We start from the raw sequence: 41,601 nt of genomic DNA, 5'->3' as shown, positions 1-41,601 counted from the left end.
CCGCCGTGCTGCGGCGGCGCGGACGGCCCCGGGCCGTGCGGGCGCGAGCCCGCCCGGTCGGACGGCGACGACGGCCGGCCGTCGGGCGCGGAAGCCGGTCGCCCTTCGCCGCCCCGCTCGTCCTTGTCGTCCCCGTCCTTCTTCCCGTCCCCGCCGTGCTCGCCGTCCTTCCCGCCCCTGTCCCCCGGCCGCCCGCCGTGCCCCGCCGCACGGTCCGGCAGCACCCGGCCGCCCTGGCCGTCCGACCACGGCCCGCCGCCGTCCGGCCGCGCCGCCCCGCGGTGATGGTGCCGGGCACCGCCGCGCGCCCCGGAGTGCTGCGGGTCGTCGGACACGCTCATGCAGCCGCCCAGCGCCATGGCGGCGGCCACCGCGGCCGCGACCCCGGCCGCGGTCCGCATCCGGGCGCCCGTCCACGTGTGCGTACGGGCGGGTGTGCGCCCCTCGGCGGGGAGGCCGTCCGCGCGAGGCTCGCGGGGATCGCCGGGACCATACGGTCCATAGGGGCGTGAAGCGGGGAATCCGGGCATGGGCGGGGCACCTCCGGCCAGCAGGGTTCAGACTCATGCCCAACTGGCCCCGCACCGCTCAGGACACGCGCCGCCGGCGTCGCGCACGCCACATCCGCGTCCTGGGCCGGGGGCGGGGGCGGTCGTCAGCCGTAGCCGAGCGCGTGCAGCCGCTCGTCGTCGATGCCGAAGTGGTGGGCTATCTCGTGGACCACCGTGACCTCGGTCTCGGTGACCACGTCCTCCCGCGTCTCGCAGCCGCGCAGCGTCGGCCCCCGGTAGACCGTGATCCGGTCGGGCAACACCCCGGCGTACCACTCGCCGCGCTCGGTCAGCGGCGTCCCCTCGTACAGCCCGAGCAGGTCGGGGTCGGTCGCGGGCGGCTCGTCCTCCACGAACACCGCGACGTTGTCCATCAGCCGCGTCAGCTCGGGCGGGATGCGGTCCAGGGCCTCGCCGACCAGTTCCTCGAACTCCTCGCGCGTCATCTCCAGCACGCCGCCATTGTCCGGCAGACCGCCGCCGCGGACGAGGCGGCGGACGAAGCGGCGGACCGCCCGGCTCGGGCCCCGGGGCCGCCCGGGCCCGCCGCGAGCGCCGCGCCGCCACCGGCACCGTCAACTGTTTTGGCGAACCTTCGCGGCATCCCATATGCTTCTCACGTCCCCGACGGCGCCACCCGGCGCTCAGGCGGGCCATCGGCCCTCATCGTCTAGTGGCCCAGGACGCCGCCCTTTCAAGGCGGTAGCACGGGTTCGAATCCCGTTGGGGGCACGCAATACCGTGTGCGAGACTGGTGCTCGTACGTGTTTGGTCCTGTGGAGCAGTTTGGAGTGCTCGCCACCCTGTCAAGGTGGAGGCCGCGGGTTCAAATCCCGTCAGGACCGCTGCGGCTGGGTAGCTCAGTTGGTACGAGCGTCCGCCTGAAAAGCGGAAGGTCGCCGGTTCGACCCCGGCCCCAGCCACCGCCGCTGAACAGCGCAAAGGCCCTGGCAAGTGATCTTGCCAGGGCCTTTCGCTTGTCCACTACGCCAACGGCTACCCCAACAGTCTCAGGAGAGCTTGTCCCCAAGGCTTCCGAGGGCCTTCCGCTGCTCCGCGAGCGAGGCGTGAGCGTAGACCTTCATCGTCACCCCGATGTCGCTGTGCCCGGCGATCTGCCGCACCACGTGCGGCGGGACCCCCAAGTCCAGCAGCAGCGTCACACAGGTGTGACGAAGGTCATGGAAGCGGAGCTTCAGCCCAAGGCGGCGGCGCAGGGGGTACCAGCTCCGCCGCAAGTTGTCCGGCTCGATCGGCGTCCCGACCCGAGACGTGAAGACCAGCCCGGTCTCCGTCCAGGTGTCCCCGGCTTCCGCTCGCTCCTGCTTCTGCCGCTCGCGGTGCTCGGTGAGCGCCTTGGTGACGAGCGGCGGAAGCGGGATCGTCCGGATGGAGGAATCCGTCTTGGGCAGGACGAGCGTCAGCTCTCCGCCCACCCGCTGAAGCGACCGTTCCACGATCAGGGATTCCCGGTCGAGGTCGATGGCGTCCCACTTCAGCCCCAGCAATTCGCCGCGCCGCATTCCCATCGCGAGCGCGAGCACATAGAGCGCATGCAGCCGATCGTTCTGGGATTCCTTGAGGAGCAGGCGGGCCTCAGCGATACTCAGGCCCTTTCCCGTCCCGTAGGAAGGCGTGGGGACCTGTACGAGCTGGGCGACGTTCCGCACGATCAGTTCCTCTCTTACGGCGTTCTGAAGCGCGTTCCTCAGCACGGCGTGAATCGACTGCACCATGCGGCGGGAAAGGTACGAACGGCAGCACTCCCCCGCCGCGCAGCAGCGGGGCTTGTCCCGCTGCTTGTCCCGGCCGTGCTTGCAGCACTGGCATTCGGCGGCCACCCGGCCAAGCCAGGCTCGGACCTCAGCGGCCCGGAGCGTCCGGAGCTTCTTACGCCCGAGGCCGGGAACCAGGTGGACGCGCACGACACTTTCGTAGCCCTGGTGCGTCTTGGGCCGCCTGTTGACCCTGACCACGCGGGCCAGCCAGTACGCCAGGTATTCCTCCATGTTCATGTTCGTGTCGGGCACGGGAATGCCCTTCATGTCTTGCGCCTGGAGTTCCGTGACCTTCGCGCGTACCTCGTCGCGCGTCTTGCCGTAGACGGAAACCCGCTTGCGGATTCCGCTCGTCGTGGTCACAAAGGCGCGACCGTGGTACAACCCGTCTTTTCGGCGGGTGATACTGCCTTCGCCGTTGGCGCGCTTCGCCACTAGGCGGCCTCCTCTATTCGATTGCTCATGAAGGTGCGGAGAGAGTCAGCGGAGATACGGCGGGCCCGGCCGATGGTGAAGCTCGGGAGCTCCCCGGAGCGGATGAGGTCGTAGACCTTGAAGCGGCTGAGTCGCAACGCGGTCATGACTTCCGGAACGGTCAGTGCTTGGGCGACAGGGGCGGCGGGCATGGCGGCCTTCCTTCGCGGCGTGTGGCGGGGGGGGTGCCCCCCTCCCGTAGGTCCGCTACATCCGCTACATGTGCTACAGCGCAGGTCAGGGGCCTGTTTCGTGTAGCGGTGCGGGCGGGATGTAGCGGATGGTCCGCTACAGGGGGCGGGGCCTGTAGCGGACAGGGTGGTTGTGTAGCGGCGGTGTAGCGGATGCGGGGCGCTACATCCGCTACACCGTTTCCGCTGGTCAGGGTCGGTCTATGCGGTGGGTGTAGCGGATGTAGCGGATGTGGGCGGGGGTGGGGGGCAGTACCGGCGCCAGGCGTCGGCTAGGTCGGCGGCGTAGTAGCCCTTGACGATGCCGTCGCCGGTGCGGATGTTGCGGGTCTTGATGGGCTGGTTGTCGGCGGTGACGTAGTCGCCGAGCCGTTTGGCGAGCTGGCGGGAGTCCAGGGGCTTGCCGTCGATGTCGGCCCAGGGGGCTTCGTCCATGGCGTTGAGTCCGGCGAGGATCTGGGCGGTGGGCACGCGGTCGACCCCGTTGAACACCGCGTCGCGCAGGTCGGTCAGCAGGCGGATACCGAGGGACGCCTTGTTCCCCTCGGCAGCGGCGGCGACTAGGTCGACGCAGGCGGCGCGGGCCCGCTCGGGCCAGGCGCCCNGGTCGACGCAGGCGGCGCGGGCCCGCTCGGGCCAGGCGCCCCCGGCGGCGTCGGCGACGGCCAGCAGGGGTTCCCACACGTCGGCGGGGCGGTCGGTGACGCCGTCGGGCATGGTGGGCCAGGCGCCGCTGACGCGGTCGCGGACGGTGTCGGCCCATGCGGCGAGGCGGTCCCTCAGTGCGTGGCCTTCGGCTTCGTGGATGCGTTCCCGGTAGTGCTCGATGTGCTCGTTGGGGGCGCGGCGGCGCATCCGGATGACCACGGAGCGGGTGAGGATGGTGTCGGGGAGCCAGCCGAGTCCGCCGACGGCTACCGCGCAGAAGGAGGGGAAGGGCTGGACGGTCTGGTTGCCGCCGTCGCCGACGCACCGGTAGGTGACCCCCTTGCGGCGGTGCCCGGCGTTCAGGAAACCCCTCAGCTCCTCGTTCTCCCCAGCCTTCGGACCGAACACCGTGTCGATCTCATCGAACAGGATGGTGGGCCGTCCGGCGGGTCCGGAGACGGACCGGAACAGGGCCGCCGCGCTGGCGTTGACGGCCACCATCGGGCGGGGGGTGAGGGTTTCCACGATCTCCAGTGCGCGGGACTTCCCCGATCCCGGCTCTGGGGACAGGAACGCCAGGCGCGGGGTGCTGTCGAACGCGTCCAGCAGGTGCGCGTGTGCGTCCCACAGGGCGACCGCGACGTAGGCCGCTTCCAGCGGGAAGATGTTGAACCTGCGGTGGAAGCGCTCTACGTCGTCCAGCAGGGTGGCGCCGTCGGTGTCCGGTGGCGTGGTGGCCGGGGGGTTGGGTGGGGTGTGGGTCATGCGGCGGTCCTCTCGCTGCGGGCAGCGGTCGCCGTGGTGCTGGGTGTGGTGTGGGGGCAGGTGCCGACGCGGACGCGGGTGGTCAGTTCGGCGTCGCGGCCGTGGGCGTGTTCGTGGTGGCCGCAGGCGCACAGCCAGTCGGCGCTCGGCGTGCCGTGCGTGCGGACGGTCAGGCCCGGTGTGATGCCGGTGACGACGGCCGGGGTGTCGGTGGCGGGTGGCGTACAGCCGTTCAGCCGTGCGGTTGGTGGGGTTCGGGTCATGGGGTGTTGATGGCATCGGGGTCGAAGGGGCGGCGTAGCGTCCACTCATGGCCGCAGCCGTCGTTGCTGCACACGGCGCGGACGCGGACGGGCTCGCCCTTGTAGAACTCCATGTGGGGCTGGGCCGGGCGCACAGTGCCGTGGTCGTCGATCACGGCGGGTCCCCAGTCGCAGTAGCCCGTGACGTCCTCGGCGATGCTGACCGGGCTGCCGCATTTGGTGCACAGCAGGGGCGCGCGGTCACGGGGTCCTTGTCGGCCCGCGCTGCGGGCGGGAGGCTCTTAATGGGGGGATGGGGGCGGGGGGTCATGCCGTCCTGCGCTGCGGGTTGTGGGCGATGGACCAGTTCAGGGCGCTGGTGATCACCGGCATGCGCTCGTACTCGCGCAGTCCGGCCCGCTCCGCCCCCGCATTAAGAGCGTGTTCGACCTCGGACCGGGTGAGGTCGCCGGATGCGACCAGCCGTCCCAGAGCGCGCGCGGCCCGCAGCAGGGTCCGGTTGCGGGTGCCCTCTTGGGCGTCCGCGACGGCGGTGGTTTCGGCCTTGAGGGCCGCTGCCGCGTAGCGTGAGGCCCTGGACGGCGAGGGCAGGGACATCAGGCTCCGCGCGGGCTGACGGGCCGTCAGGCGGGCGTACAGCCATTCGGGGAGTGGGGCGGGCGGGGTGGGGTCGGTGAGGGTGTAGGGCCCGATGGTGGTGGTGCTGCCCGCTGCGACGACGTAGCCGCCCCAGGCGCGGGTGTCGATGAGCGGGCCGAGCTTGCCCGCTGTGTTGCCCAGCCGGGTGCCGGGCTGGGCGGTGAAGTACAGGTGCGTCCCGCCGCTCGCGGTCCGCACGGTGCGGGTGGTGGGGACGGTCTGCCCGGCGCGCTCGCAGAGCGCTTCGAAGGTCGTCACGCCGGAAGGCGTGTCCGCACTGCTCTCGCTCTTGGGCAGGTCGAGGTCGATGACGACCAGTCCGGCCGGGCCGGTGGCGATGCCGACGTTGAACGGCCGCCCGCTCCAGGCGGTGTGGATGCGGTCGGGGTCGGTGGTGGCGCGCTGTTCCCACTTGCGGTGCCCGGCCGCGCAGTCCCCCGTGCCGGGGCAGCGGGCTTCGCTGTGGAGGGCGGGGCGCTTGTCGCCGGGGCGCAGGGGGAAGACGGGCCAGCCGTGGGCGGCGGCGGTGAGTGCTGCGTTCAGCAGCACGGTGGTGCGGTCATGGGTCATGCTGGGAGTCCTCCAGTTCCAGCGAGCTGGGTTGGGTGCCGGGACGGCCGCCGGTCTTTGGCGAGATGGGGCGGCCGTCCCGGGCGGGGCTAGAAGGGCGGTTCGTTGCTGTAGTCGCTGCTGTGGGCCCAGGGGTCGGGGCTGGTGTGGCGGCGCCGCAGCCAGCGGGGCACGCGGGGCAGGGGCAGCAGGGCCATGCGCCACTGGGACCAGCACGCGCAGGGCTCCCAGTCGGTCCCGGCGTACTCGCCGGACTCGTAGTCGCCGTAGTCGTGTTCGGTGCCGCCCGCTCCCTCGCAGTGGGGGCAGTCGGGGCGGGGGGTGTCGGTGAGGATCAGGGCGTTGCGGGGCAGCGCGGTGCGCTGGATACGCAGCCTGAGCATGGGTGTTGGCCTCTCATAGGCGGTATGGGGGTGGGGATGGGCGAATGGGCCGGGACGGCCGACGGTCTTCGGGCGGGAGGGCGGCCGTCCCGCGCTGGGGGGTGTCAGTTGCCGATGCTGCTGAGGGTGTCGGTGAGGTGGGTGACGGTGCGTTGGATGTCGGGTGCGGCGGTGGTGCTGGCGAGGTAGAAGCCGAAGAGGGCGGCGAGCAGGGCGCCGCCGACGGCGATGGACCGGGTCTTGATGGCGGCGGCCAGGGCGATGCCCAGGACCAGGACGAGGGAGACGGTGACGGTCACGGTTCCTCCGTGGCGGGTCGGGCGGTGCGGGTGGTCAGCGGGTGCCGTCGCGCCAGGTGCGGCGGGCGAGGTTGTACAGGTGCCGTCCGAGGCGTATCCGCTTGCCGGTGCCTCGGCAGCGGCGGCAGGCGCGGCCGGGGCGGGGGCGGCCGTGCCGGTCGGTGCGGACCTGCTGGCCGAAGCCCCGGCACTTCCGGCACGGGCCGAACGGGGACACGGCACACAGCGTGGCGTAACCGAGGGTGACGAGTAGGAAGGCCGTGTTAGCGGTGAGAGCGGGGGGCATGAAGGGGCCTCCGGGCGGGTTGAAGGGGGTTTCGGCAGGTCAGGCGCTAGACGCTAGGTCCCTGCTCAGGTGGGTGATGGGCCGCTAGTGGGGGTGCTAGACCTAGCAGCGGGGGCCGCTAGGTCTAGCAGCGGTGCGCGGTCAGGCTGCGGCCCGGTCGGCGTTACGGCGTGTGATGGCGGTGGTGATGTCGGCGCGTTCGATGCCGCGCCGGTTCTTGCCTTCTCCGGTGTCGGTCTGGCCCCAGACCTGGCTGGTCTTGATGCCCCAGGGCTTGAGGGCGGTGGTGACGTTCTCGCCCTTCCACCCGGCGTACGCCTCGGGCCGCAGATCGGCGAGGCGGGTGGCGATGCGCTCGCACCACACGGCTTTCTCATCGGCGGGCATCACGTCGAGGACGTCGGTGAGGATGTCCGCGCCGGTGCTCTTCTGGGGGTCCTGTCCGATGGCGTGGCCGGTGACGTTGCCGTATGCCTCGCGCACCTGCCGGGCGCGGGCGGCGATCCGCTCGGCTGCCACGGCGTCCACGAACGCGGAGGCCACGATGCGCGGGTCGTCGCCCTCACCGGCCATCCAGCAGATGCCGCGGTCGGAGCGGGAGAACATGGTGGCGCGGTATCCGGCCTTGTACATCGACGTGCCGAGCACCATGTCGTTGGCGGGCTGGCCCATGACCTTCAGGCAGAACCGCAGCACGGCGTTGGCCGAGATGCCGGTGGGCAGGGACCTGGCGTCGGGCCGCTGGGTGCCGAAGAGGGTGACGATCCCCAGCGCGGGCCCGCGCTTGACCAGGTCGGTGCAGATCGCTTCGATCTCCTTGCCGTGCTCCTCGTGCTCGAAGGGCACCTGGCACTCATCGAACCCGGCGACGATCGGGTGCAGCCCCAGCGTCTTGTCACTCGCCAGTTCCGGGGTCACCTTCGACTCCGGGCAGCGGGAGCGGGGCAGGGACTTGATGACCTTCGCCCGGCGCCGCAGTTCCTCTTTCAGCTCCCGCAGCGCGTCCAGGACGTAGGCGATGTCCTCGTTCTCCTCCCCGGAGCGGTAGCGGTGGCAGACCGGTTCCAGGGGCCCGAAGTCGCCGGTGCCCTTGAAGTCGAACGCGTGGATCTCCGCGCGGGGGTCGAGGGCGGCGATGAGCAGCAGCAGCCGCATGAGGAAGGTCTTGCCCATGCGGGGGATGGAGCCGACGACCACGGCCGCGAACATCAGTGTCACGGACACATCGCGCATGCGCTGGTCGTTGCCGAAGACCACCGGCTTGAACAGGTCGACCTGCCCGGACTTCGCCAGCGGCCAGGCGGGTTTGGTCGTCTCGTTCATCGGCTTGTCGCCCACCCACAGCACCAGCCGTCCCTCATGCTCGCTCGGGTCGGGAGCGGGCCATACGCAGCCCACCTTGCGGCGCAGCCCGGAGGCCAGGGGTTTGCGGGCTTCCATGATGTCCTCGGGTGTGACGCCGTAGGGCAGGTCGAGGTCGGCGCGGTAGCCGGGGCCGTCCCGCACGATCTCGGAGGTGAAGCGCAGCCCGTTCATGTCTCCGCCCTTCTTGACGGCGGCGGAGATCTTCGCGTTCCCGATGCTGTCCAGCCCGCGCAGCACGATGGAGCCGGTGAGTTTTTGGACCTCCGTCTTCAAAACGGCCGGGCCGACCACCGGGGCGTCGGGCTGCTGCCCGGCCATGCCCAGCAGCAGCACCCCACCGGCGGCGAACGCGTACAGGTACACCGGTGCCAGGACGTAGAGCCACAAGGCGAACCCGGCACCGAACACGGCCGCCACCAGCGTCACCACACCGCGCAGCCGAATCCGCCCGGCGCGCAGTTGCGCCAGCCGCATGTACTCCTCTACGTCCTCGGTGCGCACCGCGTGATCACGCAAGGGCGCCGCTTCGCGGTCCCACACCCACCGGTTGGTGGAGACCACGAACCGGCAGGCCCCGCGCGGGGCCATGGAGGTCAGGCGGGCGGCGTATACGGGCATGCGCACGCCGTGGTAGAGCGCCGCGTACCCGGCGTTCCCGGCGGCGTGCCGCGCGGTGGCGGTGAAGTCACGGCGGTTGGTGAGCCATCCGGCAAGGACCGGCTTGCGCTTCTCGGTCCGCACGCCGGGATCGGGCAGGTTCGGGTTGTCGACCGGCACGGCCGCCGCAGGGGCGTCGTCACCGGCGGCGTCGCCGCCGCTGTCGGCGCCCGGCGCGGGGACCGGCCGAAGGTGTGCGGGAGGGGGCAGGGTGCCTGTCATGCTGGGTTTCTCCTGCTGCTCGATAAGCGGTGGGCAGGCGCCCGGGACGGCCGGTTTCGCTGGCAGGCTTCACGGCCGTCCCGGGGCGGCGGGGCCAAACGGCCTCACAAGGGGAAGGGGTCAGCGGGAATCGCGGAGACGCCGATGCGCCTCGGCCAGTGCGGCCTCTACGCGGTCGAGGTCTTCGGGGGTGCCGTGCTGGATGATCTGGCTGATCTCGGCTGCCGCGCCGTCGGTGTCGCCGTCGCGGAGGGCGGCCTGTGCCTGGTCGACGTGGTGGGTGGCACGGGGGCTGAAGGGCAGGAAGCCCATGGTGTCTCCTCTTGCCGCGGTGGCCGGACTGTCCGGCCACCGTCCGCCGCACCCGGGCAAGGCACCAGGTGCGGCGGACGGAAGCCAGGCGGTCAGGTCACGGCGCCCCGGGGCACACGGACGCGGGAGCGGCCGGAGGGTGCGGTAACCGTCCGGCCGGGCCGTGTCCCGGCGGGCGGCGGGATGGTGGCCGTGCCGGGGTGGGGCAGGCGGGAGATGTTGTCCAGCCAGGCGAGGTCGGCGGGGGTGAGCCGGTGGTCGTCGCCGAGGTGGCCGGGTCCGGGCGGCGGGGCGCCGTCGCCGGGCCCGCCGCCGTTGCCGCCGGGGCCGTCGTGGTGGGGGCCGCAGCACGGGCAGGCGACACCGGGCCACAGCAGCCCCCGTTCCCACCCGATGTGCGCCACCGCCCCGGCCAGGTCAAGAGCCCACGACGCGGCGGCGGCGGGCAGGATGACGGCGGTGGTGAGGGTGTCGGGCTGGCGGCCGAAGAGGGCGGGCAGGGCCAGGACGGCGAGGCAGGCGGCGCCGGTCCACTGGTGATGGCCGCGCCCCAGCAGCGTGCCGCGCGGCGCGGCGGCCAGCAGCCGCAGGCGAGCGGCCCAGAGGGCGAACAGACGGGATAAGGGCATGGCGAAGCTTCCTTCCAAGCAGGGGTGTTGGGCGGGGAGACGCGGAGTGGGGGGCCATCGGCCGGCCGCCGCGTTCCGCCTCGGGGGCGGGCGGCGGCGGGCGGGCGGTGGCGGGTCAGGCGAGTCCGGCGCGGCGTAGGGCGTGTTCGGTGGCGCGGACGCGCTGTTCGGCCTGCTTACGCGCCTCGCGGGCGGCCGGGCGGTCGCTCCACTTGGCGGCGCGTTCGGCGGCCTTGGCGGCGGCGAGGTCGTCCTTGGCCTGGTCGTGCTGGCGGTGCAGCGCGGCGGCCTCGCGCAGTCCCCGGTCCTCCGCGCGGGCGTCGATCTCCTCGATACGCCGGTCGATACGCGGGTCGACAGCCCCGGCGAGGGCCTGCCTGCCGCCGCGCAGCAGCAGCCGGGCACGCTGGCGCTTCTCCGCGCGGGTGTAAGAGCGGTAAACGTCCATCGGTCAGCTCGCCCTCACGCGCCTGCGGCGGCGGGTGTCGGGGGAGTCGCCCGCGGGCAGCCCGTTGGGGCGACTGCCGTTGGCGCTGGTCGCGTGCTGGCCGGGAGTCGTTCCGGCCGGGTTGAGCGGACCGGGGTCGGGGGCGAGGATCTCCTCACCACGCGGCGTCTTCCAGAGCCATCCGCCCATAGCGGTGGTGTCCTTCCTGGTCATTCGGTCACTGGTTGCGGATGTGGGTGTGGGTGGTGGAGCGGCCCCACCACCGATTGGTGACGTGGTGGGTGGTGGTGATGGTGGTGATGTGGGTGTCACCCCGTCCGCCGCGCGGTCCGGCGAGCTTGTTCAGCACGTACGCGCCCAGCAGCAGCCCGAGACCGGTGGCGGACGCGGTGAGCTGGTCGAGGACCATCGACGTGCCCCAGCCGGTACCGGCTGCCAGCGCGGCGCCGCCGACCAGCCGCTGCGCGACGGGGTCCACACGCGGCCCGGCCGCAGGCGGGGCCACCGGCACGGGCACCGCGGCGGCCGGGCGGATGATCTGGTCTTTGGGCATGGGGACCATGCGGCCGTAGGCGTCCGGCACCCACACCACCGGGCCGGAACGCTCGGCGCGCTCGGTGTGGAGCTCTACCGGGCCGGACAGCGGCACCGGCATACCGAAACCGTCGTCGGGGCCGGGGGCAGGCCGGGGGCCGGGCGGTTCGGTGCGGGCGGCGCGGGCCTTGCCCCGGTCGGCAACCCTGCCGCCCGAGCCGGGCCAGTCGGCCCTGAAGTCCGCCCCCGACCGGGCGAACACGTCGTCTTGGTGCTCGTGGTTCACTGGCAGTCTGTCCTTCCCGTGTGCAGTGCACGAAGGGATGCGGGCCCCCGGGGCGGCCGGTTTCGCTGGCAGGCTTCGCGGCCGTCCCGGGGCAAGGTCAGTCCTCGGTGGGCGCGTCCGAGGAGGTGACGGTGACGGCGACGATGTGGTCGGTCTCGAACGGGAGATTTTCGAAGTGGCGGGCGGTGTCGTCGTCGGAGACGGTGGTCTGGATGGTCGTGCCGCTGGTGTCGGTGATGGTGACCTTCACGATGTGCTCCGTATCTGGTGTCGGCCGGGCTGTCCGGCCACCGCCCGCCGCACCCGGGCAAGGCACCGAGTGCGGCGGACGGAAGCCAGGCGGTCAGGCCGCCAGGCCCAGGGCGTGCGTCGCGGCGGTCAGGATGTCGGCGTGGTCGAACGCGAGGTGTGACGGCAGGGCGTCCAGCGGCCACCAACCGGCGGTGCGGGCGTCGTCCCCGGCGGCGGCCGGGGTGCCGACGGGGACGACCGCGAGATACGCCACCGTCACGTACCGGCCGCGCGGGTCGCGTCCGGGGGTGTCCCAGACACCGATCTGGCGCAGGTTCCCGGCGGGCACGCGCACCCGGGTCTCCTCCTCCAGTTCGCGGACGGCGGCGGCGAGGCTGGTCTCACCGGGGTCGACGTGCCCACCCGGCAGGGCCCAGCGCCCCGCGAAGGGGTCCCAGCCCCGCTCGATCAGCAGGACCCGCCGGTCGGTGTCGACGATGACGATGTCTGCGGTGTAGCGGATGGTCTCGAATGTCTCGCTCATGAAGACTCCTTGCACAGGAAGAAGAAGGAGAGAGGGGGTCAGGCCGCCGGGTGCAGGGCGCGGGCGCAGGTGTTGCAGCAGCCCAGCGCGCGGGCGGGGATGTAGCCGGGGTCCTGGCCGCAGTCGGGGCAGGTGCGGCGGGCGGCGTTCGCCCGCGCCAGCGCCCGCCACTTCGCAGGCGTCATCGGCCGGACCGGCCGGGCCAGATCGCGGCGGTAGAGGTAGGCCACCCGCACACCCGCCCCGTAACGGCGCGAACGCCACATCACCTGAGCCGCGACACGCTGACCACCCGGCCGCAGCCCCATCGCACGCAACTGGCGGCGGGTCAACAGACCGGGCGGAGCCAGACGCCACGGATAGGTAGGCGTGCCGAAGCGGGTCCCATCGGGGTCGTAGAACCGGGCGGACATCAGGCGTCGCCGGATGCGCCGACCAGGTGCGGGGAACCGGCAGCGCTCTGGGCGGCGGCGGGGGTGGTGGTGCGGCGGGCTTCGACGGCCTTGATGCGCTTGCGGCCCCACCCTTCGCTGAACCCGAACTCCCGCCCCAGAGCAGCCGGACCGATAGGCCGCCCGGCGTCCAGGGATTCGGCGTACACCTGCTCAGCGCGCTGCCGCGTACGCTCCAGCTCCGCGTCCTCATACGCCGCACCCCGGGTGTCCCGTACGCCCGTACGCACCCCCGCCCGTACGGTGTACGCCGCCGCGCGGGCGGGGGCGGGCGTACGGGGTGCGGCCTGCGCGGACACCCCGTACGCGGCCGGGCCCGTACGGCGTGCCGTACGCTCCCCCTCCCCCGCGTCGACCGCACCGGACGGGGCGGGAACCGGCGCGCTGTCGGCAGGCCGTACGGGCTCCGTACGCTCCGCCGCGCCGTCCGCGTCCGCCGTATCGGCGGACGGGTCGGGGGCGGGGTCGGGGCGGTGGTGGAGGACCTTGGCGACCAGGTCGGAGCCGAAGAAGATCGAGCCGACCGGCAGCGAGGTGGCCAGCAGCACCAAGACCCAGTTGGCCGGTGCCCAGTCCGCCAGCCGCATCCGGCCGCCGCCGGGGTGGTGCAGGGCGGGGACCATGCCGTGCACGTAGTTGAGCACCAGCGACGCGGCCGTGTAGGCGGCCAGCACCCGCAGCGCGAACCGCCGGTCCTCCCCGGTCAGGGTGAGGGTCGCGACCAGGGCCAGCGCCATCAACCCGTCGACCACGAACGGGTACAGCAGCGCGGCCGTGCTGTCGGCGCCGACAGCGCGGGCGACATCCCGCAGCGCGTTCCACGACACGCGGAACGCCATGCCGACCACGGCGACCAGCGCCCCGACCAGCGCGACCTTCGCCCGGCGGTTCACCGGACACCCCCCGGCCCGGTGGTAAGCGCCGCGACCATCGGCCCGGCCACCGCGTTTACCTGCCCGGCCAGCACCCGCACGGCGGTCTTGGCGTCCGCGGTCAGGCCCCGCCCGCGCGTCGCGGTCGGGGCGAGCAGCGCGCCGTCCAGCGGGGCGCGTACCTGCGCGGTGACCAGGACCGCCGGGCGGTCATCGCCCGGCGCAACGAGCTGCCGGTAGCCGCCGTCGCCGTCGTCGGCGAGGCTGTACCGGTCCTTCTCCCAGTCGCGCCAGGCGTAGGGCAGGCGGGAGCGCACGGCGGAATGCGGCAGGGGGACGTCGACCACGGCCAGCAGCCCGGCCCCGTCCTCCCGGTGCAGGATGCGCACGGCTCCCAGGTCGGGGCGGGTGTGCACGTAGCCGGGCGACATGACCGGCCCGGTGGCCACCTGCCACACGGCGGCGGCGAACTCCTCAGCGCCCAGCGGAGTGTCCGGCTCGCCGGACTCGTGAAACCAGTCCGGCCGCTGGGCGAGGTACACGCCGAACCGTGAATACCCGTCCGAGGCGCGGTCGCGGTCGTAGTCGTCATCGACGCGTACGAGAGTGGTCGGTGTCCAGTAGCTCATCGGGAAGTCCCTTCCGGGGCGGCCGGGACGGCCGGGGGGAGGTGGGTTCCGGGGCGGCCCGCGCGGCGGCCGTTGACCGTGGCACGGCCCGGCCCGGGGGCGTCATCGGCGAGGCGGACACCGCCGCCGTGCCGTTTGGCGGCGTACATCGCCTCATCCGCCCGCCGCAGCAGGACGGGCAGGTCGGCGGGGGCAGGGCAGGGGTGCCACACGGCGCCGACCGAAGCGCCCACGCCCACCGTCCGCCCGTCGCACCACAACGGGGCCGTCAGCAGCCCGTGCAACCCGCCCAGCGCCAGACGGGCCCCGTCGGGACCGGTCTCGGGGAAGACGGCGGCGAACTCATCCCCGCCTACCCGCGCGACCACGCCATGGGCGCCGTCATGGTTCCATTCGGCGAGCCCGTGCCCGGCGCCCTGGATCACCAGGTCACCGGTCGCGTGGCCGAAGGTGTCGTTGATGTGCTTGAAGCCGTTCAGGTCGATGACGGCCACCGCGCACGGACCCCCGCGCCGCAGCAGCCGAGCGGCCCGCCGCTCGAACCCGGCCCGGGTGGGCAGACCCGTCAGCGGATCGCACCGCGCGGCCGTGATCCGGCGGCGCATCCACAGACTGTGCAGGGTCCATCCGGCCGCCACCGGCGCGGCAGCGGCCAGGGAGGGAAGGGCGCCGCTCATGCCAGCACCCCTGCTCGGTGCTGCGGGCGGGCGCTGGCCAGCCGGGCCCGCGCGGCCATCAGACGCCGCTCCGCACGCCGGACGCGGCGGGCGTCGATCGGGTGCAGCGGCCGGTCGAACATGGCGATCCGCACATCCAGCAGGTCGACCTCAGCCAGGATCACGGGCATCTCGCGGTCGATGGCGGCGAGTTCATCGTCGGTCGGCTCCCGGTCGATGCCGGATGCCGTTCCGGGGTCCGGGCCGGTGTGGGACATTGGTTGGGCTCCTGTCTCTGGAGAGATGGGGAGACCCGAAGGCGGCGGACGTTCCTGCCAGGGAGCCGCCGCCTTCGGAGTGAAACCGGCCGGTCTGGCCGGAGCGCCCCGCCGGGAGTCGAACCCGGCTACGACCATCAGGGCTGACCCGCGACGGCAGCCGAACCCGGACGCACATGTCCGGCCGACCGCCGACGCGGGATGACGCGAACGGGTCCGCCGCCATGCCGGTCCAGCACGGCGGGGCCCGAGGGTCTTCGGCGCATCGCCGATCCCTTCATCTCGTTCGTCTGAGTCGTTGGGCGCGAGAGCGCGCCGACCGCCAGCGGGCGGCAAGGTGCGTGCGTGAAGGAGTCCGCGCCTAGACCCCACGGGCGGCGGCGCGGCGCAGTGACCTACAGGCCCACATCCGTGGGCGTGCGAGCTAGCGAGGGACCTACCAGGGGCTCAACCGGACCCATGCGGAACTTCCGGCTTCAGTCACTGCAACAACTGTTCAGTTCTCAAACAACAAACGCTTCCTTCGACCGCAGGTCAGCGGCTTCCAGGCGCCTCGGAGCGGACTCCACGGGCGGACAGCCCAAACAAGGCCCTCCACCAACGAGGTCAAGTGGTTCATCTGGTACCAACCACTTGAGAAGATGCTGCACCACCGACGCGGGCGCCGTCAAGCGCTTGGTTCAGCTCGTATGAACCAGTGGCAGGATGGGAGCATGGCGACCCGATCAGACCCCCTGTATGTGCAGCTCGCCGACGCCCTGCGAGAGAAGATCGTCAGCGGCGCCTACCCCCAGGGGAGCAAGCTCCCCAGCGAGCGCACGCTTTGCGAGGCCCATGGCGCGTCTCGCAACACCGTGCGGCTTGGCTTGCAGCGGCTAGTTGCGGAAGGACTCATTTCTCCGATTCATGGGCGGGCGTACATCGTCCGACGGTCGGATGTCCTGGTCTACAACTCGTCTCGCTCCGAAGACCACAACCGGCGAGTCACGGCTGGCGTTGACGCGTGGGTTCAGGACATTCGCGAGCAAGGGCGCGAACCAAGTCAGAAAATCACCGTCAGTATCGAGGAAGCGCAACCCGACATCGCAAAACGACTGGAAATTGAACCGAATGCGCTGGTTGTGGTACGGCGCCGACTTCGCTACGTGGACGAGCACCCTTGGTCAACCGAGGATTCCTATTACCCTCACGACATCGTTCGGAATACGCCGGTCGCCGAACCGGCCGACATCCCGGAAGGTGTAATCGCATACATGGCATCAATGGGCTACGGCCAAGTGCGGTACGTCGATGACGTAACAGCCCTCATGCCCAACCCCAAGCAGGCCGAGGAACTAGCCGTAGAACCGGGGGTGCCCCTGCTGGTCAGGACTCGCGTCGGGTACACGGAGGAACGACCGGTGCGGGTCACGGTCACATCGATGCCGACGGACCGGAACGTCCTTCGTTACGAGTTGGGAGCACGTGAACACAATGTCTGACGACATCACCATTCGCCCCGCACTCACAGAAGAGGTCGGAGTTATCGCGGATATGTGGGCCGATGCATCCGAACGGCTCAAAGCACAGGGGCAATGGCAATATCCGGCCGACACCAAAAAAATCTTGCGCGACATCGAAAGGGGCAACGCTTATATCGCCCACTGCGGCGCCGATTACATGGGCACCGTCACGGTCGATGACTTCGCCGATCCAGAGTTTTGGAAACCCGCCGACGATCCCCAATCCGCCCTATACGGGCACAGGATTATTACATCTCAGATTGCGATCGGGAGATCAATAGGGGTCGCCCTTATCGACTGGGCTTCGCTCAAGGCAGAAAAAGCGGGCAAGGACTGGTTCCGGGTTGATGCCTGGAAGACCAACACCCAGCTTGGTGACTACTACGAACGGATGGGCTTCGAGCACATCCGGACCGTGGACCTGCCTCACAGGCGCTCCGGTGCTCTGTACCAGCGCCGCGCCGGAGTGGTCACGGGACGCGCGCCACGGTTCGTCGGCCTGGAGTCCCTGTCGCGTGACGCCAACGGCAACCCGGCCGCAGAAGGCGGGTGGGGCTGGACATCGGAAACCTGACAGCTCCTGCTGTTGGCGTACGCCAACCCGTACGCCAACAGCAGCAGACAACCACGACCAACCACGCACTTCCACAGACGGCCGGGCCAGGAACAGCCCTCCTCCGGCACAGCCTGAAAAGCGGAAGGTCGCCGGTTCGACCCCGGCCCCAGCCACCGCAGCCCTCACGAGGGCAGAAGCCCCTTCCGGGATCGTCCGGAAGGGGCTTCGTCGTGTCCGGCGGCCCGCTCCGCGTCGGCGCGGCTCGCCGTCTCTCACGTCGCGGGGAGCTGGTAGGCGAGGGTGTAGGCATCCGCTGCCATGATCGTGTCGCAGACCTCCACAGGGCGGCCGTCGCTGTCGTAGGCGGTGCGGACGAGGTGGATCACCGGCACACCGGTGGCCAGAGCGAGGGTCTTGACCTCTTGGGGAGTAGGCATACGGGCGCGGATCTCCTCCTCGAAGTGGTCGAGGCGGTGCCCCAGCTCCTCCAGCCGGGCGTAGATGCCGCCGGGACCGGGGTTCGGCTGGGCGATGGCGGTGCCGTGGGCGAGGTCGAGCGGGACGTAGGAGGTGGCGTACTCCACGGGGCGGCCGTCGAGCAGGTAACGACGGCGACGGACGACCACCTTCCGAGGCGAACCCAGCCGGGAGGCGATGTCCTGAGAGGGCCGCTCCTCCCGGACTTCGAGGCTGTCGACATCCGGACGGCTGCCTGCCGCCTCGGCTTCGACCGTGAATGCCGACTTGCCCTGTTCGCGGTGTCGGCGTGCGAAGCGATCGGAGGCCAGGCGCCGCACCGGAGGCCGGCGCCGGACGAAGACGCCCCTGCCGTGTTCCGAGACCACCAGACCTTCTCCCTGAAGGACGGAGAGGGCATGGCGAACGGTCATCCGGGAGACGCCGTAGTGCTCGATCAGTTCCGACTCGGAAGGGAGTTTGTCACCTTCCGTGTAGCGGCCCTTGTCGATCGCTTCGCGCAGCTGATCGGCGATCTGCCGGAAGACCGCGCGATCGCTGACGGGGTCCAGCGCGCCGAGGGCACGGGAAGAGGCATCAGGCATTGAACTCCTTTAGACGTCTAGACAAGATACCAGCAGGTGTTGCTACGGTAGGCGCCCCGAGGCCGGACAGAACTCCGACCGAGCGAGAGAGACCAGATCGACCGTGAGCAGCCAGCGTCCGCACTCCGTAAGCGTCGCCGGGGTCATCGTCGACGCCCAGGGCCGGGCCCTGCTGATCCAGCGGCGGGACAACGGCCACTGGGAGCCGCCGGGCGGCGTGCTGGAGGCGGGTGAGACGATCCCCGACGCCCTCCAACGGGAAGTGCTGGAGGAGACCGGCGTCAAGATCGGACTTCCGGCCGTCCTGACCGGCGTCTACAAGAACATGACCGGCCTGATCGTCTCCCTGGTCTTCCGCTGCGAGGCCATCGGCGGTGCCCCCACCACCAGCGACGAGACCCGCGCGCTGCGCTGGGCGACCCGCGAAGACGTTGTCAGGCTCGCCGACGAGGCATACGCCGTCCGCGTCCTGGACGCCCTCGACGCCGCGTCGCCGCCCGCCGTCCGGGCACACGACGGCGTGAAGCTCATGTAGCTCCCGCCCTCCCCCAGGGCGGCGACCAGCAGAGGACAAGGCAAGGGCCCCCTGGCCGGAATCGCCAGCGGACCCTTGGTGAACCTGAACCCGCCAGCGTGCTCGCAGAGGCCAAACGGGTCTTCTGGTCCGAGTATACGATGCTTCGCACCATGAAACAGCCGTCTATGGAGAGCCTCCTCGGTCGGCCAGGGAAGCTGGCTGAACAATCCCTTCGCCGAGCTGGCACCCCGGGCCGTCAAGGACATCGACACAGCCCGGCTACGAGCCAAGGACGGCATAGCCCGGAAGCACTCCCCGTCTGCCCGGAGTGGGGCCGTGCCGGGAATCGTCCCAGCCGACGGCGACATCATCGCCCAGCTCTCCTTCGGCTTCTGGCGCTACCTTCTCGCTTCCCGCTACACCCACACCCTGTGGATGGACGCGCTCCGGCACGCGTTCCCCCATCTCGTACCGCAGGACCTCGGCACCGTAGAGCGGCCGGTGCATCGCCTGCACCTGCTGCGCAACAGAATCGCCCACCTGGAGCCGGTCTTCGCCAACAACATCGGCCTCGATGTCCAGGACATGACTGCCGTGCTGGGCTATCTGTGCCCCCGTACGCAGGCGTGGTTCGGCGGTACCCGGGTGCCGCGCCTGAAGGCGGTCGTCGCCGCGCGCCAAGCGCTCCTGCCCTGACCCGGCTCGACGGGCAGCCCCCGTCCACCGTCGGCACCGCCCCTCACGAGCGGGCCGAGGAAGACCGGTCCGTTCACGCGTCCGCCGGCCGGCCGCCCGGGTGCCGGTGGCGCCAGGTCCAGAAGACCGCGCACGCCACCAGGGACCACCCGCCGAGCACCAGGAACGGGAAGGCGTGCTGGTAGCCGCCGAAGTAGACCGCCGTGTGCTGCGCGTTCACGGACGCGCCCGGGGGCAGCCAGCGGCCGATGAGGCCGAGCGGGGAGGGCAGCAGCGGCCAGGAGACCGCGCCGCCCGAGGACGGGTTGCCGAGCATCACCATCAGGCCCCAGGTCGGCAGGATCGCCCACCGCCCGACCAGGGTGTTGAACATGGTGAAGACCATGCCCGAGGTGAACATCGTCAGCGCCAGGATCAGCCACGACTCCGCGAACGGCAGGTCGACCGCGCCCAGCCCCCAGTCCACGACCGCCGCGATCGTGAAGCCGCCCAGCAGCGCGTACGCCGCGGTGAAGGCGATGCGCTCGGCGGGGTTGAGGGCGCGGGCGTGGACGCTCAGCTGGGTGGCGCCGATGAAGCCGACGATCACCGCCGCGAGCGAGATGTAGAACAGCGCGAGCCCGCGCGGGTCGCCCTTTTGCAGCGGCTTGATGTCGTGAATGCGCACCCGCACCCCCACCTCGCGCGCCACCTTCGGCGCCGTGTCGGTCAGCACCTGCGCGACCTGCGCGCCCGCCGCGCCGGCCACGTCCATGCGCACCTCCGGCCGGGCGCCGCCCCCGCCCCCGCCGCCGTCCGTGCGCAGCACCGCGAAGGCGTTCTGCTCCTCCACGGCGCGCCGGGCCTGCCCGTACGAGTCGTACGCGCGGGTCTTCAGCGACGCGTCCAGCGCCTTCTCCATGCCGTCGACGAAGGCCCGGCCGCGCCCGCCGCCGTCGCCGACCACGGCGGTGGGGATGTCGTGCGGGGTGGGGTTGGCGAAGGCGTACGTGTACGAGCCGGCGAACAGGCCGGCCGCCGCCGACACGATCAGCAGGAGCACGGTGGCGGGCAGGAAGGGCGAGTGGGTGAAAGCCCTCCACCGAAGGTCCCACCGGGGGTCCCGCTGGGGGGCCCAGCGGCTGCGCCTGCGGTCTCGGCTGTCCATGTCGTCGCTGTGGCCCATGCCGTCCATGTCGTCGCTGTGGCCCATGCCGTCCATGTCACCCATGCCGTCCGCAACCCGTCCACCTCGCCGTCAGACCGCCAGGTGGTGCCCATGGGCTCACGCTAGGCCAGCTCCCGCCGCATCACTTCCCATAGCAGGGCAAGCGCCGCGGACCGCATCCGATGCGGGCGCAATGCCACGGGAGAAATGGTGCGACGGTTGTCCGGGTGAGGTGAGATCCTGGAGCCCGTATGTCCACCACCCCCGCCCCCGCCCTGCCCGCCCTCCTGGCACGCCTGCCCGAGCTGACGCTGCGCGACGAGCAGCGCCTCGGCCGGCGGCTGGAGGGCGTCCGCCGCATGCGCAAGCCCGAGGCCCGCGCGGCGGTGCTGGCCGAGATCGCCGCCGACGTGGAGCGGGCCGAGCAGCGCGTCGCCGCGCGCCGGGCCGCCGTGCCGGCCATCGGCTATCCGGAGGAGCTGCCGGTCAGCCGGAAGAAGGACGAGATCCTGGCGGCCGTCCGCGACCACCAGGTGGTGATCGTCGCGGGCGAGACGGGCTCCGGCAAGACCACCCAGATCCCCAAGATCTGCCTGGAGCTGGGGCGCGGCGTGCGCGGGATGATCGGGCACACCCAGCCGCGCCGCATCGCGGCCCGTACGGTCGCCGAGCGGGTCGCCGAGGAGCTGCGGACGCCGCTGGGCGAGTCGGTGGGCTGGAAGGTCCGCTTCACCGACCAGGTGAGCCCGGACACGCACATCAAGCTGATGACGGACGGCATCCTGCTCGCCGAGATCCAGACGGACCGCGAGCTGCGCCAGTACGACACGATCATCGTCGACGAGGCCCACGAGCGCAGCCTCAACATCGACTTCATCCTCGGCTACCTCGCCCAGCTGCTGCCCCGCCGCCCCGACCTGAAGGTCGTGATCACCTCCGCGACCATCGACCCGGAGCGCTTCTCCCGGCACTTCGGCGGCGCGCCCATCGTGGAGGTCTCCGGCCGTACGTACCCGGTGGAGGTCCGCTACCGGCCGCTGCTGGAGGAGGGCGGCGAGGACGGCGACCGCGACCAGATCACCGCGATCTGCGACGCCGTGGACGAGCTGCGGGCGGAGGGGTCCGGGGACGTCCTGGTGTTCCTCTCCGGCGAGCGGGAGATCCGCGACACCGCCGACGCGCTGGCCAAGCGGAACCTCCCCCACACCGAGGTGCTGCCGCTGTACGCCCGGCTGTCGCACGCCGAGCAGCACCGCGTCTTCCAGCGGCACACCGGCCGGCGCATCGTGCTGGCCACGAACGTCGCCGAGACGTCCCTCACCGTGCCCGGCATCCGGTACGTCATCGATCCCGGCACCGCCCGCGTCTCCCGCTACAGCCACCGCACCAAGGTGCAGCGGCTGCCCATCGAGCCGGTCAGCCAGGCCAGCGCCAACCAGCGCAAGGGCCGCTGCGGCCGCACCTCCGACGGCATCTGCGTCCGGCTCTACAGCGAGGACGACTTCCTCTCCCGCCCCGAGTTCACCGACGCCGAGATCCTGCGCACCAACCTCGCCTCCGTCATCCTCCAGATGACCGCGGCCGGGCTCGGCGACATCGAGCGGTTCCCGTTCATCGACCCGCCGGACCGGCGGAACATCAAGGACGGCGTGCAGCTCCTCGAAGAACTGGGCGCGCTGGAGACCGGGGCGGGGACCGAGGAGGAGCCGGACGGGCGGCGCGGCAGGCAGCGGCTCACGCGCGTGGGCCGGCAGCTCGCCCAGCTGCCCGTCGACCCCCGCCTGGCCCGCATGGTGCTGGAGGCCGACCGCCTCGGCTGCGTGCGCGAGGTGATGGTGATCGCCGCCGCGCTGTCCATCCAGGACCCGCGCGAGCGGCCCGCCGACAAGCAGCAGCAGGCCGACCAGCACCACGCCCGCTTCCGCGACGAGACCAGCGACTTCCTCGCCTTCCTGAACCTGTGGCGGTACGTGCGCGAGCGGCAGCGCGAGCTGTCGTCCTCCGCCTTCCGCCGCATGTGCCGCGCCGAGTTCCTGAACTACCTGCGGATACGGGAGTGGCAGGACATCTGCACCCAGCTGCGCGCGGTCGCCCGGACCATGGACATCCAGGTGCCCGACGCCGGCGACGAGGACGCACCGCCGGACCGTATCCACACCGCGCTGCTCGCGGGCCTGCTCTCGCACATCGGCCTTAAGGACGTCAAGGAGACGCCCCGGGGCGGCGGCGGCAAGGACGCCAAGGAGGGCGGCGGCGGGAGGCGGGAGGCGCGCGGGGAGTACCTGGGCGCGCGGGGCGCGAAGTTCGCCGTCTTCCCCGGCTCGGCGCTGTTCAAGAAGCCGCCGCGCTGGATCATGTCCGCCGAGCTGGTGGAGACCTCCCGGCTGTGGGCGCGGGTCAACGCGCGCATCGAGCCGGAGTGGATCGAGCCGCTGGCTGAGCACCTGGTCAAGCGCACCTACAGCGAGCCGCACTGGGAGCAGCGCCAGGCCGCCGTCCTCGCGTACGAGCGGGTCACGCTCTACGGCGTGCCCGTCGTCGCCGGACGGAAGGTCAACTACGGCCGTATCGACCCCGTCACCTGCCGGGACCTGTTCATCCGGCACGCCCTGGTCGAGGGCGACTGGAAGACCCACCACGAGTTCTTCCACGACAACCGCAAGCTGCTCGGCGAGGTCGAGGAGCTGGAGCACCGCGCCCGCCGCCGGGACATCGTCGTGGACGACGAGGCGCTGTTCGACTTCTACGACCAGCGCCTCCCCGAGCACGTCGTCTCCGGCGCCCACTTCGACTCCTGGTGGAAGCACAAGCGCCGCGAGGAGCCGGAGCTTCTGCACTTCGAGAAGTCCATGCTCGTCGGCGAGCGGGCGGAGGCCGTCACCAAGGACGCCTACCCGGACACCTGGCGGCAGGGCAAGCTGACGTTCCGCGTCACGTACCAGTTCGAGCCCGGCGCGGACGCCGACGGCGTCACCGTCCACGTGCCGCTCCAGGTGCTCAACCAGATCACCCCCGAGGGCTTCGACTGGCAGATCCCCGGCCTGCGGGAGGACCTGGTCACCGAGCTGATCCGGTCGCTGCCCAAGCCCGTGCGCCGCCACTACGTGCCCGCGCCCAACTACGCCAAGCGCTTCCTGGAGTCGGCCGTGGCCGGCCCCGAGCCGCTGACCGCCGTCCTGGGCCGCGAGCTGCACCGGATGGGCGGCGTGCCGGTCGCGCCGGAGGACTTCGACCTGGCCAGGGTCCCCGGCCACCTGCGCGTCACCTTCCGGGTGGTGGACGAGCGGCGCCGCAAGCTCGACGAGGACAAGGACCTGGAGGCGCTGCGGCTGCGCCTGCGGCCGAAGACCCGCGCGGCCATCTCCCGGGCCTTCGAGAGCTCCGGGCAGGCGCCCTCCGTCGAGCGGAGCGAGGGCCTGACCGGCTGGACCATCGGCGCCCTCCCGCGCACCTTCGAGACCCGGCGTGGCGGCCAGCCCGTACGGGCCTATCCGGCCCTGGTGGACGAGGGCGCCTCGGTGGCCGTGCGCCTGTTCGACACCGAGGCCGAGCAGCGGCAGGCCATGTGGCGGGGCACGCGCCGGCTGATCCTGCTCGGCCTGCCCGCGAACCCGGCCAAGTTCGCCCAGGACAAGCTCGGCAACCAGGCCAGGCTGGCCCTGTCCCGCAGCCCGCACGGCGGCGTGCAGGCGCTGTTCGACGACTGCGTGTCGGCCGCCGCCGACCGGCTCGTCGCGGCCAACGGCGGCCCCGCGTGGGACGAGGAGTCCTTCCGCAAGCTCTTCGACGCCGTACGGGCCGACATCGCCGACGCGACCCTGGACGCGGTCCGCCGGGTGCAGGACGTCCTCGCGGCCTGGCAGGCGTGCGAGCGGCGCCTCGCGGCCCTGGCCAGCCCCGCCCTGGCCGACTCCGTGGCGGACGTGCGCGGGCAGCTTGCGGAGCTGGTCAGGCCGGGCTTCGTGACCGAGCACGGGGTGCGGCGGCTGCCGGACCTGATGCGGTACCTGGTCGCGGCCGACCGGCGCCTCCAGCAGCTGCCGAGCAGCGCGGAGCGCGACCGGGCCCGCATGGCCAAGGTCCGGGAGATGCGCGACGAGTACGCGTGGCTGCTGGAGCAGTTCCCGGAGGGCCGACCGGTGCCGCAGGAGGTGCTCGACATCCGCTGGATGATCGAGGAGCTGCGGGTCAGCTACTTCGCGCACGCGCTGGGCACGGCGTACCCGGTGTCGGACAAGCGCATCCTTAAGGCGATCGACGCGTCCGCGCCGTGAGCGGGGCGCGGCGGGCCCGGCCGTTCCGCCGGGCCCGCCCCGGTCTGTTCCGGGCACGCTCCGGTACGCCGGGAGCGCCCCCGGGCGCGAGTTCGACCGCGCTGCCTGCGCTGCTGTACAGTCGGTCGCGCAGCGCGGCCCGGCAGCCCGAACACCGCGCGCGTCACCTGGTCCTGTGGAGCAGTTTGGAGTGCTCGCCACCCTGTCAAGGTGGAGGCCGCGGGTTCAAATCCCGTCAGGACCGCCTTCCTTTCCCTTGCAGCCCGCGCTGGGCAACGTCCCGCGCGGGCTGACGTGTGTCTACGGCCTGGGCCCGCCCCTGTACGGCCCGGAGGCCGCGCCCGCGGCCAAAGCCGCCATCCAACACAGCAAATCCCGTCAGGACCGCCTCTCTGCCACTTGCAGCCCGCGCCGGGCAACCTCCCGCGCGGGCTGACGTGTGTCTACGGCCTGGGCCCGCCCCCGTACGGCCCGAAGGCCGCGCCCGCGGCCAAAGCCGCCATCCAACACAGCAAATCCCGTCAGGACCGCCTCTCTGCCACTTGCAGCCCGCGCCGGACAACCTCCCGCGCGGGCTGACGCATGTCTGCGGCCGGGCCCGCCCCCGTACGGCCCGAAGGCCGCGCCCGCGCCCTTCCCCCGCCCTCTCCTCGCCCCAGTGGCCACTTTCCGTCCCCCGGCGGCGCCCTGACGCGGCCCCGTGAGCGGCCCGTGGCCGTCGCTCGGGGCCCCGAGCGGCCCACCGGGCGCCACCGGGGCGCCAAGCGCGGGCGAGCGCGCCTGCGGCCGCCGTACGGGCGGTAGGACGGCGTTGGCGTGGCGGCGTGGCACCCGGTGCCGAGCGCGCGCGGCGGTGGCGCGGGCGGAGCGGACGGCGGGATGGTGAGCGGCGGGTGGCGTCAGGCGGCGGCCGGGGCGCGCGGGCGGCGACCGGAACGGACGGCCCCCCGCCGCGGGCGAGCCGTCGGCGGCGAGCGGCCGAGAGCGGACCGCGCACCCCGTCCCCGCCCCCGCGCGACACCGCCCGTCCCCACCACGGGGGTTCCGCGCCGCCCCACGCGTCGTTCCGCCTCACGCCTTGTCAGACTCGGAGTACCCCACGCGACTCGATGTGCCAATACCCCAAAGAGTCACAACCCGGCAAGTAGTATGCGATGTGATGGGAGTCACCGAATGGGTTTCCGGGGCGGGGGAACTTCGGGGCCCTCTCTACCGAGTCAATTTAATATGTACAATTGCACCCTGTTCCAGGGATCCCGGAATGAGTGGTTCCGCCCCTCCCCCGGCCCCCGGACGCCCCTCCCGGAGCCTCCGAACGGGCCTCTCGCCGACACCGCACAGCCACCGCACAGCCACTCCACAGCCCCGCCGCGGACACCTCGCACGGCTCCGTGAGCGGCGGCGGCACCTCGGAGGGTCCCGGCCGGGCCGGGAAGGGCCCAGGGAGGCCCAGAAGGCCCCGGCCGGCCGCGGACACAAAAAGATCGCGCTGGACCCGGCGGAGTCCAGCGCGATCCACGACGCACCCAAGTCGAGCGGGAATGGGACCTGTTGGGGCAGGCGCTCGTCGTTCAGAAAGAGTTGCGGGGCATCACCGGGCTAGGGGAGGCCCGGAAATGTCCGGTTTTGCGGGTTGTTCAGGCCTCGCTGCGCTGCTGCGGGATGCCCGCCAACAGCGCACGGACCTCCGCTTCGCGGTAGCGCCTGTGCCCGCCGAGCGTACGGATCGACGTGAGCTTGCCTGCCTTGGCCCAACGCGTGACCGTCTTGGGGTCGACGCGGAACATCGTGGCAACCTCCGCCGGCGTGAGCAGCGGCTCGGCATCAGGGGTGCGAGCGGTCATGAGCGGCCTCCTCGGGAGAACCGAACCATCACGGTTCTTTCCTCTAAATTCTGCACCTTGACCCACGTTGCCCGAAATGGCGGACGCGGGCCGAGTCGGTTATAGGACGAACGGCTTGTCCTCGGCACTACAACTACACCATCTGTCCAGCCCCGTCGGCCAAACCTGTGGAATTGCCCTCTCAGGTGTTCAACCTCGACGGAAGCCGATGGACCATGCCATAGCGGACAGTCACAACTTCGTGACGATCAGTCACGGCGAGTTCGGGGGTCACCAGACCTACCAAGGGAGTGCAATACCGATGAATCCGCCCATACTTAGACGGAAGGGGCCTCTCCGGGCTCCTTGTCCTATTTTGGCACGAGGGTGGGGGATAGCCGCAAGGCCCAGAGATAGTGCTGTAGATCACGCTTGAGACCAATGCCCAGGATGAGGCCTACGTCCCGACCTGTCGGCCTGTGGCCGGGTGCCGACCGCCCGGTTCCGGCCACGCCCGGACCCTTCCGGCTCCGCGAGACCGCTCCCACCGGCCACCCAGGCGCCTCCACGGCCGGTTCAGGCCCCCTCTGAGCCCCTTCGACGGCCTCAAGGCCCCCTGGGTGGCTCAAAGGCCCGGGCGGCCCCTGGCGGCCCCCCGCACGCCCGCGGCCCCGCCCGTCGGCCCGGCCCCGCCGCCCGCCTCAGCTCGCGTTCTGCCGCCCGCGCACCGCGCTCCACCGCTCCGTCAGCCGCTCGTACGCGCTCCCGGCCCGCTCCCCGTCCCCGTCGCGCAGGGCGGACAGGCCCTCCGCCACGTCGGCCGCCGAGCGGTCGTCGTCCAGCAGCCCGTCCGGCACCGCGTGCACCAGGCCGCCGTAGTCCAGCTCGACCAGCGAGCGCGGGTGAAATTCCTCCAGCCATCGCCCCACATCTACCAGGCCGTCTATGAGCGGGCCCTCGCCGAGCGCGTCCCGCAGCACCTTCAGTGCACGCGCGACCCGGCGCCTGGCCTGGACCATCGCGGTCCGGTAGCGCAGCACGAGCCCGTCCTCGCCCTTGGTGTACTCCCGCTCCTCGTCCGCGAACAGCACGAACCAGCGCACGGGCACGTGCCACGTCGCCGACCGGATCCACGGCCGGGCGTCCGGATTGCGTGCCAGCCACCGCTCGTAATCGGCCACCGTCTGCCGCCGCACCACCGGCGGCAGCACCGCGTCAAGCAGCGGCGGCGGCAGTTCCGAGACCAGCTCCTCCAGGGCCAGCCAGCCGCGCAGCCGGGTGCGCCAGGGGCACACGCAGGTGACGCCGTCCACGACGGCCACGAACGCGTCGCCGCTCTCGTGCACCGGCACCGGCACCGGCGGCACGGGCACCAGGTCGGCCAGGGAGCGGCGCAGCTCGTCCTGTGCGCTCGGGATGTGCTCGCGCCTGGCGTACCGCACCCAGTGGGTCCGCTCGGGCTCGGGGAAGGCGGCCAGCGGCTCGTAGACCCGCAGATACGACGCATACGGGACGATCAGCGAAGACGTCACGGTCACGCGCGCTCCCTCAAGCCTCGTCACCACCGCCGGAGGGCTGTGCCCCGGCGCTGTCCGCATCGTTTCACGGCGCGGGCCCTGAGGGGGTCCGGGCACCGGCCATACGCGGCTGCCCAGGGCTTACCCTCGTGCCCACCGGCCCTCCCCCCACCCGCGGGAGGGCCCGCACCCCAGCGAAAACCTCACCGTGCATGGGAGTCACCACCGTGACCGACGTACGTCCCACCGTCAGCGTCGACGGGGCCGGCGGAAGCCACCTGCCAGACCCTTTGGCCGTCCTCTTCCACTCGGAGCAGGGCGGGCACAAGCAGGTCGTCCTGTGCCAGGACCAGGACAGCGGCCTCAAGGCCGTCATCGCCGTCCACTCCACCGCCCTGGGCCCGGCCCTCGGCGGCACCCGGTTCCACGCGTACGCCTCGGACCGGGAAGCGGTGCTGGACGCGCTCAACCTCTCCCGCGGCATGTCGTACAAGAACGCGCTGGCCGGGCTCGACCACGGCGGCGGCAAGGCCGTGATCATCGGCGATCCCGACGAAATCAAGACAGAGAAGCTGCTGCTCGCCTATGGCCGGTTCGTGGCCTCCCTCGGCGGCCGGTACGTCACCGCCTGCGACGTCGGCACGTACGTCGCCGACATGGACGTCGTCGCCCGCGCGTGCCCGTGGACCACCGGCCGCTCTCCCGCGCGGGGCGGCGCCGGGGACTCCTCGGTGCTCACCGCGTACGGCGTCTTCCAGGGCATGCTCGCGTGCGCCCAGACGTCCTGGGGCGAGCCGACGCTGCGGGGGCGCCGGGTCGGGGTGGCCGGGGTCGGCAAGGTGGGCTACCACCTGGTGGGCCACCTGCTGGCGGACGGCGCCGAGGTGGTGGTGACGGACGTGCGCGGCGAGGCCGTGGACCGGGTCCGCGACCGGTACCCGAGCGTGACGGCCGTGCCGGACGCCGACACGCTCGTCCGCGACCGCCTGGACGTGTACGCTCCGTGCGCGCTCGGCGGCGCGCTGGACGACGCCTCGGTGGCCGCCATGGCCGCCACCGTGGTGTGCGGCGCGGCCAACAACCAGCTCGCCCACCCCGGCGTGGCGAAGGACCTGGCCGACCGCGGCATCCTCTACGCTCCGGACTACGTCGTGAACGCGGGTGGCGTGATTCAGGTGGCGGACGAACTGCGTGGTTTCGACTTCGACCGGGCCAAGGCCAAGGCGAGCGGGATCTTCGACACGACTTTGGCCATATTCGAGCGGGCGCGCGCCGACGGCATCCCGCCCGCCGCGGCCGCGGACCGGCTCGCGGAGCAGCGCATGCGGGACGCCGAGCGGCGCCGCCAGGTGCCGTAGTCCGGGCGGGCGCGCGGGGGCGAGAGATCTCTCACGGCCGGTCGGCGGGTCGGCGGAAAAGACCCGTTAAAATCGCGGTTGACCAGCGGGTACGGGGCGACTCGCGGCCGGTGCCCAGTGGCACGTCATGCGGGCGACGTACCGTATGGCCACAGAAGCAGGTACCGTTGAAGCCCTACGGACCGGGTTCTCCATGGGAGAGCCCGATCTGGATCATGAACGTAAACGCGTGTCAAGACTCTGGGGCCGTCGCGCCCCGTCGTTGAGGGGGTCGAGCCATGGGGCGCGGCCGGGCCAAGGCCAAGCAGACGAAGGTCGCCCGCCAGCTGAAGTACAACAGCGGTGGGACTGACCTCACGCGCCTGGCTGAAGAGCTGGGCGCATCGACAGCGAACCAGCCGCCGAACGGCGAGCGGTTCGACGGCGATGAGCTGGACGACGACCCGTACGCACAGTACGCGGATCTGTACAACGACGACGAGGACGAGGACGACGAACCGTCGGACTCCCCCGCGCGGCGTCGTCGCGCCTGAACGGCTCGTTCCAGGCGCTCGACTCCCCGTCGCTTTTCAGCCGGTCCGGGGCACCCGCCCCGGACCGGCTTCTGTGCTGCCCGCGCCGCTGCCCGCACCCGCGCCGCCGCCCGCGCCGCGGTCCCCGTCCGGCGGGCCGGCGCCTCCGGACGGCCCACGGCACCCGACCCCGGCACGCTACGCTCCGTAGTCGTCGTACGCTCCCGGCACGCCGCACGCGCCGCCGCGCTCCCCCGCACGGTCCGCACCTTCCGCCCCCTCCGTCCCCTCCGCCGTCACGCCGCGTAGTCGCCGGTCAGCACGGCCGCGTCGGCGGATCCGGCCGGGCGGTCCTCGACCTCGCCGCACACCCAGGCGGGCACGCCCCGGTCCGCGAGCGTGGTCAGGGCCGCCTCGGCCGACCCGGCGGGCACGACCGCGACCATGCCGACGCCCATGTTCAGCGTCCGCTCCAGCTCGGCCCGCGCCACCGAGCCCGCGTCTGCGACCAGCCCGAACACGGCGCCCGGCGTCCACGTGCCGCGGTCGACCACCGCGCGCAGCCCGTCCGGGACCACCCGGGCGAGGTTCGCGGCCAGCCCGCCGCCGGTGATGTGCGCGAAGGCGTGCACCTCGGTGGTGCGGGTCAGGGCCAGGCAGTCCAGCGCGTAGATACGGGTCGGCTCCAGCAGCTCCTCGCCGAGCGTGCGGCCCAGCTCCGGGACCTCCCGGTCCAGCTCCCAGCCCGCCCGGGCGGACAGCACGTGCCGCACCAGCGAGTACCCGTTGGAGTGAAGTCCGGAGGACGCCATCGCGACGACCGCGTCGCCCGCGCGGACGCGGTCCGCGCCCAGCAGCCGGTCGGCCTCGACCACGCCCGTACCGGCCCCGGCCACGTCGAACTCGTCGGCGCCCAGCAGCCCCGGGTGCTCGGCGGTCTCGCCGCCCACCAGCGCGCAGCCCGCCAGCGCGCAGCCCTCCGCGATGCCCTTGACCAGGGCCGCGACCCGCTCCGGGTAGACCTTGCCGACGCAGATGTAGTCCGTCATGAACAGCGGCTCGGCGCCGCACACCACCAGGTCGTCCACGACCATGCCGACCAGGTCGCGCCCGATGGTGTCGTACACGCCCATGCGCCGCGCGATGTCCACCTTGGTGCCGACGCCGTCGGTGGCGGAGGCCAGCAGCGGCCGGTCGTACCGCTTCAGGGCCGAGGCGTCGAACAGCCCGGCGAAGCCGCCGAGCCCGCCCACCACCTCGGGCCGGGTGGCCTTGCGCACCCACTCCTTCATCAGCTCGACGGCGCGGTCACCGGCCTCGATGTCGACGCCCGCGGCCGCGTAGCTGGCGGCGGCGGGACGGTCGGCCGGGGAGGCGCCCGGGGAGGCGCCGCGGGTCGTCGGGTCGGGTGAGGGTGCGGACATGCCCGTACGTCTTTCGTCGTGGAGTGGGTGCGCCGGGTGCCACGGCCGGCAGGCGGCGGCGGTACGGCGTGGTGGTGCGTCGGCGAGGGGGCTTACGGGCGGCGCAGCGCGTCCGCGGCTCCCACGCCGGCGGTGAGCGTGGTCACGCCGTCGGAGTCGTGCGGGCTCGGCGTACGCGCCTGGGCCTCGCCCGCCCGTCGCCCGCCACCGCCCTCAACGGACGGGGCTGCGCCCCGCACTCCGCCCGCCCGTCGCCCGCCACCACCCTCAACGGACGGGGCTGCGCCCCGCACTCCGCCCGCCCGTCGCCCGCCACCACCCTCAACGGACGGGGCTGCGCCCCGCACTCCGCCCGCCCGTCGCCCGCCACCACCCTCAACGGACGGGGCTGCGCCCCGCAGCTCCGCCTCTAGCAGGTGCTTGCCCAGCAGCTCCGGGTCCGGCAGCTCCATCGGGTACTCCCCGTCGAAGCACGCCCGGCACAGGTCCGGCTTGGCGATCGTGGTCGCCTCGATCATCCCGTCTATGGAGATGTACGCGAGGGAGTCGGCGCCCAGCGAGGTGCCGATCTCCTCGACCGACAGGCCGTTGGCGATCAGCTCGGCGCGGGTGGCGAAGTCGATGCCGAAGAAGCACGGCCACTTGATGGGCGGCGAGGAGATGCGGATGTGCACCTCCGCCGCGCCCGCCTCCCGCAGCATCCGCACCAGGGCGCGCTGCGTGTTGCCGCGGACGATCGAGTCGTCCACGACCACCAGGCGCTTGCCGCGGATGACTTCCTTCAGCGGGTTGAGCTTCAGCCGGATGCCCAGCTGGCGGATGGTCTGCGAGGGCTGGATGAAGGTCCGGCCGACGTACGCGTTCTTCACCAGGCCCGCGCCGTACGGGATGCCGCTGGCCTCCGCGTACCCGATGGCGGCCGGCGTGCCGGACTCCGGCGTGGCGATCACCAGGTCGGCGTCGGCGGGCGCCTCGGCGGCCAGCCTGCGGCCCATCTCGACGCGGGAGAGGTAGACGTTGCGCCCGGCGATGTCGGTGTCCGGGCGGGCCAGGTAGACGTACTCGAAGACGCAGCCCTTGGGGCGGGCCTCGGCGAAGCGGGTGGTGCGCAGGCCGTTCGCGTCGACCGCGACCAGCTCGCCGGGCTCGATCTCGCGGACGAACGTGGCGCCCACGATGTCGAGCGCCGCGGTCTCCGAGGCCACCACCCAGCCGCGCTCCAGGCGGCCGAGGACCAGCGGCCGGACGCCCTGCGCGTCCCGGGCCGCGTACAGCGTCTGCTCGTCCATGAAAACGAGGCTGAAAGCGCCCTTGACCTGAGCCAGCACACCGGGTGCGGCCTGCTCGACGGTCAGCGGCTCGCCGTCCTCGCCGACCTGGCCCGCGAGCAGGGCGGTCACCAGGTCGGTGTCGTTGGTCGCCGCGACCCTGCCCCCGCGCGATCCGCTCTGGGGCAGCTCCGCGGCCAGCTCCGCCAGCTCGGCGGTGTTGACCAGGTTGCCGTTGTGGGCCAGGGCCACCGAGCCGTGGCCGGTCGCGCGGAAGGTCGGCTGCGCGTTCTCCCACACCGAGGCTCCGGTGGTGGAGTAGCGGGTGTGCCCGACCGCGATGTGCCCCTGGAGAGAGCTGAGGGAGGTCTCGTCGAAGACCTGGGAGACCAGGCCCATGTCCTTGAAGACGAGGATCTGGGAGCCGTTGCTCACCGCGATGCCCGCGGACTCCTGCCCGCGGTGCTGCAGCGCATACAGCCCGAAATAGGTGAGTTTGGCGACCTCTTCACCCGGGGCCCAGACACCGAAGACGCCGCAGGCGTCCCGGGGGCCCTTCTCGCCGGGGAGGAGGTCGTGGCTGAGTTTCCCGTCACCACGCACGCCATCGAGTCTAGGCCAGTTCGGCGGTACCACCGAACGAGGGGCCGGACCGGGAGAAAAGTCACATCCCGCGCGGGCCCTGGCGGCAGGCGTGTCTAGCTCATGACCGGCAGGTAAGCCGCCAGGTCGGCCCGCTCGCCGCTGGCCGTGACCGCGCCCGACGCCGCCGCGTCGGCCCAGGACGTACGGCCCGTGGCCAGCCGGATCCAGGTCAGCGGGTCGGTCTCCACCACGTTCGGCGGAGTGCCCCGGGTGTGCCGGGGGCCCTCGACGCACTGGACCACGGCGAACGGCGGCACCCGGACCTCCACCGCGCCGCCCGGCGCGGCCGCCGCCAGCGCGTCGGCCAGCAGCCGCGTCGTCGTGGCGAGCGCCTGCCGGTCGAACGGGATCTCCGCGCCCAGGGCCGCCGCCAGGTCGTCGGTGTGCACGACCAGCTCGACACAGCGGGTGACCAGGTACTCGTCCAGCCGGAACGCGCCGACCCGGGACGGCACCAGCCGGTCTCCGGGGGCGTTTGCGAGCAGCTCGGCGAACCGGGCGGCAATGCGCTCCAGCAGCTCGCGCGGGTCGCCCTCGGCGGCCAGCGCGTGCGTGCCCTCGTCGATGGCGGCGGCCAGCGGCGCGGTCCCGGTCACGTAGTCGGCCAGGCTCGCCTCCTGCCGGGGCGGCGCGGGCTGCTCCAGGCCGCTGACCACGCTGCGCGCGACCATGCCCAGGTGGGCGACCAGCTCGCGCACCGTCCAGCCGCCCAGCCGGGTCGGCGCGGCGAGGTCCGCCGGGTCCAGGGCGGCCACCGCCGCCCGCACGTGGCCGAGCTGCGCGCGCACGGCGGCGCGGGTCGCGTCCGGGGCGTAGGCGCGGGTGCGGGGGCGGGGCGGCATGAGGTGATCATACGGTCGGGGTACGACAGCGGGGGCCCGCTCCCGCATACGGGCGCATACGGGCGCGTAGGGCGCACTTGCGGGCGTACGCGCCGGTGCGTACGCCCGTGACCCCGCGCGTACGCACCGCCCGTACCGAAACCGCCGCCCGGCCGTACGTCAGGCCATCAGCGCCGGCAGCGTCGCCTCGTACGCCTCGCGCAGCTCCGCCAGCGGCAGGCTGAACTGGCCATGCACCTCGACCGCCGCGCCGTCCACCACGCCGACGCGCGCGGCCGGCAGGCCCCGCCCCTGGCACAGTTCGGCGAACCGCCGCTCCTGCTCGCGCGGCACCGCCACGATCGCGCGGCCCGCCGACTCGGAGAACAGGAAGACGAACGGGTCGAGCCCGTCCGGCACCACCACCCGCGCGCCCCGCCCGCCGCGCAGGCAGGACTCGGCCAGCGCCTGGATCAGGCCGCCGTCGGACAGGTCGTGCGCGGCGGCGGCCAGGCCCTCGCGCGAGGCGGTGACCAGCACGTCGGCCAGCAGCCGCTCCCGCTCCAGGTCCACCCGCGGCGGCAGCCCGCCCAGGTGGCCGTGCACGGTCTGGGCCCACGCCGAGCCGCCGAACTCGGCCGCCGTGTCGCCCAGCAGGAAGACGTGGTCGCCCTCGCCGGTGAAGGCGACCGGCGTGCGCCCGGCCACGTCGTCGATGACGCCGAGCACGCCGACGACGGGCGTGGGGTGGATGGCCGTCTCGCCGGTCTGGTTGTACAGCGACACGTTGCCGCCGGTGACCGGCGTGCCCAGGGCCTGGCAGCCGTCCGCGAGGCCGCGGGTGGCCTCGGCGAACTGCCACATGACGGCCGGGTCCTCGGGCGAGCCGAAGTTCAGGCAGTTGGTGACGGCCAGCGGGCGGGCGCCGGTGGCGGCCACGTTGCGGTACGACTCGGCGAGCGCGAGCTGCGCGCCCGCGTACGGGTCGAGCTTCGCGTACCGGCCGTTGCCGTCCGTGGACACCGCCACGCCCAGGCCCGTCTCCTCGTCCACCCGGATCATGCCGGAGTCCTCCGGCTGGGCCAGGATCGTGTTGCCCTGCACGAACCGGTCGTACTGGTCGGTGACCCACGCCTTCGACGCCTGGTTCGGCGCGGAGACCACCGCGAGCACCTGCGCGCGCAGCTCGTCCGGGCCCGCCGGGCGCGGCAGCGCGGCCGGGTCGTCGGCCTGGAGCGCGTCCTGGCTCGCCGGGCGCGCGTACGGCCGCTCGTAGACCGGGCCCTCGTGGGCCACGGTGCGCGGCGGCACGTCCACGATCTGCTCGCCGTGCCAGTAGATCTCCAGCCGGTCGCCGTCGGTGACCTCGCCGATGACGGTGGCGGTGACGTCCCACTTCTCGCAGATCGCCAGGAAGCGCGTCACCTTCTCCGGCGCGACGACCGCGCACATGCGCTCCTGCGACTCGCTCATGAGGATCTCCTCGGGCGAGAGGGTCGCGTCGCGCAGCGGCACGGTGTCCAGCTCGACGCGCATGCCGCCGCTGCCCGCCGAGGCCAGCTCGGACGTGGCGCAGGACAGGCCCGCGCCACCGAGGTCCTGGATGCCCTCCACCAGCCGCTCGGCGAACAGCTCCAGCGTGCACTCGATCAGCAGCTTCTCCTGGAACGGGTCGCCGACCTGCACCGCGGGACGCTTCGACGGCTTACTGTCGTCGAACGTCTCCGAGGCCAGCACGGACACGCCGCCGATGCCGTCGCCGCCGGTGCGCGCCCCGTACAGCACGACCTTGTTGCCCGGGCCCGACGCCTTGGCCAGGTGGATGTCCTCGTGCCGCATGACGCCCACGCACAGCGCGTTGACCAGCGGGTTGCCCTGGTAGCAGGGGTCGAAGACGACCTCGCCGCCGATGTTGGGCAGGCCCAGGCAGTTGCCGTAACCGCCGATGCCCGCGACCACGCCGGACAGCACCCGCTTGGTGTCGGCCGCGTGCGGGTCGCCGAAGCGCAGCGGGTCCATGACGGCGACGGGCCGGGCGCCCATGGCGAGGATGTCGCGGACGATGCCGCCGACGCCGGTGGCCGCGCCCTGGTACGGCTCGACGTACGAGGGGTGGTTGTGCGACTCGACCTTGAAGGTGACCGCGTAGCCCTGGCCGACGTCGACCACGCCCGCGTTCTCACCGATGCCGACCAGCAGCGCCTCGGCGCCCGGCCCCTCGGTCGGGGCCTTCGCGCCGAACTGCCGCAGGTGCACCTTGCTGGACTTGTACGAGCAGTGCTCGGACCACATCACGGAGTACATGGCCAGCTCGGCGCCGGTGGGCCGGCGGCCCAGGATGGCCCGGATCCGCTCGTACTCGTCGGCCTTCAGGCCCAGCTCGGCCCACGGCTGGGGGGCGTCCGGGGTCTCGGCCGCGTGCTTGGTGGTGTCGAGAGTCATGCGGAGACCAGCTTCCTCAGCAGCGAGGTGAAGAACCCGAGGCCGTCGGTGCGCCCGGTGCCGACCAGCGGTTCGACGGCGTGCTCGGGGTGCGGCATGAGGCCGACGACGTTGCCCGCCGCGTTGCACACGCCGGCGATGTCGCGCAGCGAGCCGTTCGGGTTGCGGCGCTCGGTGAGCGGGTGCCCGCCCTGGCCCCCGCCGACGTAGCGCACGACGACCCGGCCCTCGGCTTCCAGCTCGTCCAGCACGCGCTCCTCGGCGACGTACCGGCCGTCGATGTTCTTCAGCGGGACGCTGATCTCCTGTCCCTGCTGGTACGCGCCGGTCCAGGCGGTCGCGGTGTTTTCCACTCGCAAGGTCTGGTCCCGGCAGATGAACTGAAGGTGATCATTTCGCAACATCGCGCCCGGCAGCAGGTGCGTCTCGGTGAGCACCTGGAAACCGTTGCAGATGCCGAGCACGGGCATGCCAGCCCGCGCCTGCTCGACCACCGGGCCCATCACCGGGGAGAACCGGGAGATCGCACCGGCCCGCAGATAGTCGCCGTAGGAGAAGCCCCCGGGCAGCACCACGGCGTCGACCTGCTTCAGGTCGGTGTCCCGGTGCCACAGCGGCACGGCCTCCAGGCCGGCCAGCCGGACCGCGCGCCCGGTGTCGCGGTCGTCGAGGCTGCCGGGGAAGGTGACGACTCCGACGCGCGCGGTCACGGCGCCTCGACCTTCACGGTGTAGTTCTCGATGACGGTGTTGGCGAGGAAGGTCTCGGCCATCTCGCGGATGCGGGCGAGGGCGGCGTCATCGACCGGTCCCTCCACCTCCAGCTCAAAGCGCTTGCCCTGCCGGACGTCGGCGATCCCGTCGAAGCCGAGGCGGGGCAGCGCGCGCTGCACCGCCTGGCCTTGGGGGTCGAGGATCTCGGGCTTGAGCATGACGTCGACGACGACGCGTGCCACTGGCACTCCTGGTGTGTGGTGCTGGTGCGTAAGGCAGTGGCCCCAGCGTACCCCGGAGTAGAATCTACTCGCGTAGATATGCCGTGGGCGAACGCCGGGACGCGTCGGCGGTGACCCTTCCAAGGGAAAGTTACGGCAAAGCGCCTGGGCCCGTTTGCCCCAGGACACGCTGGCGGAATTCTTGGGGCTTCACAATGCAATGCCCGGCGCTGTAAAAATGAAAAGGAAAGACTCTCGCACCGGACACCTGCCATCTTTGCCGCTGATGCATCGATGCAGCCCGAAAGGACCGATACCCGTGGCGCAGCGCGTAGTAGTCATGATCTCGGACGACATCGACGGCGGACAGGCCGAGGAGACCGTCTCGTTCGGACTTGACGGCAGCTCGTACGAGATCGACCTGAACACCGACAACGCGAGTAAACTCCGCGACCTGCTCGCCCCGTATGTGGAGGCCGGGCGCAAGCGCGCCCGCTCCGGCCGGACCTACCGGCACACCTCGGTCGCCCCCGACCCGGCCGCCGTCCGCGCCTGGGCCCGGTCGCGCGGCATGGAGGTGCCGCCGCGCGGCCGCATCCCGAAGAAGGTGTACGAGGCGTTCGACGCGGCGAGCTGACCGGGGAGTTGGGCGGAGAGCCGACGGGCGGGCCCAGGCCGCCGGGCGCCCGGCGCCGACTTGCACGGCACCCCGGGGAGTCGGCTAGAGTCTGGAGCACGCCGAGGGGCGAGGCCGGAAGGCCGGTAAGCCCACCGGAAGCTCGCGGGTGTAGCTCAGTAGCAGAGCGCCCTCTTTCCAAGAGGGAGGCGCAGTGTGCGATCCCTGTCACCCGCTCCGGATCACTCCGATCCGCTGGATCCCGGACCTTGTCCGGCCGGTCCCGCGGATCGGGTATAGTGAACCTCGCACCGCCCGGTGAGAGCCGGACGGGAGCAGGCGGACGTAGCTCAGTTGGTAGAGCGCAACCTTGCCAAGGTTGAGGTCGCGAGTTCGAGCCTCGTCGTCCGCTCGGTAAATCTGCTGAAGGGTCCCGGTCAAACGACCGGGACCCTTCGGCGTTTCCTTGAGCGTTGGACGTCGTACGTATCGTCTGATCGGCCGGCTCCCCCTGGTCGTACGGCTCCGCCGTCGGACGGCTGCGAGGTCGGGCGGCTGCGAGGTCGTACGACTCCGGGTCCGTACGGCTCCGCGGTCGGGCCGCGTCCCGGTGTCCGGTCGGCGGCCCCGAGCCGACCACCGGATATCCGGCCCCGAGGGGCCGGATACGGCACGTACGCACCGCCGCGCTGCGGAAAGGGACCCGACCGGCCGTCAGGACCAGGCATTGCCCGTCAGCCGCCGGTACGCCTCCAGGTAGCGCTCCCGCGTCTGCTCCACGATCTCGCGCGGCAGCCGGGGCGGCGGCCGCTCGCCGGTACGGTCCCAGCCGGAGTCCGGCGAGTCCAGCCAGTCGCGCACGAACTGCTTGTCGAACGACGTCTGCGGCCGGCCCGGCTGCCACTCCTCGACGGGCCAGAAGCGGGAGGAGTCGGAGGTCAGCACCTCGTCGGCCAGGACCAGGTCCCCGCCGTCGCCCTCGGTGCCGAACTCGAACTTCGTGTCCGCCAGGATGATGCCCCGGTCCCGCGCGATGTCCCGGGCGCGGCCGTAGACCGCGAGCGTGGCCTGGCGCAGCCGGGCGGCGGTGTCGGCGCCGACCTCGCGGACCACCTCCTCGTACGACACGTTCTCGTCGTGCTCGCCCACCGCGGCCTTGGTCGCGGGCGTGAAGATCGGGGACGGCAGCTCGGAGCCGTCGGTCAGGCCGGGCGGCAGGGCCAGCCCGCACACGGTGCGGTCCTTCTCGTACTCCCGCAGGCCAGAGCCGGTCAGGTAGCCGCGGGCGACGCACTCCACCGGCAGCATGCGCAGCGGCGCGCACACCATGACCCGGCCCTCCCAGTCGTCCGGGGCGCCCTTGGGCACCTCCGTGGACCGCACGTGGCCGGGGACCAGGTCGGCCAGCTGGTCGAACCACCAGAGCGACAGCTGGGTCAGGACGCGTCCCTTGTCGGGAATCTCGGTGGGCAGCACCCAGTCGTAGGCGGAGATCCGGTCGCTGGCCACCATGACCAGGTCGCCGCTCTCGCTCCTGTAGAGGTCGCGCACCTTGCCGGTGTGCAGGTGCACCAAGCCCGGGACCTCCACCGGCTCGGGTTTCTCGACGAATCCGGACACACATCCTCCTGGTGGGTTTGTCCAACCCCCGTCCCCTGATTCTCCCGCACCGCGGAAAACCCGCCCGACACGGGTCCGGCGAACGGCCGTGCGGAGCGGGCGGCCGGGCCGCGGTTGGCGCTCCCGGCGGGCGGGTTCGGGGCGCGGGTCCGGGGCGCGGCGGGCGGTACGGGCGGGTCGGAGGGCGGAGGATCCGGGGTGCGTCCGTACGGGGTACGGCGGGCGGACGCGGTCCGCGTACGGCGGAGGGCGTACGGCGAGGAGGCCGGGCGCGGGAGCGGACGGGCGCCGGGGCGGACGGAGGGGCCGGAGGTGGCGGCCGGGGCCCGGGGCCGCCGTGCCCGTCCCGGGCCCCGGGGCCGCTGTCCCGGGGCAGGACCCGGGAGCCGCCTCCCGGGTCAGGGCCGGGGCGGAGCCGTCCCGGGCAGGCCCCGGGGGCCGCCGCGACCGTCGCGGGGCAAGGCGCGGGGGCGCCACCGTCCGGAGGCAAGGCCCGGGGCGCCGCCGGGCCCTACCTCGGGGCCCGCCCCGCCCCCGTCCTCAGATCCGCTTGCAGATGCGGTCCAGCAGGTTGGCCGTGGCCCGCTGGACGCGGGTGTCCGCGTGCCCGGGCCGGTCCAGGGCCGGGACCCACGCGAAGGTGCCGGCCGCGAACACCCACGCGCCGCTCGGCGCCCGGTACAGAGAGGTCTCCTGGTGCCGGAGCAGGCCCCGGCCGTCCTCGTAGGGCGAGTGGGCGAGCAGCACCCGCTCGGTGTGCTCGGGCAGGCACACCTTGGGGAAGTAGCGGTCGGCCCCGCCCGCGACCAGGTCCGGCAGCTCCTCCCCCTCCTCGCAGCCGGTGCCCTCCCACAGCCAGTGGCCGGCGTTGCGCACCACCAGCGGGCGCGGCTCGGGCACCCGGCCCGCGTACTGGATGCCCAGCAGCCGCTGCTCGGGCGCGGCCGCCTCCCGCCACAGCTCCGAGCGGCCCGACCGCCCCGAGCCGCCCGCGCGGCGCCGCTTGCGGCAGGTCAGCAGGCGGTCCGGGCCGTACGGGGACGGGGCGAGATCGACGCGCCAGTAGCAGGTGTTCGCGGACAGGAAGACCAGCGACGTGCCGCCGTCCCGGGCCTGCTCCACCGCCTGGCGCACCGACGCCGACCAGTACTCGTCGTGCCCGGCGAAGATCAGCCCCCGGTAGCGGGCCGGGTCCACGCGGCCCGCGTGCAGGTCGCGGGCCTCGGCGTACGCCAGGTCGTAGCCGTAGCGGTCGGCCCAGCGGACGAAGTCGTAGGAGTGGCCGACGTGCAGCGGCAGGCCCGCGCCCGCGTACGGCCGGTCGAAGGAGACCGTGACCGCCGCCTCGTCCTCGCCCAGCAGGCGGCCCTCCTCGTCCCAGGCGTGGTAGAGGCTGGCGCCGGTCCTGCCGTCCTCGGGGTAGAGGTTGTACGCCTGCCAGGTGATGTCCGGCAGCACCAGCAGCAGGTCGGCCGGGGCGAAGTCGCGGACCGTGAACGGCACGTGGCTGCGGTAGCCGTCGGCGCTGGTCAGCACGCCGACGTAGGCGCCGGTGGGCCAGTACGACGGGATCTGGAGCCGCCAGGACAGCCACCAGTGGTGGCAGGAGACCGTGCGGTCGGCGGTCAGCGGCGGCGGCTGCGCGATGCCGGACAGGCGCGGGCTGGTGTGCACCTTGGTGGCGCCGTCGCCGCCGTAGTGGCCGATCCGGTAGACGTCCACGGTGAACTGCTGGGGCGGGTCGACGTGCACCCGGAAGTCCAGCGCCTCGCCGGGGGCCACGGCCGAGGCGGACGCGAAGCCCTTGATCTGGCAGCGGACGTCGTCGGCGCAGCGCGGCCCGGGCAGCCGGGCGCGCGCGGCGGCGCCTGGCGCGGCACCCGGCGCGCGGTCCGGGCCGCCGTGG

The 41,601-nt window shown here is 72.4% G+C and carries 42 protein-coding genes, 6 tRNA genes and 2 pseudogenes; 14 read left to right on the top strand and 36 right to left on the bottom strand.

The window, feature by feature from the left end; translation table 11 throughout:
- Nucleotides 1–401: pseudogene (locus tag RKE29_RS05855) on the bottom strand (hypothetical protein); the annotation flags it as partial.
- A 254-nt stretch (nucleotides 402–655) separates the two neighbouring features.
- A complete protein-coding gene (locus tag RKE29_RS05850) occupies nucleotides 656–1,006 on the bottom strand; it encodes a metallopeptidase family protein (protein WP_312003957.1) in 351 nt (116 codons plus the stop codon).
- Between the two features lie 204 nt (nucleotides 1,007–1,210).
- On the opposite strand from RKE29_RS05850, the gene RKE29_RS05845 reads away from it, so the two are divergent.
- The 3 genes from RKE29_RS05845 to RKE29_RS05835 all read left to right on the top strand — a co-directional run bounded on the left by RKE29_RS05845 (nucleotide 1,211) and on the right by RKE29_RS05835 (nucleotide 1,474).
- A tRNA-Glu gene (locus tag RKE29_RS05845) sits at nucleotides 1,211–1,283 on the top strand.
- Between the two features lie 38 nt (nucleotides 1,284–1,321).
- Nucleotides 1,322–1,396, top strand: a tRNA-Asp gene (locus tag RKE29_RS05840).
- Between the two features lie 4 nt (nucleotides 1,397–1,400).
- Nucleotides 1,401–1,474: transfer RNA gene (locus RKE29_RS05835), tRNA-Phe, on the top strand.
- Between the two features lie 87 nt (nucleotides 1,475–1,561).
- Here the strand turns inward: RKE29_RS05835 and xerC are convergent.
- The 22 genes from xerC to RKE29_RS05725 all read right to left on the bottom strand — a co-directional run bounded on the left by xerC (nucleotide 1,562) and on the right by RKE29_RS05725 (nucleotide 14,962).
- The gene (gene xerC / locus RKE29_RS05830; RefSeq protein ID WP_312003956.1) at nucleotides 1,562–2,764 is read right to left on the bottom strand and encodes a tyrosine-type recombinase/integrase; all 1,203 of its coding nucleotides are present in this window, start codon (nucleotides 2,762–2,764) and stop codon (nucleotides 1,562–1,564) included.
- Complete coding sequence (locus tag RKE29_RS05825; protein ID WP_312003955.1) at nucleotides 2,764–2,955, bottom strand: helix-turn-helix domain-containing protein; 192 nt, start codon at nucleotides 2,953–2,955, stop codon at nucleotides 2,764–2,766. Before RKE29_RS05825 ends, xerC begins: the two co-directional genes overlap by 1 nt.
- A 240-nt stretch (nucleotides 2,956–3,195) precedes the next feature.
- Nucleotides 3,196–4,407 carry a DUF3631 domain-containing protein gene (locus RKE29_RS05820; RefSeq protein ID WP_312003954.1) on the bottom strand — a complete coding sequence of 404 codons (1,212 nt, stop codon included), beginning with the start codon at nucleotides 4,405–4,407 and terminating at the stop codon, nucleotides 3,196–3,198.
- The gene (locus RKE29_RS05815) at nucleotides 4,404–4,670 is read right to left on the bottom strand and encodes a hypothetical protein (protein WP_312003953.1); all 267 of its coding nucleotides are present in this window, start codon (nucleotides 4,668–4,670) and stop codon (nucleotides 4,404–4,406) included. The genes RKE29_RS05820 and RKE29_RS05815 overlap by 4 nt, the downstream gene beginning before the upstream one ends.
- Complete coding sequence (locus RKE29_RS05810; protein ID WP_312003952.1) at nucleotides 4,667–4,825, bottom strand: hypothetical protein; 159 nt, start codon at nucleotides 4,823–4,825, stop codon at nucleotides 4,667–4,669. Before RKE29_RS05810 ends, RKE29_RS05815 begins: the two co-directional genes overlap by 4 nt.
- Nucleotides 4,826–4,976: 151 nt before the next feature.
- Nucleotides 4,977–5,879, bottom strand: coding sequence for a bifunctional DNA primase/polymerase (locus RKE29_RS05805; protein ID WP_312003951.1), 903 nt, complete (start codon nucleotides 5,877–5,879; stop codon nucleotides 4,977–4,979).
- An 89-nt stretch (nucleotides 5,880–5,968) separates the two neighbouring features.
- Entirely contained in the window at nucleotides 5,969–6,262 is a 294-nt protein-coding gene (locus tag RKE29_RS05800; protein ID WP_312003950.1) for a hypothetical protein, read from the bottom strand.
- Between the two features lie 104 nt (nucleotides 6,263–6,366).
- Nucleotides 6,367–6,561 carry a hypothetical protein gene (locus RKE29_RS05795; protein WP_312003949.1) on the bottom strand — a complete coding sequence of 65 codons (195 nt, stop codon included), beginning with the start codon at nucleotides 6,559–6,561 and terminating at the stop codon, nucleotides 6,367–6,369.
- 34 nt (nucleotides 6,562–6,595) lie between these two features.
- Nucleotides 6,596–6,847, bottom strand: a complete 252-nt coding sequence (locus tag RKE29_RS05790; protein WP_312003948.1) for a hypothetical protein — start codon at nucleotides 6,845–6,847, stop codon at nucleotides 6,596–6,598.
- Between the two features lie 141 nt (nucleotides 6,848–6,988).
- Nucleotides 6,989–9,091, bottom strand: coding sequence for a cell division protein FtsK (locus tag RKE29_RS05785; RefSeq protein WP_312003947.1), 2,103 nt, complete (start codon nucleotides 9,089–9,091; stop codon nucleotides 6,989–6,991).
- Between the two features lie 120 nt (nucleotides 9,092–9,211).
- Entirely contained in the window at nucleotides 9,212–9,403 is a 192-nt protein-coding gene (locus RKE29_RS05780; protein WP_312003946.1) for a hypothetical protein, read from the bottom strand.
- 92 nt (nucleotides 9,404–9,495) lie between these two features.
- The gene (locus RKE29_RS05775) at nucleotides 9,496–10,032 is read right to left on the bottom strand and encodes a hypothetical protein (RefSeq protein WP_312003945.1); all 537 of its coding nucleotides are present in this window, start codon (nucleotides 10,030–10,032) and stop codon (nucleotides 9,496–9,498) included.
- A 115-nt stretch (nucleotides 10,033–10,147) separates the two neighbouring features.
- A complete protein-coding gene (locus RKE29_RS05770; RefSeq protein WP_312003944.1) occupies nucleotides 10,148–10,480 on the bottom strand; it encodes a hypothetical protein in 333 nt (110 codons plus the stop codon).
- A gap of 3 nt (nucleotides 10,481–10,483) precedes the next feature.
- Nucleotides 10,484–10,669 carry a hypothetical protein gene (locus RKE29_RS05765; protein ID WP_312003943.1) on the bottom strand — a complete coding sequence of 62 codons (186 nt, stop codon included), beginning with the start codon at nucleotides 10,667–10,669 and terminating at the stop codon, nucleotides 10,484–10,486.
- A 28-nt stretch (nucleotides 10,670–10,697) separates the two neighbouring features.
- On the bottom strand, nucleotides 10,698–11,300 hold the full coding sequence (locus RKE29_RS05760; RefSeq protein ID WP_312003942.1) for a hypothetical protein: 603 nt from the start codon (nucleotides 11,298–11,300) through the stop codon (nucleotides 10,698–10,700).
- 97 nt (nucleotides 11,301–11,397) lie between these two features.
- Nucleotides 11,398–11,550, bottom strand: a complete 153-nt coding sequence (locus RKE29_RS05755) for a hypothetical protein (protein ID WP_312003941.1) — start codon at nucleotides 11,548–11,550, stop codon at nucleotides 11,398–11,400.
- Between the two features lie 93 nt (nucleotides 11,551–11,643).
- Complete coding sequence (locus RKE29_RS05750; RefSeq protein WP_312003940.1) at nucleotides 11,644–12,075, bottom strand: NUDIX hydrolase; 432 nt, start codon at nucleotides 12,073–12,075, stop codon at nucleotides 11,644–11,646.
- Nucleotides 12,076–12,113: 38 nt separating this feature from the next.
- Nucleotides 12,114–12,488, bottom strand: a complete 375-nt coding sequence (locus RKE29_RS05745) for an RRQRL motif-containing zinc-binding protein (protein WP_312003939.1) — start codon at nucleotides 12,486–12,488, stop codon at nucleotides 12,114–12,116.
- A complete protein-coding gene (locus RKE29_RS05740) occupies nucleotides 12,488–13,420 on the bottom strand; it encodes a DUF2637 domain-containing protein (RefSeq protein ID WP_312003938.1) in 933 nt (310 codons plus the stop codon). Before RKE29_RS05740 ends, RKE29_RS05745 begins: the two co-directional genes overlap by 1 nt.
- Complete coding sequence (locus tag RKE29_RS05735; protein ID WP_312003937.1) at nucleotides 13,417–14,028, bottom strand: hypothetical protein; 612 nt, start codon at nucleotides 14,026–14,028, stop codon at nucleotides 13,417–13,419. Before RKE29_RS05735 ends, RKE29_RS05740 begins: the two co-directional genes overlap by 4 nt.
- Nucleotides 14,025–14,705, bottom strand: a complete 681-nt coding sequence (locus RKE29_RS05730) for a GGDEF domain-containing protein (RefSeq protein ID WP_312003936.1) — start codon at nucleotides 14,703–14,705, stop codon at nucleotides 14,025–14,027. The genes RKE29_RS05735 and RKE29_RS05730 overlap by 4 nt, the downstream gene beginning before the upstream one ends.
- On the bottom strand, nucleotides 14,702–14,962 hold the full coding sequence (locus RKE29_RS05725; protein ID WP_312003935.1) for a DUF6284 family protein: 261 nt from the start codon (nucleotides 14,960–14,962) through the stop codon (nucleotides 14,702–14,704). The genes RKE29_RS05730 and RKE29_RS05725 overlap by 4 nt, the downstream gene beginning before the upstream one ends.
- Nucleotides 14,963–15,675: 713 nt before the next feature.
- On the opposite strand from RKE29_RS05725, the gene RKE29_RS05720 reads away from it, so the two are divergent.
- Nucleotides 15,676–16,443, top strand: coding sequence for a GntR family transcriptional regulator (locus tag RKE29_RS05720; protein WP_312003934.1), 768 nt, complete (start codon nucleotides 15,676–15,678; stop codon nucleotides 16,441–16,443).
- Nucleotides 16,436–17,038 carry a GNAT family N-acetyltransferase gene (locus tag RKE29_RS05715; RefSeq protein ID WP_312003933.1) on the top strand — a complete coding sequence of 201 codons (603 nt, stop codon included), beginning with the start codon at nucleotides 16,436–16,438 and terminating at the stop codon, nucleotides 17,036–17,038. The genes RKE29_RS05720 and RKE29_RS05715 overlap by 8 nt, the downstream gene beginning before the upstream one ends.
- 254 nt (nucleotides 17,039–17,292) lie before the next feature.
- Here the strand turns inward: RKE29_RS05715 and RKE29_RS05710 are convergent, their stop codons facing one another.
- Nucleotides 17,293–18,081: a GntR family transcriptional regulator gene (locus RKE29_RS05710; protein ID WP_312003932.1), complete on the bottom strand. Its 789-nt coding sequence runs from the start codon at nucleotides 18,079–18,081 to the stop codon at nucleotides 17,293–17,295.
- A gap of 103 nt (nucleotides 18,082–18,184) precedes the next feature.
- Here RKE29_RS05710 and RKE29_RS05705 point away from each other — a divergent pair, with 103 nt between their 5' ends.
- Both RKE29_RS05705 and RKE29_RS05700 read left to right on the top strand, forming a co-directional pair.
- The gene (locus RKE29_RS05705; RefSeq protein ID WP_312003931.1) at nucleotides 18,185–18,616 is read left to right on the top strand and encodes an NUDIX hydrolase; all 432 of its coding nucleotides are present in this window, start codon (nucleotides 18,185–18,187) and stop codon (nucleotides 18,614–18,616) included.
- A gap of 318 nt (nucleotides 18,617–18,934) precedes the next feature.
- Nucleotides 18,935–19,294 (top strand): hypothetical protein, encoded by a 360-nt coding sequence (locus tag RKE29_RS05700; protein WP_312003930.1) that lies wholly within the window; start codon nucleotides 18,935–18,937, stop codon nucleotides 19,292–19,294.
- Nucleotides 19,295–19,367: 73 nt separating this feature from the next.
- Here RKE29_RS05700 and RKE29_RS05695 read toward each other — a convergent pair whose 3' ends face one another.
- A complete protein-coding gene (locus RKE29_RS05695; protein WP_312003958.1) occupies nucleotides 19,368–20,441 on the bottom strand; it encodes an ABC transporter permease in 1,074 nt (357 codons plus the stop codon).
- A gap of 251 nt (nucleotides 20,442–20,692) precedes the next feature.
- Here RKE29_RS05695 and hrpA point away from each other — a divergent pair, with 251 nt between their 5' ends.
- Nucleotides 20,693–24,715, top strand: a complete 4,023-nt coding sequence (gene hrpA / locus RKE29_RS05690; RefSeq protein WP_312003929.1) for an ATP-dependent RNA helicase HrpA — start codon at nucleotides 20,693–20,695, stop codon at nucleotides 24,713–24,715.
- Nucleotides 24,716–24,884: 169 nt separating this feature from the next.
- Nucleotides 24,885–24,959 (top strand) — tRNA-Asp (locus tag RKE29_RS05685).
- Between the two features lie 1,393 nt (nucleotides 24,960–26,352).
- On the opposite strand, the gene bldC is transcribed toward RKE29_RS05685, so the two are convergent.
- Entirely contained in the window at nucleotides 26,353–26,559 is a 207-nt protein-coding gene (gene bldC, locus RKE29_RS05680; RefSeq protein ID WP_003949541.1) for a developmental transcriptional regulator BldC, read from the bottom strand.
- Nucleotides 26,560–27,239: 680 nt separating this feature from the next.
- A complete protein-coding gene (locus tag RKE29_RS05675) occupies nucleotides 27,240–28,076 on the bottom strand; it encodes a hypothetical protein (protein ID WP_312003928.1) in 837 nt (278 codons plus the stop codon).
- Nucleotides 28,077–28,267: 191 nt separating this feature from the next.
- Here RKE29_RS05675 and RKE29_RS05670 point away from each other — a divergent pair, with 191 nt between their 5' ends.
- Nucleotides 28,268–29,413, top strand: a complete 1,146-nt coding sequence (locus RKE29_RS05670) for a Glu/Leu/Phe/Val dehydrogenase dimerization domain-containing protein (protein WP_312003927.1) — start codon at nucleotides 28,268–28,270, stop codon at nucleotides 29,411–29,413.
- A 278-nt stretch (nucleotides 29,414–29,691) separates the two neighbouring features.
- Complete coding sequence (locus RKE29_RS05665; protein WP_312003926.1) at nucleotides 29,692–29,946, top strand: DUF3073 domain-containing protein; 255 nt, start codon at nucleotides 29,692–29,694, stop codon at nucleotides 29,944–29,946.
- A 275-nt stretch (nucleotides 29,947–30,221) separates the two neighbouring features.
- On the opposite strand, the gene purM is transcribed toward RKE29_RS05665, so the two are convergent.
- The 6 genes and pseudogenes from purM to purS all read right to left on the bottom strand — a co-directional run bounded on the left by purM (nucleotide 30,222) and on the right by purS (nucleotide 37,486).
- Entirely contained in the window at nucleotides 30,222–31,349 is a 1,128-nt protein-coding gene (gene purM / locus RKE29_RS05660) for a phosphoribosylformylglycinamidine cyclo-ligase (protein WP_312003925.1), read from the bottom strand.
- 398 nt (nucleotides 31,350–31,747) lie between these two features.
- Nucleotides 31,748–33,220: pseudogene (gene purF, locus RKE29_RS05655) on the bottom strand (amidophosphoribosyltransferase); the annotation flags it as partial.
- Between the two features lie 95 nt (nucleotides 33,221–33,315).
- Nucleotides 33,316–34,104 (bottom strand): sterol carrier family protein, encoded by a 789-nt coding sequence (locus RKE29_RS05650; RefSeq protein ID WP_312003924.1) that lies wholly within the window; start codon nucleotides 34,102–34,104, stop codon nucleotides 33,316–33,318.
- A gap of 159 nt (nucleotides 34,105–34,263) precedes the next feature.
- Nucleotides 34,264–36,525 carry a phosphoribosylformylglycinamidine synthase subunit PurL gene (purL, locus tag RKE29_RS05645; protein ID WP_312003923.1) on the bottom strand — a complete coding sequence of 754 codons (2,262 nt, stop codon included), beginning with the start codon at nucleotides 36,523–36,525 and terminating at the stop codon, nucleotides 34,264–34,266.
- Nucleotides 36,522–37,235: a phosphoribosylformylglycinamidine synthase subunit PurQ gene (purQ, locus tag RKE29_RS05640; protein WP_312003922.1), complete on the bottom strand. Its 714-nt coding sequence runs from the start codon at nucleotides 37,233–37,235 to the stop codon at nucleotides 36,522–36,524. Before purQ ends, purL begins: the two co-directional genes overlap by 4 nt.
- Nucleotides 37,232–37,486: a phosphoribosylformylglycinamidine synthase subunit PurS gene (gene purS, locus RKE29_RS05635; RefSeq protein ID WP_312003921.1), complete on the bottom strand. Its 255-nt coding sequence runs from the start codon at nucleotides 37,484–37,486 to the stop codon at nucleotides 37,232–37,234. Before purS ends, purQ begins: the two co-directional genes overlap by 4 nt.
- Nucleotides 37,487–37,778: 292 nt before the next feature.
- Between purS and RKE29_RS05630 the strand changes: the two genes are divergently transcribed.
- From RKE29_RS05630 to RKE29_RS05620, 3 genes are all read left to right on the top strand, one after another.
- Nucleotides 37,779–38,096: an Lsr2 family protein gene (locus RKE29_RS05630; protein ID WP_312003920.1), complete on the top strand. Its 318-nt coding sequence runs from the start codon at nucleotides 37,779–37,781 to the stop codon at nucleotides 38,094–38,096.
- Between the two features lie 144 nt (nucleotides 38,097–38,240).
- Nucleotides 38,241–38,312: transfer RNA gene (locus RKE29_RS05625), tRNA-Gly, on the top strand.
- Nucleotides 38,313–38,414: 102 nt separating this feature from the next.
- Nucleotides 38,415–38,487, top strand: a tRNA-Gly gene (locus RKE29_RS05620).
- A 302-nt stretch (nucleotides 38,488–38,789) separates the two neighbouring features.
- On the opposite strand, the gene RKE29_RS05615 is transcribed toward RKE29_RS05620, so the two are convergent.
- Together RKE29_RS05615 and RKE29_RS05610 are read right to left on the bottom strand one after the other, a co-directional pair.
- The gene (locus tag RKE29_RS05615) at nucleotides 38,790–39,695 is read right to left on the bottom strand and encodes a phosphoribosylaminoimidazolesuccinocarboxamide synthase (RefSeq protein WP_312003919.1); all 906 of its coding nucleotides are present in this window, start codon (nucleotides 39,693–39,695) and stop codon (nucleotides 38,790–38,792) included.
- Between the two features lie 540 nt (nucleotides 39,696–40,235).
- A partial coding sequence (locus RKE29_RS05610) for a N,N-dimethylformamidase beta subunit family domain-containing protein (RefSeq protein WP_312003918.1) occupies nucleotides 40,236–41,601 on the bottom strand: 1,366 nt, incomplete at its 5' end.

The organism is Streptomyces sp. B1866, from assembly GCF_031932565.1.
Lineage (GTDB): Bacteria > Actinomycetota > Actinomycetes > Streptomycetales > Streptomycetaceae > Streptomyces.
Note: the sequence above shows the minus strand (reverse complement) of the source record. Positions and strands in the feature narration are given on the sequence as shown.

Bases quoted from the DNA above. Each gene is read 5' to 3' on its own strand.
- RKE29_RS05670 (WP_312003927.1), top strand. From the start codon at position 28,268: ATGGGAGTCACCACCGTGACCGACGTACGTCCCACCGTCAGCGTCGAC.
- RKE29_RS05665 (WP_312003926.1), top strand. From the start codon at position 29,692: ATGGGGCGCGGCCGGGCCAAGGCCAAGCAGACGAAGGTCGCCCGCCAG.
- bldC (WP_003949541.1), bottom strand. From the start codon at position 26,559: ATGACCGCTCGCACCCCTGATGCCGAGCCGCTGCTCACGCCGGCGGAG.
- RKE29_RS05815 (WP_312003953.1), bottom strand. From the start codon at position 4,670: ATGACCCGAACCCCACCAACCGCACGGCTGAACGGCTGTACGCCACCC.
- RKE29_RS05825 (WP_312003955.1), bottom strand. From the start codon at position 2,955: ATGCCCGCCGCCCCTGTCGCCCAAGCACTGACCGTTCCGGAAGTCATG.
- RKE29_RS05725 (WP_312003935.1), bottom strand. From the start codon at position 14,962: ATGTCCCACACCGGCCCGGACCCCGGAACGGCATCCGGCATCGACCGG.
- RKE29_RS05790 (WP_312003948.1), bottom strand. From the start codon at position 6,847: ATGCCCCCCGCTCTCACCGCTAACACGGCCTTCCTACTCGTCACCCTC.
- RKE29_RS05720 (WP_312003934.1), top strand. From the start codon at position 15,676: ATGGCGACCCGATCAGACCCCCTGTATGTGCAGCTCGCCGACGCCCTG.
- RKE29_RS05745 (WP_312003939.1), bottom strand. From the start codon at position 12,488: ATGTCCGCCCGGTTCTACGACCCCGATGGGACCCGCTTCGGCACGCCT.
- RKE29_RS05710 (WP_312003932.1), bottom strand. From the start codon at position 18,081: ATGCCTGATGCCTCTTCCCGTGCCCTCGGCGCGCTGGACCCCGTCAGC.
- RKE29_RS05750 (WP_312003940.1), bottom strand. From the start codon at position 12,075: ATGAGCGAGACATTCGAGACCATCCGCTACACCGCAGACATCGTCATC.
- RKE29_RS05715 (WP_312003933.1), top strand. From the start codon at position 16,436: ATGTCTGACGACATCACCATTCGCCCCGCACTCACAGAAGAGGTCGGA.
- RKE29_RS05805 (WP_312003951.1), bottom strand. From the start codon at position 5,879: ATGACCCATGACCGCACCACCGTGCTGCTGAACGCAGCACTCACCGCC.
- RKE29_RS05650 (WP_312003924.1), bottom strand. From the start codon at position 34,104: ATGCCGCCCCGCCCCCGCACCCGCGCCTACGCCCCGGACGCGACCCGC.
- purL (WP_312003923.1), bottom strand. From the start codon at position 36,525: ATGACTCTCGACACCACCAAGCACGCGGCCGAGACCCCGGACGCCCCC.
- RKE29_RS05695 (WP_312003958.1), bottom strand. From the start codon at position 20,441: ATGGACAGCCGAGACCGCAGGCGCAGCCGCTGGGCCCCCCAGCGGGAC.
- hrpA (WP_312003929.1), top strand. From the start codon at position 20,693: ATGTCCACCACCCCCGCCCCCGCCCTGCCCGCCCTCCTGGCACGCCTG.
- RKE29_RS05770 (WP_312003944.1), bottom strand. From the start codon at position 10,480: ATGGACGTTTACCGCTCTTACACCCGCGCGGAGAAGCGCCAGCGTGCC.
- RKE29_RS05785 (WP_312003947.1), bottom strand. From the start codon at position 9,091: ATGACAGGCACCCTGCCCCCTCCCGCACACCTTCGGCCGGTCCCCGCG.
- RKE29_RS05780 (WP_312003946.1), bottom strand. From the start codon at position 9,403: ATGGGCTTCCTGCCCTTCAGCCCCCGTGCCACCCACCACGTCGACCAG.
- RKE29_RS05775 (WP_312003945.1), bottom strand. From the start codon at position 10,032: ATGCCCTTATCCCGTCTGTTCGCCCTCTGGGCCGCTCGCCTGCGGCTG.
- RKE29_RS05730 (WP_312003936.1), bottom strand. From the start codon at position 14,705: ATGAGCGGCGCCCTTCCCTCCCTGGCCGCTGCCGCGCCGGTGGCGGCC.
- purM (WP_312003925.1), bottom strand. From the start codon at position 31,349: ATGTCCGCACCCTCACCCGACCCGACGACCCGCGGCGCCTCCCCGGGC.
- RKE29_RS05800 (WP_312003950.1), bottom strand. From the start codon at position 6,262: ATGCTCAGGCTGCGTATCCAGCGCACCGCGCTGCCCCGCAACGCCCTG.
- RKE29_RS05765 (WP_312003943.1), bottom strand. From the start codon at position 10,669: ATGGGCGGATGGCTCTGGAAGACGCCGCGTGGTGAGGAGATCCTCGCC.
- RKE29_RS05735 (WP_312003937.1), bottom strand. From the start codon at position 14,028: ATGAGCTACTGGACACCGACCACTCTCGTACGCGTCGATGACGACTAC.